Origin of the sequence: Ottowia sp. VDI28 (genome assembly GCF_049532675.1) — a bacterium.
GTDB lineage: Bacteria > Pseudomonadota > Gammaproteobacteria > Burkholderiales > Burkholderiaceae_C > Ottowia.
Map to the genome: position 1 here is coordinate 2,432,659 of NZ_CP149820.1, position 57,428 is coordinate 2,490,086.

Here is a 57,428-nt window from a genome sequence, read left to right on the forward strand (position 1 = left end):
TGCGATTCGCTTCGAAGCTGGGTCGGTGATTTTCCCCAGAACTTTCGGAATTCGGTCGCAAAATTGGCAGGATTGGCATAGCCGACTTCTATTGAGATATCTGCAATGCCCAAGGTGCTTTGCCCGAGCATCAAGGCGGCTCTGCGCATGCGCTCCTGACGTATGAATTCGAATACCGATATGCCGTCACTGGCCTCGAATACCGCATTCAAGCGCCGCAGCGAGACCTCCATGCTCGAAGCCACGTCTGAGCTTTTCAGAGAAGTGTCGTGAATGTGGTTCAGGATGAATTCCGTGGCCACCTGCTTCAACATGAGATTGGTGGGCAACGGAGTTGGCGGGTAGGTCTCGCTTTGACCATGATTGGCAGCCGCTTCGTCCAAGGCAGGGGGTGCTTTTCTCTGTGCGAGTGCCAGGTGGATGCGTGTCCGCTCGAGCACTTCATCGACAAAAAAGGTTTGCTGATGAAGTCCACAGCGCCGGCTCTTAAGCCAGCCAAGCGCTCGTGCTCGTCATTAAGAGCGGAAAGAATCAGAATCGGAATATGCTGGGTTGACGGATTCGTCTTCAACAGGCGGGCGATCGTGATGCCATTACGCCCGGGCATGCGGACATCCAGCAGGATCAGATCAGGCAGCAATACCGTCGCCCTTGCATAGCCTTGGTCGCCATTAAGTGCCACGCTCACGCGATAGGGGGTATTGCGGAGCGCTGCCACCAGAAGGCGGAGTTGATCCGGGTCGTCATCGATTATCAAGATATGCGGAGGCTGAACTTCGTTGTTGCTCATATGTTCATGGACTGCATTCGCATTCTTGACGATGGTCAATTGTCACACATCCGTGTTCTTTTTTGTTTGTTTTTGATGTTTTTTGTTTGCTTTAGTGCAACTCGCGAGGGCCGCTTTGATGTGGTGACGTGGCTTAACCATATGTCAGCAATGGTTATTTTTTGTATGATAGCTAAAAATAGATGAATCGGGCTGATGCGTATGACACCTTTGACGAAGAAGAGCACTACTAGCATGGCTGTTGTTTTTTGTGAACTTTTATGAAAATTTGCGCTCGCCTTGTAAAAATTCAAAGAATGAATGAAAAAAGCAAAAATTTTTGGCTTTTGATCTCTGTATAACCTCTATAAAAATCGTTGGTCTTTACTTGGCTTCTTCGCGGTAAGGCGATAGAGGAAGGTGTGGCCTGAGAATTTGGCAATTGCAGATCTATCTATGGATGGCTTTTTGACTTGTGTCCATGTTGATCTCGGTGAAATGCTCACCAGCAAAAAAGGGGATTGCTGTCTCGATGCAATGAATCACCCTTCCTGTTGGAGGAGCAGGAGAAATAAATCCATCTCATCAAGGCTCCGTGATGACTGAGCCAGGGCAGTATTGCCTGCGTTGATTTTTTTCTTTTATCTCGGGGGGGTATATGGGGATTGTTTCCCAATTGGCAGAACGCGGCGGTTCGCCTGGGGTCCAGAAGGCTTTAGCCCTTTCCATGACGCGGCAGCGTGATATTTCCAGTGGATTGCGGGGCGCGTTCCGAATACTTGCTGTGGTCAGCACGGCGGCCCCGTTGATGGCCGCGGCACAGGTGGCATGCGATGGGCGGCTCTTCCTGTCGCAAGATTCGCCCACCGGTCTCAATCTCATCTCCACCACGACCAATCCGATGACCTTTCAGGCTGTCGGCGCCACATCCAGCATCACATATAACGCGCTTGGCTATTCCCCGGCGGATGGTGTGCTGTATGCCATGCGGACGGACAGTGCTGGTGATCACCTGTTTTCGCTGAACCAGGCCGATGGCGTGGCGGCCGATCTGGGCGCTGTCACGAGCCTGCCGGCGAGCCCTGTCTACAACAACGGCACCGTAGGTACTGATGGCACGTACTACGTCAAGCCGTTCGGCAGCACCAATGTGATCTATGCGATCAACACTGGAACAAAAGTCGCCACGGCCATCAATTTAACGCAGGCCTTCACTGCTTCCGACATGGCCCGGGTGGGCGGTGCGGGCGGAGGCGCTTTTCTTTTGTTTAGCGATGTTGGTTGATGGTGGTGCCAAGGCGCCTTGGTAGCTCGCGGTTTTGCATTCTTATTCTTTTTCCTCGGAGGTATTTTATGGAGTCTATTTCACGATTGGCAGGGAGACGACCGGGCGGTTCGCGCGCGGGTCGAGTAGCCTCTGCGCTTTCCATTGCGTTGCTGGCCATGTCCGCGGCCGGTGGTGTGCAGGCGGCGCAACTCATGTGCGGCCCCGGCGCGACGCCGCTGCGCATTAGCACCGCCAAGGCCACATGGTCTACCGACGCACGCTACGTGAGCGCCCCCGCCGGCGCAGCGGCCGCGATCGTGGACGACTACAAGTGGCGCGGTTGGTTCAACCCGACGACCTCCACGCACCCCGCAAGCGCAGGTGCGCTGGCAGGCCAGCCTCTGCAAGGCAAATGGCTGTCTTTTGGCGATGCGCAATACCCCACCGGAGCCGCGGGCAATACAGGCACGGGACCTTACCCGGCTGTCATCACCGATGGCAATGTGGCCAACGGTGCGCTGGTTGCTCGGCGCGTATCCTTTACCTACAACGAAAAAATCACCATTGGCCCCAATGTGGATTTGAGTTCGATCAAACTGACGGGCTCGGGTGGTTTTGACGACAGCACGGACCTTTTGGTCAAACCAGACACCACCCCTTCGGGCGCCACGGATTGGATTCGCACTTCTGCATCGTTCGGAGGGTTTGGCGCTCCGTCGCTCATTTCCGTGGATGGCGCCAACACGGGGATGGGTTTCTACTATGGTGACAATACCATCGGCTTTGCCGTTGTGAACACTTTCTATGCGCCCACCACGAGCGCAGGGAACCCCACCGGTCTGTTCGCCGATTTCCAGATCACGGCAGACTGCCTGACGGAGCCCGAACCAGTGGCTTCAGCCGTTCTGAGTTGCGCGCCGGATGCTGCTGATGGCACGCCTGTTGAGATTGGTCCTTTCTTCACCAACGCCCGCGACTGGAAATGGGCCATGCGTACCGATAGCGGTGCGCTGGTGGAAAATACCGTACCTGAGCAGCCGCTGTTCGACGACTACAAGTACCGCAGCTGGTTCAACCCGGCCAAGCTGGCCGCTGGTCAGGAGACCTCGGCTCGCTGGATCAGCCCCGGCACCACGTCACCTGGCACTGCCGACCTTCCAGGCGTGCCTTATCCCGCAGCCACGGGTCAGACCAAGTTCGGCTACTACGGCAGCGTCTTCACGATGAATCAGGCCATCACCGTGGCCAACAACGTGGACCTGGACAGCATCAAGCTCACGGGCCGCTTTGCTTTTGATGACACGGGCGACAGTGTGTATGTGAAACCCGCAACTGCGGCGTCGCACTACACACCGTTCAAACATCTGCTGCCCGACGGCTACGGTGGATTTACCGGCAGCGTCGCCTCGCCATTCACCACTGCGACCATCCCTGGCTTTGAGGTGGGTGACAACACCATCGGCCTGGTGTTGGACGGTGGACAACTCCGGAATGACTGCGGCAGCGGTGTGTGTGCCCTGGGTGCCATTGCCGAGTTCAAGGTCACGGCTACTTGCAAGGCGCCGGCACCAGATCCAGCCACGGGCACGCAAACCATTAACTTCCGCGCACCCAATCCTGGCGTGTATTCGGCAACGAATGGTTCTACGGTCGCCTGGAGTCCAACGCCTCCGCTCAAGAGCAGCGCCGACATCGATGTGACCTATTCCACATCGACGCCTGGGGTGTGTTCGGTGAACGCAAGCACCGGCGCAGTGACGTTGGTGACCCCGGCTGTTGCCGGCAGTTGCACGATCACGGCTAATGCCGCAGCGGGCACTTGGACGGATCCCAATGACTCCACCAATGTGGTCGCTATTTCCGCGGCACCGTCTGTGACGCAGACCATGGAGATCACACTGCTCAAGACCCAGGAAATTACCTTCCTCGCGCAAGAATCCCGCAAAGTGCCTGATGGCGCCTTTGCTGTGGACCCTGCCGCGCAGGCTAGTTCGCTGCTTCCCGTGGTCTACACAAGCCTGACGCAGTCGATCTGCTCGGTGACGTCTGACGGCACGGTCACGCCGAAGAGAAACGGCGTTTGCACGATTGCAGCAGACCAACCGGGCAATGCCGAATATGCGGCTGCGGAACGTGTCACACAAGACATTACGCTGACCGATGCGCCTGTGGTGATCACCCAGGTTCCGACCCTGGACATTCTGGGTCTGAGCTTGCTGAGCCTGCTGGGCGCCGGCGCCGGTGGCTTGGCTCTGCGCCGCCGCAAGCGCGCTGAGTGATAGTGCAATGAATGATCTGCCCTAGGATTCACCTAGGGTAGTTTTTAAAAACCGCGTTGTCCCCTGGTGGGGCAACGCGGTTTTTCTTTTGCCCGTTCGGATTGAAATTCTGCTTTCCGGCCTTTGTGACTTTGTGAACTTGTTCACGGTTTGTTTGGAAAACGATCGAGGAGAAATGGAAGGCAAATTTGTTTGCATAAAAGCAAACAAATTGGATTTTCAGGATTTGTATATTTTGTAAATATTTATGTTTTCGGCAGTACCGGGGCAAAGGCCCCTCACGTAACCGCAATCTCAGATTTGGAAGTCTCAAATCTCCGCGCTGAAAGTGGCAGCAAAGGTTGTGTCCATTTTTTTATCAGAGGGATGACAGATGAAGGTATCCAAATGCGCCAAGGCGGCTTCGCTGCTATGCCTCGGGATTGCAGGCCATGCAATGGCTGCTGATTGCGTCAACGGCGTCAATGCGTCCGGAACATGCACGGTGCCCTCAGGTGTTACCAGTATCACGATTGAAACCTGGGGCGGTGGCGGCGGTGGCGGCTTGAGTTCCGGCTCTTACACCGGTGGAGGCGGTGGCGGTGGTGGCTATTGCAAGGCTATCGTGGCTGTGACCGCTGGAGCGTCATTGGTTGTGCAGGCGGGGGCGGCCGGCGCGGCTGCCACAGGAACCGTTTCCGCGGGCGGTGGCGGTATTTCATCGGTGACGGGGTCTGGTGTGTCGGGTATTACCGCCAGCGGCGGCGGCGGCGGCGGAAACGCGGGTTCCGGGGGATCGGGCGGGGCGGGTAGCGGTGCGGGCGCCACGCAGGGGGGACAGGCGGGGCCGGTGGGATGGGGGCTTTTGGGGCGACGCCAGCGGCTGGCGCACAAGGGATGACTGGACCAGCAGCCACCGATCAGCCAGCCAATCCGTCTCGCGGAGGTACGGGAGAGCAGGGGCAAAAAGGAGGAACAGGTGATGCTGGTGCTCTAGGCGGTGCGGGCGGCGACGGCGTTACAGGCGGCACGGGTGGTGCTGGCGGTAGCGGCGGCAGGGGCGGCAACGGCGGCAGGGGCGGCAACGGCGGTGACCTCGGAACCGAAAACCCCCCGAATTTCATTTATCGGACCGGCGGCGATGGCGGCGGGGGCGGTGGAGGCGGTGGAGGGGGTTCAGGCGGTAATGGCGGTCCAGGCGGCAACGGTGTAACGCCTGGGGCGGGTGGTGCTTGGGGGAGCGGTGGCTTGGGTGGAACTGCCGCCTCAGGTGGCTTCGCAGGTCCGATTGGCAATCCTGGTACGGCATCGGATCCTACGGACGGCGACCCTGGAAAAGACGGTTTACCCGCTCCGCGGGGTATGTCCGGCACGGCCGGTAGCACGCTCGCGGATCTGACGGCTTGCGCTGGCGGTGAAGGGGGCAGCAATGGCAGCAATGCCAGCGGTGGTGCTGCGGGTGGTCCTGCGGTTGGCGCGGGCAACGGCGGCGGCGCGGGGCAGGCGGGCTCGTCTGGCACAGTGCGCCTCAGCTTCACTGCGGTTCCACCGCTTTCTGCGCCCACAGCCATTCCTACGCTAGGGGAATGGGCGCTGATGATGCTTTCTGCCGCGCTGGCAGGACTGGCTGGAAAGGTCTTGCGCCGTCGAAAGGCCTTGTAGCGCAACCGGGACAGCCGATCCCGCGGAGGGCATGCTTCGTTTTGGCTTAGCGTGGATCACTGAAGGGCAGATTTTTGAGAAACCGCGTAGTCGCTTATGGCGACCACGTGGAGTGCTGAGCGTCTTGGCCGCAGCAAGGATTGCGTTCACTTTTTATTCAGATGGAGGAGAGAATGAAGATATCCAAATGCGCCAAGGCAGTATCCCTGCTTTGTCTCGGAATGGCAGGCCATGCCATGGCCGCGGATTGCGTCGAAGGCATAAACGCACCCGGCACATGCACCGTGCCTGCGGGTTTCAACCGCGTCACGATTGAAGTATGGGGCGGCGGCGGAGGTGGCGGGTTTACTTCGGGCGCTTTTACCGGCGGCGGAGGTGGCGGTGGCGGTTACTGCAAGGTCACGAGGACGGTGGCAGCGGGGGCCTCCCTGGTCGTGCAGACCGGAGGGGCCGGAGCAGCCGCCACCGCGGCTGTTTCTGCCGGCGGCGGCGGTATTTCGTCGGTCACGGGCGGAGGCTTGTCGGGCGTCACTGCCAATGGTGGCGGTGGCGGCGGCAATGCGGCCCCAGGCGGATCGGGTGGCGCGGGCACTGGTGCGAGCGCTGCACAGGGCGGCGTGGGCGGCGTAGGCGGCATTGGTCCCACCGGCTTATCGGGCGGGAAGGGAGACACAGGTAACACGGGCGATACCGCGACCAACGATCCGAACAACCCATCGCGTGGCGGCACAGGGAAGTCCGGAAAGCCGCCGTCCGGAGGCGGTTCCGGTGGCTTGGGAGGCTCAGGCGGTGACGGCATTGCGGGCGGCGCAGGCGGCGCCGGGGGCAAAGGCGGTGCGGGTGGCCCAGGCGGCGCGGGTGGTACCGGCGGAGACCTGGGTGAGCTGGGCAATCCGCCTGATGCCTATATCTACCGTACTGGCGGAAACGGCGGCGATGGCGGCAGCGGCGGGCCAGGAGGCAAGGGCGGTATCGGCGGCCCTGGGGGCAATGGTGTGACGGCCGGTGCGGGCGGCGCTGCCGGTGCGGGGGGTGACGGTGGCGCTGCCGGTGCGGGTGGTACTGCGGGGCCGCTGGGTAACCCTGGCACTCAGGCCAGACCGCTGGATGGCTTGCCTGGATCGCTTGGGGAAGCGGGGGATATGGGCATGTCCGGCACGGCTGGCAGCGTGCTCGCCGGTTTGACTGCTTGCATTGGTGGTGACGGCGGGGACGACGGTAGCGGCGCCAGTGGTGGTACGGCCGGTGGTCCGGCGGTAGAGAGTGTGGGCAATGGCGGCGCCGCCGGGCAGGCAGGCTCGCCTGGCTTGGTGCGCATGAGCTTCGCTTTGGCTCCACTGCCTGCGCCCGCCGCTGTGCCCACAATGGGGGAATGGGCGCTGATGCTGCTTTCCGCCGCGCTGGCAGGACTGGCTGGAAAGGTCTTGCGCCGTCGCAGGACCCTGTAATACCGCGACTTCTGAGATCATAGGCACGCTCTCAGCAGCATGTGCCTCACTCCGGCTTCCAAGCCGGATCGTCTGCTGCCTTTGTCGAATCTGGCACTGTGGTAGTTGACTTGAATGTCCTCGATGGATTTGTTATTTGTCCGCGCTTATTGAGTATTTGATTGTTATCGACATAAATCAAAGAAATTTGTAGAAAATAAAAATTGAATATTCTCAGCTTCTGTATAAATCCTCTCGCAAGTAATCTGCAGTCGGGTTGCTCTGAATTTTTCAAGAAACGAGAGGGTATATGGGGTTGTTTGAAAAGCATTTCGGTGGTTCACGTGCCGTTCTGAAGGCCGTGCCGGCCGCAGTTCTGGCTTGTACCTTGAGCATGGCGAATGCCGCCATGTACGTACCTGACAACTTTGCCAACAATGGAGGATCCAACCTTGAAACCATGGTGATGGTCAAGGATGGCGACGGCCGGCTGGTGATTGGCGGCCTGTTCAATACCGTTGAAGGGCAGGCGGGTTACCAAGGGGTTGCCCGCTTCAATGCGGATGATTCACTGGACACCAGCTTCAAGGTGGCGACTGACGAGTTCGTGAAAGCCATCGCCATTCAAAGTGACGGGAAAATCCTGATCGGCGGCCAGTTCCATTACATCACTCCCGCAGGCGGTACGACCACTACTTCCTGGGGCATCGCCCGTTTGAACCCAAACGGCACGGTAGATACCAGCTTCCAGCCCGCGCCAGCCGGCACGGTGAAATCCAATCACAACGTGCGCGGCATCGCGGTTCAATCTGACGGCAAGATTGTCATTGGCGGGTACTTCACCGCGATCGACGGCGTGGCCCGCAATCGCATCGCCCGCCTGAATGCAGATGGCACGCTGGATACCTCCTTCAATGTGGGGACGGGCTCCAACGGCAATATCGAGGACGTGAAACTGCAAAGCGACGGAAAGATCCTGATTTCCGGCTCGTTCACGAATATTCAGGGCACCGACATCCGCGGCGTGGCTCGCTTGAATACGGACGGCACGCTCGACACGACCTTCGTTCCGAATGGCGGCGCAGCCGGAGTAGTCAACGGGGCCTGGGATGGTTCCTTCCCCGTTTACCAGTTGGCGGTACAGAACGATGGCAAGATCCTGTATGCAGGGGGCACCCATACGTATACGGGCAAGTACCACTGGCGGATGGCGCGCCTGAATACCGATGGTACGCCAGACACGACGTTTAACTCTTTTGTCAACTGGTGGGCCTCTTCGATTGCGCTGCAGAGCGTGGGAGGAGAGCAGAAGATCGTGATCGGTGGTGATTTCGGCGTTGCCGGCCAGCGTGATGCTGACACCAATGCCACAGTCGGCACCGATGCCCAGCGCATACGCATCGCGCGCTTCAACGCCGACGGCACGCTCGACACCGAATTTGATACGTCCAACAGCGCCAACAGCTGGCTGTGGGCGGTGCTGCCCAATGACGACGGCACAGTCTATATCGGCGGTAAATTCACCAGTGTGGCCGGCATGGCCCGCCGCGGCATTGCCCGCCTGGCGGAACTGGATCCGACCACGCAAGTCATCAACTTCCAGGCGCCAGAACCGGCGGTGTATTCGGCGATCAATGGCGCTTCCGTTGCCTGGTCTCCCACACCGCCTACCACCAGCAGTGCGAACCTGCCGGTGACCTACACGAGCTTGACCACTACGGTATGCACGGTGAATCCCACCACGGGTGCGGTGAGCACTGTTGTTCCTGCCGTCACAGGCCTGTGCACGATTCAAGCCGATGCCGCTGAAGGGCAGCAGACGATCAACACCATTACGTACGACGTGACCGCCGCGCAGCCTGTGCAGCAAAGCATTCAGATCGACGCGCCACCAGACCAGAGCATCATCTTCCCGGCTCAGACAAGTCCGAAGAACGCAGCGGATGGTGCTTTCAGCATTGACCCGGTAGCGACGGCCAGTTCGGGCTTGGCTGTGACTTACAGCAGCTTGACGCCTACCGTGTGCACGGTTTCGGGCACTACCGTAACACCATTGACTGGCGGCGAATGCACGATTGCGGCTAATCAGCCGGGCGGCGATGTAGGCCCGGTTCATTTCAATGCGGCTGCCCAGGTGACTCAAAGCGTGGTGGTGCAAAGTGGGCAGACGATTAATTTCCCTGCCCAAACCAGCGGTACGCAGACCATCGTGACCGGCAGCTCTTTTGCGATTGCGCCAACAGCCACGGCTACTTCGAACCTGCCTGTCACCTACAGCAGCCTGACACCTGCTGTCTGTACGGTCACGGGCACTTCTGTGCAGGTGCTGAGCAGTGGTACGTGCTCGATCGCTGCAGACCAGGAAGGCAATGCCTACTTCACTCCGGCCGATCGGGCGAGCCAGTCGGTGCAGGTGACGGCGTTGCCGAGGACGGTCGCAGCCGTGCCTACGCTGGAAACCTGGGCTTTGGGTTTGCTGGCCACCCTGTTGGGCGTGCTGGGCTTCCGCCGTCGCGGCAGTGCCCAGTAGGCAGCGATGTTGTGAATGATCTACCCCCGGCATCGCCTGGGGGATTTTGCGAAAACCGTGTTGTCCCTTGGTAGGGGCAACGCGGTTTTTCTTTGTGGCCCGCAGGATTGAAATCCAGCTTTCCGATGCTTGTGAACTTAGTCACGGTGTCTTTTGAAAATGAATGCAAAGAGTATTGGTGCAAATAATTTTTTTAAAAAACAAACAGATCAAACTCTCTGCTTCTGTAAATTTTCCTGTGGATATTTATGTTTTCGCTCGGACCGGGGGGCGAAAACCTTGTGTAGCCTCACTTCCGGTTCATGGAGCAAGCATCATCAACTCACTTGATCAAGACAGGCGGCAAGCGGGGCGGATGGAGCCGCTGGCGCTCTCGGAGCATTCGCTGGAGGAGCACGTGCGCCTACGCACCGAAGAGTTGCTGCGGTCCCGCAATGCCCTGCAGGCGGCGCTGGAAGGCGAACGCCTGCTGCGGCGGGAGCAGCGCCAGTTTTTCGACATGGTGAACCATGAGTTCCGCACCTTGTTGACTGTGATTGACAGCGCTGCCACCGAGCAAGCCATGTTTCCTGACTCCGACGTGTCCGCGCAAGTGGGGCGAGCCACTCAGATTCGCCGTGCGTGCCGGAGGCTGACGGCGCTTGTAGAAAACTACCTGGTGAGCGAGCGGCTGGATGCCCCCCGTTTTTGGCTGCGTATCAGCCAGGCCATGGTGCCGGCGCTGGCAGAGGACGCCGCACAGCTCGTGCGCTGGTCGAACCGCCACCGGCTACGCTTGCTGATCCAGGATGCGCCTGCCACTTGGCCATGTGATCCGACGCTGGTACACATGGCGCTATCGAATCTGGTCGACAACGCGGTCAAGCATGCTGACGCAGGAGAAGTCACGGTGTGCGCACAGCAGAATGGAGAAGGCCAACTGGAGCTCTCGGTCGCTGATGAAGGCCCTGGGCTCTCGCCGGAAGATGCTTCGCACATATTCGGCCGTTTCGAGCGTGGGGACCGCGTGGATCAGACGCGCGGCTTCGGATTGGGACTATGGGTGGCCCGGCGCGTGGCCCGATTGCACGGCGGTGATGTACGCGTGATGCTCTTGCCGGGAGGGGGTACCTGCTTTACGCTGATGTTGCCGCGGCCATCTCAGCCGCAAAGGCATGCGGCCACACACGACAGCGTGGCCGAATATTCCTGATATGGAGCCTTGCTCCATCGCTAGTCCGTTCCTATGAGTTTCGCCATGCGGCGACCTCTTAGAACGTGTGTTTCATCCCCGCTTCGAAGCCGGAACGCCCGGTCCCGTTGTCGAACCTGGCGTTCGCATAATTGCTGTAGAGGGTCGTCCGCTTGGAGAGGGGGTAGAAGTAGCCGACCGACCATTTGCGATCGTGCTGAGTTCCCTGAGCCAGGGTATAGCGCTCAACCATGCCACGCAGTTCACCGCCAGCCAGTGGGGCGGTAAAGCCGATCAGGCGATTGTTTTCGCTGTTGCCGTTGCGCTTGCCGGTGGCGTAGGCGGCGATGAGCTTGATGAGACCAAAGTCGTACATCGCACCCATCGGGGTCGAGTAGTGGTTTTCGTTCCAGCGTTGATGGGCGATCCCCGTATAGAAAGGGCCATTGCGATAGGTCAGGTTGAAGCCGCGCGAGTCCTTGGTGCCGTCGGTCCCCGAGATGGCATATTGCAGCCGGAACTGAAAGCCCGCCATGACCGGCGAGGCATAGTTGATGCTGTTGTTGGATTTGAAGCTGTAGAAGTCGGCTGGTGCAGCGGGCAATCCTGCAGGATTGGGGGCGCCGGTCGGATTCACCCGCAGGTAGCTCCAGGCACCCGCCTGGCCCAGCGTGTCGCCTTGCCAGGGATCGAAGTCGAGCGAGGTGTACAAGGCGGGCTGGTCCATGCGGCCGAAATCCACCCGTCCGTAACTCTGGTGTGAAAAACCAAGCGTCGAGCGGCCATCGTAGAAGGTCGGCGCGGTGGAGCCGTCGGTAGGGATCAAGGTGGCGTCGAGAAAAACATGTGAGCGCCAGCCGTTGCCAAGATCGTCGTCCACGCGGATACCCCAGCGGTTTCGCGATCCCGGTACCATCTGGGTGGCATTCTTGGCCGATAGGCCGCCCGGCCCGGATTGGGTCGAGTCGCCCCAGGTTTTCCGCATGGCCAAATCAACGCGGCCAAAGATCACGACCGATGATTGCGCCGCAGCGCACGTGCAGGCGAACGAAAGCGCCACCGGAACGAATGTCCGAAGTTGCATGGGTCTCACTCCTCTATTGAAATCGCGGGGCTCTGCGGCACCGCTGGGTTCATCCCGCTGGGGGATATCTCACGAAACTCGAACGGTGTCTTCGGCCGCTGGCGCGTACCGGTTCTCGGTGGCCGTGTGATCGGCCAGTCCCAGAATGGCATTCATCTGGGCGAAAGTGAGCTGGGGTGGATAAGCGGCTTCGTCATCGGCGCGGTGCGCCTCGAGGTGCTGCCGGACCGCATGAGCCACGCTGAACAGCAGCGTGGGATCGGTGACGATGCGAAAACCGATATGGCGCAAGGTTGCGCGCGGCAGATAACTCATATGGTTTTCCTGTCCGCGCGAGTTGTTGCCCCAGGTGGGGATTGCCATCGCGTTCACGAAGCGCTCCATTTCGCCGATGTCCTGCAGCGCTTCCATGAACACCATGTCGGCACCTTCTTCCTGGAAATCGAGGCAGCGCTTGAGCGCTTCTTCGAAACCGAGCAGGCGGCGTGCATCCGTGCGGGCCACGATGACGATGTCATGGCCTGATTCACGGCGGGCTTCCACGGCGGCGCGTATCTTCAGACGGGCCTCCTGCCGGGAAATCACGGCGCGCGGCCCTATGTGTCCGCACTTCTTGGGGGTGAACTGATCCTCCAGCAGCAATGCGGCGGCCCCGGCGCGGGCGAACTCGACAACCGTGCGCCGCGCGTTCATGGCATTGCCGTAGCCGGTGTCCGCGTCGGCGATCAGCGGAAAGCCCGGCAGGGGGCCGCAGATGTCACGGACCTGGGAGGCCACTTCGGTCAGCGTGCTATAGCCTATATCGGGCAAGCCCAGACGCGTGGCCGAGACGGCGTAGCCGCTGAGAAACGCCAGCGGATAGCCAGCCTGGGCGATCATCCGGGCAGAGAGCGCGTCATAGCAAGCGAGGATGAAATGCGTTTCTGGATGCGCGAGCAATTCGCGCAGACGTGGAACTGCGGTCATGAGTACTCCAAGGCTCAAGGGGTTGTGATCGTGAAGCCGATGGCCTTGACATAAGCTCGCATCACCTCGTGCTCGGCTTTCAGGCGCCGGGTGAGGGCATCGGGACCCAGCGTAAGCGGCTCCATGCTGAACTTGCTGAGGAAGGTGCTGTCCTGCGCGAGTTCCCGCACCGTATGCGACAACCGCTCCAACTGAGCCGCAGGGGTACGGCCAGGCACCCAGACGGCATTCATGTCTGTCATCTCGAGCTTGGCGTATCCCAGCTCCTGAAGGGTTGGAACCTCAGGCAGGAAGACAGATCGCTTGCGTCCGGCCGTCGCGAGCACCCGCAGGCGGCCTATCTTGTGGTTGCGCACGATAGGTTCGCTAAGCGCGGCAATGGTGGCCGGGATCTGCTCGCCCATCAGGTCCTGGAAAGCCGCGGGGCCGCCTCGGTAAGGTACGTGTTCGATTTTGGTGCCGGTCTCCCGGCCTATGAGATAGCCCAGGATATGAGGCCCCGATCCAATGCCGCCGGTGCCGTAGCGAGCGGCAAGGGGGTCTCTGCGTGCCAGTTCCAAGTACTGTTGGAAGCTTGTCACCGGTAGTTTCGCGTTGACCGTGAAGACGAAATCCATGTCGCTGACAGCGCCGGCAGCCGCGAAGTCCGTGAACGGATCAAACGGAGGTTTCGCATAGGCATTCGGGAGAATGGTCATTACCGAGGCGGGTCCCAGCAGCATTGTCAAACCGTCGGGAGGCGCCGCCTTGACCAGATCCAACGCCAGCCGGCCGCCCGCACCCGGCTTGTTCTCCACGATCGCGGTGGTCGCATAGCCACTGGCGCGCAGCATGTCGGCTAGCCTTCGCGCAAGGACGTCGCCCTGACCACCGGGCGCGAACCCGATGACCACGCGTGCGGGGCCCGGTTGTGCGCGGCTGATCAGGGGCACGGCCGCGATGGTGGCGGCAGCCCCGCAGAAAGTTCTGCGTTTGAGCATTGATGTCTCCTCTTTTTAGTGTGTCGAGTGCGGCTGTGGACTATTGCAGGCCGTACAGACGGGCTGCATTGCCGTATGCCAGCTTGTCCCGTGTATGGGGATCAAGGTCACCGAACAACTTCTGGATATACCGCTGCGAGTCGGGCCAGATGCCGTCCGGATGCGGAAAATCGGAGGCCCAGAGAATGTTGTCGTAGCCGGCGTGGCGCAGCACCGGCAGAGCCGACTCTTCTGTCTGGAATGAGGCATGGCATTGCCGGTACCAATACTCGGACGGCCGCAGAGACAGCGCGATGGTGTGGCGGAACTCCTCGTCGTAGCTCCAGTTGAGTCGATCGAGAATGTAGGGTATCCAGCCGATGCCGGACTCTGCGAACACGATCCGCACTTGCGGGAAGCGCTCCAGCACGCGCCCCATCACCAGTCCCGTGAGAACGCGCGCGGCGCGGAAGATCTGGCCGCAGGCGAAGGCCGCGCCTCGCGCGCCTTCCTTCGTGGCGGCATCCCAGCCCGTCATGTCGGGCATCTCCGGGCCGAAAGTATGGAAGTGCACCGGCAGCCGCGTCTCGTTCGCGAAAGCCCAAAACGGATCCCAGTCAGGGTGGTAATAGGGTTTGGCGCTGGGGGCGGCCGCAGCCATGTCCAGGCCCTTGAAGCCACCGAGCGCCACGACCCGTTGCGCCTCTTTCAGCGCCATCTCGGGGGTATGGCAGGGAATGTTCGCCAGTCCGAGCAGGCGTGACGGCGCATAAGCGCAAAAGGAACGGAGCCAGTCGTTGTAGATCTGAAGCATCACGACTGAAGCTTCTTCGTCCTTCAGCCGGTCTGACATGCCGAGGATCCCGTAAAGCACCTCACCGTCCACGCCGTCGAGTTCCTGATCTTTGACCCGCAACTCGGGAGTGGAGATGCGCCGGATCCCTTTGGCGCCGTCCGAAAACAGCCCTTGCTCGGCCATCCGGTCGGCGCGCTGGATCTTGCCCGGCTCGTAGGGACGGCCGGTGGCCCCCAAGGCACATGCGAAACCAAGGTGCAGGCCCGAGCGGGTGGTCCAGCGCCAGCCCTGCGGCGTTTCTTCCTGAAAGGGCATCCGGCTGCGCATTTGCATCGGTGCGTTCTCGGTGAACAGTGCCGGCGGCAGCCACGACATGTCGATGTGGGAATCGGCGGAAATACAGCGTTGCTTCATGAATTGTCTCCTGCGTGTTTGTTCGGGCTGGCTCAGCCCAGCCCCAGCTTTTTGGGCGACCATTCCACCCAGACGTCGAAGCCGGGCTTGACGCGCACGTCGACGAGGTAGAGGCCGCGCAGCTTGTCGGGTGTGAGTTGGAAATGGTCGAGATCGGCCTTGGTGCGCAGGGTTTCGCCGGAGCCTCCCACGGCCCGGGCAAGCGCTTCATAAGACCGGTATTCCCACTGCGCAGCCGCCATGGAGAGCTTGTGCCCGGCGTGGCGCAGATGGTTCAGGTGGCGTGCTTCCGAGCCGTACTGGGCATCGTTCATGACGAACACCAGCATCTGGCGCCCATAACGGACCACTGAGTCGAGGTCCTGCGCGTTCATCAGGAAGGCGCCATCGCCGGTGAACATCACCAAGGGCCGCCCTGGGGTGGCATAACCGGCGCCGAGAGCTTCCCCCACGCTCAAGCCGATGGCCGCAAAGCCTGAAGTGAAGAGAAAGCTGCGTGCATCGCGTGCGGGCATCAGGTGATGCAGCGTCTCGATGCAGCGTCCGCCATCGCTGACCACCATCCGATCGGCCGGCAATGCCTCGTTCAAGCGCAGAAAAAGCGTGCGCGGGTCGATGCCGCTGTGGTCGCTTACATCATCACTTTCGCGGTGCGCGCGAAAGGCCTGCAGTTGCGGCAGCAACTCGGCCCTTGGAGGCCGCGCCGGCACATGGCGAGCAAGCAGTTCGTTCAGCAGGGCCTGCGCGGTCAACTGGGCATCGCCGATCACCGAGACGTCCACGCGGTGAAAATCTGGCGTGCCGAGCAACTGGTTGTCCACCTGGATCACCGGCTTGTCCGCGAACAGCTTCTGGCGCTTGGTCTGGATGTTGTTCAATGAAGCGCCGAACACCAGGACGCAGTCGGCATCGCGCAGCCAGAGGTCGGTCTGCGGATGCGAGCAGACACCAACCAGGCCGATCGCGGGCTCGCTGCGGTCGAAGAAATTCTGCGCCAGCATGCTGTGGCAGTACACGGCGCCCAGATGGCGTCCCAGTGCCTGGATCGCCTCCTTGGCGTCCGAATGGACGGCTCCTTGGCCGGCCAGGATGAGAGGCTTGCGGGCCTGAAGCAGCAGCTCGACGGCACGGGAAACATCGGCAGCCGCTGGAGAGATGCGAACCAGTTCCGGCACGCTTGCAGGCACCCATGGCATGTCATGGTCCGCGACTTCCATTTCCTGATGGTCATGGTAGATGGCCACTACTTGCGGGCGACGCTGTTGGTAGGCCGCCTGGGTTGCTCGCACGATGGCGCCGGCCATTTTTCCGGGTTGCTCGACCTGATGAAATGCCGCGCCGGTGAGTTCGACGAAAGTACGATGATCCATGCGCTGAGGAGCTGTGGGATTGGAGAGCGCGGGGATTCCGATCAAGACGACAATGGGCGTGTTGTCGCGTGCGGCGGCGGTGAGGGCGGTGAAAGCATTTCCGATGCCGGGGCCCTGGGTGGTGGTGGCCAATCCCACACGGCCGGATGCGCGGGCATACCCCGCGGCCGCATTGACGGCGCTGGCCTCGTGGCGCACCGATACATACTCGAACAAGCCGTTGTCGACGCCATGGCACAGCCAAGGCAGGTTGCCCGATCCCATGAGGCCGAAGACCTGGCGAAAGCCCAGGTCGGCCACCGTGCGGGCGATGAGCTCGAAGCCATACATGAAGAGCTCCTCAGCGAATCGTGATTTGCTGGCCGAAGAAGACCTCGACGGTCACCTTCTCGGTGATCTTCCAGACGCCGTTCTCGCGGCGGAATTTCATGTGGTATTCGCCGAAAGCAGGCGCTCCCACCGAAGGAACGGCCTGTTTGAGCGGGTGGCCGCCGTCATTGAGGGCACCGACCAGGTAGCACTGGGTCGAGGCATGGTTCTCATCCTGCATATCGAAGATCACGTTCGTGATGAGGTGCCGAACCAGGCGATTCTTGGGGCGTTGCGAGATCCCTTCGAGGATGGCGGCCTTGCCGCTCAGTTCGCCGCGGGATGCACTTTTGTAGAAGCAGTCTTCCGAGAACAGGGCGAGCATGTTGCCGTAGTCCTGGTTGTCGTAGTAGCGGGTCATCCGATACATCAACTGTTCGATTTCGGACTGTGCTTCGAAAGGGGTTTGGGCTTGGGTCATGGGCATACTGCTGGTGGTGAAAGGTGAAGGAAAGAGGGCGGGCGATCAATGGCTTGGGCCATCGTTCGCCAATAACCTGGGAGCAAAGATTTCCACGGTCTGTTTTTCGGCCACCAGCCACTGGCCATCCACGCGCTGGAATCTGAAGTGGTATTCGGCGATAGCCGGCGGGCCGTCCTGGGGAACAGCCCTCGCGGCCGGGTGCCCGTGAGGATTGAGAAAGGCGGTCACGTAGCAAAGGCCGCGAGCGCGGGTCGCGCTCTCGACCTCGATCACGATGTTGCTCAACACGTGACGGACCAGCCGATCCGGCGCACGATCCCGCATCAGCCGCAAGATGGAAGCGCGGCCAACGACGTCGCCGCGCCAGTTGGCATAGTGCGCGTCTTCGGTATAGAGCGCCGCCATGGCGGCGTATTGATGCAGCTCATAGTGGCGGTTGACATTGCACACGAGGTCCGACAGCTCGGATCGGGCAAGAAGGAGATCGGTGGGCGAGAGGCTCATAAGGGCGGCTGCGACAAGGTCTTGGATCAACAGGCCCTAGTGTCGGAACTCAGGCTGCTTGCCACAACAGCACCGGGCGACTATCCAATATGAGCCGCATTCATGGGCTAGCCGCAAGGTCAGGGCGTGGTGCGCCAATCGGCCCCGAGGAGGGGGTCAGTCCGTCGGGGACCCCAACAGCATGCGGACGCGCGGCTTGCCAGGTCCCGTATGCAAGGCGTGCCTCCGATCCCGCAGGGCGGCATCCTGGGCCACCGAGCGCAGCATCCTGCGCCGCATTTCCAGCCAGGAGCTATCAGAGAAAACTTCCACGAAACGCTGCCTGTCGGACGCGTCGCGCAGAAGCCGCCAGCCGAACGCCCCCGCGGACAAGCGGGAGCGCCGGGTTTCCTTCATGACGCGCATGAATTCCGTCAGACACTCCGGCGTGACGCTGTATTCGATGGTGGTCAGCACCCGGCCGGCAGCGGTGCCCTCGATTCGCGGCGGCGGTGCGAACTCGGCCGGGTCGACGTCTTCGGGCCGTTGTTTTCCACCACGAGTGATGTGCACCAGAACTGCGGCCAACACAGTGGCCGCCGCGGCGCAAGCCAGGCTGGTTTGCACACCGGCCGCATCTGCCCATCTGCCCCAGAGCAATGCCCCAAGCGCATTGGCGCCCATCAACACCGTGTGGTAGATCGAAATCCCGCGTGCCCGTACCCACGCCGGCAGCGCGAATTGGAGCGAAGTCATGAGCTGGTTGCCGGCCACCAGCCAGGCCGCTCCAGCGACGACCAGCGCTGGCGCCGCCTGCCACGGCCCCGCTACGGCGGCCACGGTGGCCGTAGCTGCTGCATGGCCCATGACGGCTGTCACGAGCAGCGCATCTTCTCCCCAGCGCGCCTGCAGCCGCGGCAGTAGAAAACTTGCTGCGGTTGCACCAGCTCCCATGAGGGCGAACATGATCGTGTAAGTCGCGGCAGTCCCTTGCCAGTGGCCCTTTACGAGGACAGGCAGCAGCGCCAGCATTCCCACGGCATTCACATAGAAAACCAGCACCCGCAGCAGCGTCATGCGCATGCGCGGCGCATGAACCGCATACTGCAGGCCGACGCGAAGCGCACGCAGAAACGGCTCGCGTGGCAGATCCGAGGCTTGCACATTCACAGGCGTCTGGCCGCGCCAGCGCAGCAGCGCAGCTCCGGTGACAACGGCAATCACCGCATTGAGGACAAACACCGCGGGAACGCCGGCGCCAGCGATCAGCACGCCAGCCAGGAGCGGACCGATGACCCGCGCGCCATGCGAGGCCACTGCGGTGACGGCGAAAGCCTTGTGCCATAGCGGCCGTTCCACGATGTCTGGAACCATGGCAAGAAAAGCAGGACCTCTCATGGCCAAGGCAGCTCCGTTGGCAAATACCAGGGCCAACAGCAGCGGCGGGTCGATCCGGTGCAGCCAGGCCGACGCGGCGAGGAGCGCCGCCACGATCACTGTCCAGCCTTGCGTGACGAGCATCATGCGCCGCCGGTCAACCAGGTCGGCCAGCGCGCCGCCGGGCATGCTGAGGAGGAACACCGGCAAGGTGGCCGCCGTCTGCACGAGGGCGATCGTACTGGCTGAGGACGTCAGCGAGGTCATCAGCCAGGCGGCCGCCATGTCATTCATCCACATACAGATGTTGGCGGCAGCCCAGGTCATCCACAACATCCTGAAGACCGGATTGCGCAGCGGAGAGAGCGCGTCGGGAAGGGTAAACGGGATCATGCCGGACGGTAGATCAATGCGACATATCGAGTGTCCCACCCCCTCGGCACTGGTGCGCAGGACAGGCGTCTCGTCATATCCGATATCAATCTGATTCATACAGACCGAACGTGGGGCTGCTTGGAGAGCGGAAATGGAAAGGCTCAGTCAAAACCTTCACGTTATGCCGATGGCTCCAGTACGATCCGCACTTATGCACATCCGGGATATCGATCTCAATCTGATGAAGGTGTTCGACGCGGTCTATCGGCTGCGAAGCGTCACCCGCGCCGCCGACGCCTTGGGCCTGACCCAGTCGGCGATAAGCCACAGTCTCTCCCGTCTGCGCGCCATCCTGAAGAGCCCGCTGTTCCTGCGCGTGCCCGGCGGCGTCGAGCCCACTCCCAAGGCAGATCGCTTCGCCGCAGCCGTTCAACTGGCGCTGTCCACCTTGGAGCGCGCGATGGAAGAGGCCGAGCAATTCGATCCGGCCCGTTCCAGCCGTGTATTTCGGTTGCACCTGAACGATCTCGGCGAATGCAGCTTCCTGCCGCGTCTGGCGCGGGAGCTCGAGCAGCAGGGGCCCCACATGGGGCTGGAGAGCTTCCAGTTTCCGCCGGGAGAGGTCGAGGCCGCGCTGAATGAGGGCAAGATCCACTACGCCATTGGATACCTGCCCCAACTGACCGGCTGCCCGTCGACGCGGCTGATGGAAGACCAGTACGGCTTCATCGTGCGCACCGGTCATCCCCTATTGCAGCATTTGGACGGTCGTACTGCGGCGCCTGAAGGGGTGTTGAGGCGGTTGGAGTATGTCATGAGCAAATCGCACCCCGACAGCATCCGCTTGCTCGAGCAGTTGGGCTCAGCCGATCGGGTCCGCATGAGCACGCTGCAATCCACAGGGGTGCCGGATATTGTCCGACATACTGATTGGGCGGGAATCGTTCCGCTGCGCACGGCTCTAGTGCTGGAGTCACTGGATGGCTGCGCGGTCCTGAGTTCCACACTGGCACCGGTCGAATGCGATATCGCGCTCTACTGGAGCCGTCGTTTCGAGGCAGATGCCGCAAGGCGCTGGCTGCACGAGCGGTTGTTGCCTCTGTTCGCAAATCCTAATGTTGAATGACAGCAAGCTCGATGACGACATCTTCTGCAATGCGAGCCAAAAGCCGTGCCCAATGGGAGGTGGTAGTGGAGGGTGTCGTCTGCCAGAAGGCCATCTTTTGATGCCGGGCGGATCAACGCCTACTCCAGTCTCGGATCGAGAAGATCCCTCAAGCCATCGCCCAGGAGATTGAGACCCAGCACCGCCAGGGCAATCGCCAGCCCCGGCCATACGGCGAGCAGAGGGGCCTGGAACATCAGGGTTTGGGCTTCGGCCAGCATGCGGCCCCAGCTCGGCTGGGGTGGCTGAGTGCCTAGGCCCAGATAGGAGAGGGCGGCCTCGGCCAGAATGGCGATGGCGAAGCGGATCGTGGTTTGCACGATCAAGACCGGCAGGATGTTGGGCAGTACATGCTGCCACGTGATGGCCCAGGCACCCTTGCCGCTGGCTCGCGCGGCCAGCACGTAGTCGCGGCTCCAGGTGGCGTTGGCGGCCGCACGCGTGATGCGAGCGAACGTGGGGATGTTGTAGATGCCGATCGCAATGATGGCGTTGACGATGCCCGGGCCATAGACGGCGGTCAGCATGATCGCGGTGAGGATGGCTGGAAAGGCCAGGCCGAAGTCGGACACCCGCATGATCAGCTCCTCTACCCAACTGCGCCTGGCCGAGGCCAGCAATCCCAGGGCCGTACCGGCCAGCAAGCCGATGCCGACGGCGATCACGCCCACCAGGATCGATGCCCTTGCACCGACGAGGAGCAGCGAGGCCACGTCGCGGCCGAAGGCGTCAGTGCCGAGCCAGTGCTGGCCGCTGGGAGGCAGCAATTTGGCATCCATGTCGACGTCGAACACGGAGTAAGGGGTCCAGAGATAGGACACCAGGGTCGCCAGCACCAGAAGCAGTGAAAGCACGCCGCCGATGACGAAGCCGGGATGGCGGCGGGCGCGGTGCCAGAATCCTGGCGCGGCGGAGGACAGGGCGGCAGCGGTCATCGGGCAAGGAATTTCATATTTCGCTGGCCTTCACGCGCGGATCGATGGTGGCGTAGAGCACGTCGACGACGAAGTTCACGATCACCACCATGGCAGCCAGCAGCATTACGCAGTTACGCACCACGATCAGATCGCGGTTGGCGATGCTCTGGAAAATCAGGCGACCGAGCCCCGGCAGGTAGAACACGCTTTCCACCACGATGGTGCCCGCGAGCAACTCGGCGAACTGCATGCCCATGACGGTCACGACCGGGATCATGGCGTTGCGCAGGACGTGTCCCCAGAGCGTGGCGCTGTGCGACAGGCCCTTCGCGCGCGCGGTGCGCACGAAGTCTTCACGCAGTACCTCCAGTACCGCCGAGCGGCAGAAGCGGGCCAGAATGGCTGCCTGCACGACGGCCAGTGCCACGGCAGGCAGGATGAGCGCCTTGAAGCCTTCCCACAGGCCGGCCAGGATGCCGTCCTCGAAATACCAGCCATCGAATCCGCCCGCGGAAAACCATTGCAGCTTCACGGAAAAGAGCAGGATCAGCAGAATGGCGAACCAGAAATTCGGAATGGCAATGCCGACCTGTGCGAGCGTCATCAGGCCGATGTCTCCTGCCCGGTTGTGGCGTGCGGCGGCATAGACCCCTACCGCCAGCGCCAGCACGGTGGTGAGCAGCATGGCCATCACCGCCAGCGGTATCGTGAGCGACAGGCGCTCGGCGATCAACTCCGAGACGGGCGAACCGTAGGTGTACGACTGTCCCATGTCGCCGTGGGTCAGCCCTCCAAGCCAATGAAAGTAACGCTGCAGGGCAGGTTGATCGAGTCCGAGCTCGATCGTTTTGGCCTGTACCGCCGCCGGATCGGCGTCTGGTCCCATCAATACCTGGGCGGCATTGCCGGGCAGGATTTCGAGCGCGGAAAACACGATGACGGAGGTCGCCACCAGGGTGGCGATCAGGGTCAGTACGCGTTTGAAGAGAAAGTAGCTCATGTGTCGGCGGCATTATCAACACAAAGGGTGGCGGCTTTGCGGCGGCCCTTTGGCTGCGGGCTGGCGTACAGCGGATAATTAATGCATGAAATCTGCTTGGCTTACCGGAGTTGCACCATGGCGCTGATGATCACCGACGAGTGCATCAACTGCGACGTCTGCGAGCCGGAGTGCCCGAACGAAGCCATTTTCATGGGACAGGAGATCTATCAGATCGATCCCGGCAAGTGCACCGAGTGCGTTGGTCATTTTGATGAGCCCCAGTGTGTGCAGGTGTGTCCCGTGGAGTGCATACCCTTGAACCCTCAGCACGTGGAGGACAAGGAGACGCTATGGCAGAAGTTTCGGCGCTTGCAAGGCGAGACCAGCGCGTGAACTGATTGAGTTGGCGGTATCCTGAGGCAGCACTTCATTCATCGGTGCCGCTGGAAGCCGCCTTGCGCGATGACGCGTTTGCGGGCATCTCAGCCAAACTCTGCGGCTCCCGGCGGGGCGGCTTTTCGCGCGGGGGCTTGGACGTATGGATCTGCACCGTGGCCTGAGGAATTTCTCCCTCCGCCAGGAGCGAAAAAGCCTTCACCGAGCGCGCAATCGCCTCTTCGATGGCGGTCATCTCATCGGCTGGCGGTTTTTTCAGCACCCAGCCCACGACTTGCGATTTGTCCCCCGGATGGCCGATGCCCAGGCGCAGGCGCCAGTAGTCGGAGGAGCCCAGTTGTGCATGAATATCCCGCAGGCCGTTGTGGCCGGCGTGACCGCCCCCTTTTTGAGCTTGGCCTGACCCGGCGCCAGATCGAGCTCATCGTGCACCACCAGGATTTCCTCCGGCGCGATCTTGTAAAAACGTGCCAGCGCCGCCACCGACCTGCCTGAAAGATTCATGAATGTCTGCGGCTCGAGTAGCCAGGTGCTCTGTCCCTTGACATTGACGCGCGCTACCTTGCCTTGATACCCGCGCTCGGTCACCAACGTGGCTCCGAGTGAGCGTGCCACGGCATCTATCCACCAGAAACCGGCGTTATGCCGGGTGTCTTCATACTCTGGGCCCGGATTGCCGAGGCCGACGAACAGCTTGATCATGGGGAGATTATCGGTTGGCAGCGGTTTCCCGGGCGGTTTCAGACAAACTCTGCACTCACCGTCCCGAAGGGGGTGAATGAGGATCTCACCTGCATGCCAGCCACTGCACGGTATTGGCGTGTGAAAGAGCCGGACATCACTTGCATGCCGGCCTCCAGCGAGAGGCCAAATTCGGACAGTTTGTTGGCCAGCCAGACCACTGAGAGCATGCCTCCGCCCTGCATGACGGCGGAGCCAGATGCGGTTTCACTGGTCTCGCCATTGATGTCGACTGTCACTTCCGCGTCGGCCAGTGCGCGGTTGCTGGCCGTCAGCGCGACGGCTGGCCCTGTGACATAGGCCTTCTGCTGGGCGTTGTCCGCCATGGCGAGAGGCAGGTTGCCGCCGAAAGGGCCGCGAACTTCGACGATTTCCAAGGCCGGGGAGGCGTGTGTGACCGCATCCATCACTTCTTCAAGCGTGATGCCCGGCCCCCGCAAGGTCTTGCCGATGGTGAGGCAAAGCTCATTTTCGAAGCCGGGCTCGATCAGGTCCGCGAACCGGTAAGTCTGTCCGCTTGGATGCCGGCCACTTTCAAGCAGGTAGCCAAAGCAGGGCTCGTGCACCTGCTGCTGAACACGCATGGCCTCGGCCGTGAGACCGACCTTCCACCCGGATTGCCTGTCGCCCGTGGCGATTCGCCGCGACAGAAGGGCCAACTGCACCTCATAACCCTGCTGCAGGGAGAATTTGCCAGCCCATTCCGGCGGCATGTGGCGCCCCTCCTGCATGGATTGCCAAAGAGCATCGGCGATGGCTTCTGTGTTCATGTGGCCAATTTAAACAAAAAAGCCCGCTGATGAAATCAGCGGGCTTTTGGAGCGAGAGAAGCCGGAAGGACTTACTTCTTGTCGGCGGCCGGAGCGGCTTCGGCTGCGGGAGCAGCTTCGGCTTCTTCGGCGGCAGGAACCACCACCGTGACCAGCACAGGGTTGTCCTTGCCGTGCAGAACGGGCGTCACGCCCTTGGGCAGTTGGACGTCGTTCAGGTGCAGCGTGGTGCCTTTTTCCAGTTTGGACAGGTCGATGTTGATCGACTCAGGCAGATCGGCCGGCAGGCAGGAAACTTCCAGTTCGGTCAGCACGTGGTTGACCAGGCACTTGTCCAGTTTGACGGCATTCGACTCTTCTTCGCCGCTGAAGTGCAGGGGCACTTTCATGTGGATCTTGGTCTTGGCGGAGACGCGCTGGAAATCGATGTGCAGCACTTGCTGCTTGTAGGGGTGGATCTGCAGATCACGCAGCAGGACCTGGCTGGATTTGCCGCCCAGTTCCATGTCGAGCACGGAAGAGTGGAAGGCTTCTTTCTTGATGGCTTGCCACAGGGCGTTGTGGTCGAGCTCGATCAACTGGGGCTCGCCTTCGCCACCATAGACGATGCCGGGCACTTTGCCGGCGTTACGCAGACGGCGGCTCGCACCCGTACCCTGCTTGCTGCGCTCAAAAGCGACAAATTTCATGACTAACTCCTTGGATGAAGCCGACCGCGACCAGTGCGGCTCCGGTTTAAAAAGGCCATGCGCCCCTCAATGAATGAGGTACGCCGGCCGTACTAGGTTCTTAGAACAGGTTGTCCTGCTCCGAGAACAAACTCATGACCGACTCTCCGCGGGCGATGCGCTGGATCGTCTGGGCGATCAGCGGGGCCACGGAAAGCTGGCGGATCTTGCCGCAAGCCACGGCGCTTTCGCTGAGCGGAATGGTGTTGGTCACCACGACCTCGTCGAGCGCGCTGCCCTGGGCGATGCGCTCAATGGCGGGGCCGGAAAAAATGGGGTGCGTGCAGTAGGCGTACACCTTCTTGGCACCGCGCTCCTTGAGAACCTCGGCGGCCTTCACCAGCGTGCCGGCGGTGTCGATCATGTCGTCCATGATGACGCAGTTGCGGCCTTCGATGTCGCCGATGACGTGCATCACTTCGCTCACGTTGGCCTTGGGCCGGCGTTTGTCGATGATGGCCAGGTCGCAGTTGAGCTGCTTGGCCAGCGCGCGGGCACGCACCACGCCGCCGACGTCGGGGCTGACCACCAGCAGGTCTTCGTAGTTCTTCTGCCGCAGATCGCCCAGCAGCACTGGGGAGGCGTAGATGTTGTCGACCGGGATATCGAAGAAGCCCTGGATCTGGTCAGCGTGCAGGTCCATCATCAGGACGCTGTTCACGCCCACCGCCTGCAGCATGTTGGCCACTACCTTGGCGGAGATGGGCACGCGTGTGGAACGCGGGCGGCGGTCCTGGCGGGCGTAGCCGAAGTAGGGGATCACCGCGTTGATGCGCTCAGCCGATGCGCGCTTGAGGGCGTCTACCATGATGAGCAGTTCCATCAGGTTTTCGTTCGTGGGCTGGCAGGTGGACTGCACCACGAAGACATCGCGCGCGCGCACGTTCTGCTTGATCTCGACGGTGACTTCGCCGTCGGAGAAGCGGCCCACGTCAGCGGCACCGAGCGAAAGGCCCAGGTTGGCGGCGATTTCGGAGGCTAATGCGGGATTGGCGTTGCCGGTGAACACCAGAAAGTCGGGGGTGGATGACGGCTGCGGCTGCATGGGCTTTCCGGTGAGTTGCGTGCTTCGATTATCGGCCTCAATCAGCCCTAACCGGCCACGATGGGCCTTAAGCGGCTTTTTGTGCTCTGCTGCGCGGCGCCTTTGGGCACACACACGGCTTCTACAACGATAATGGTTTGGCAGGGGAGGAAGGACTCGAACCCTCGCATGCCGGAATCAAAATCCGGTGCCTTGACCAACTTGGCGACTCCCCTACACTGGCTACCGTCTCCGAAGCAGGAAACGGCTGCCCTTAACTTTCACTGGCAGCCCAGCCGACAAGCGGATGAACTGCCATATTGCTGCAACCCTTGACTTGCCAGCCTGTCTGCTCCAGTTTTTGTGCCAACTTTCGTACGGCCAAAACAGTATGCGGATTGGCTATATGCAAACCAGCATCTGAATGAGCAAACAAGGCGCTGCCTGAACCGGTCATTCTACCTTGAAGGCCGTGTGCACTAAGGTGCTCAAGGCCCTCGGCAACAAGCGGGCAAAGCCGCTTTGCAACCGGCTGAAGGTCATTGTGGCCAAAGCCCCAAGGGTTATCAGCGAAGCCTTCGAGTATAGCAGGGTTTGTATCGCGCTTTAAAGAGGGGTCAGAAAAAATTGCTTTTGTTTCGAGTCCGGCAGGTGGCTTCAATACAACAAAAGATGCAGAAGGCAGCTCCAGCGGGGTAATGCGCTCGCCCACGCCTTCCACCCAGGCGTTGCGCCCGCGCAGGAAGAAGGGCACGTCGGCACCCAGGGAGAGCCCAATGGCTTCAAGCTGTTCGCGCTTCAGGCCAAGATTCCAGAGCCGGTTGAGGGCTAGCAGGGTGCTGGCAGCATCCGAGGAGCCTCCTCCCATGCCCGCCTGCGCGGGAATGCGCTTGTGCAGCGCGATATGTGCGCCTTCGCTGCAGCCGGTGGCAGCTTGTAGTGCACGGGCGGCGCGCGTGCAGAGATCGTCAGGAGGAAGGGCCGGGCCGCTCAGGTCTTCTCGGGTGACGGCGCCGTTGGCGCGGCGTTCGAAATGCAAGGTGTCGCACCAGTCGATCAGCATGAATACCGATTGCAGCAGGTGATAGCCGTCGGGACGCCGCCCGGTGATGTGCAGGAAAAGATTCAGCTTGGCCGGGGCAGGCACGTCCAGGAGGCTGTTCATAGCGATAGGGACGGAGCTTATTCAAAGACCAGCCGCAACTCGGCCGTGGGCAGGGGTTGCAGCCGCTGCGCGGTCAGGCGGCCGTTGCCGAGAGCGCTCAGATCGGTTTGCCATCCTTCCACAGCCTGAGGTTCTCCCCGTAGCCAGGCAAACAGCGCGCGCACGGGGATAGGAGTGCCGATGGCCTGTGCGACGAGTTCGTCCAGGGAGCTGTATTGCTTTTCCTTGCCGTCCTGGTTTAGCGTGGCGGCACCGGGTTGCCATTTCATCACGGCCAGCGTGCTGCCTAGGGGGAGGTCAGGCTGAGTTCACCGGCTTGCGCGTTGCCGTTCAAGGAAAAGCCGGCCGAGAAGGACTGAGGCGGCTCGGAGGCCACACGCAAGCCCAGTCGGCCGCTCCACGAGGTTCGTTCGGTGTCGATGGCGCGCGTTTCCCTGCTGATGCTGGCACAGCCGGCCGCCAAGGCGGCCGTAGCCAGCAGCAGAGCTTGTGCTGCCTGGCGGCGGGAGAGCGGAAGGTCTTTCGGGCTCCTCACGGATTGATCTTCAGGCGCTGGAGCGTTTCCTGCAGGGTTTCATTTTCAGCGTTCAGGCGCACGCCATTGCGCAGGACAACGATGGCCTCGTCCTTGCGGCCCATGGTCCATAGCACTTCTCCCAGGTGGGCGGCAATCTCGGCGTCGGGCCGTTTGGCGAAGGCGGCCTGCAGGATGCGGAGTGCCTGCGCACGGTTTCCGAGGCGGAATTCAACCCAGCCCAGGCTGTCTTGAATGAAAGGATCGTCCGGCGAGAGTTCCACTGCCTTTTCGATCAGCTGTTTGGCTTCGGGGAGCCGCAGGTTGCGGTCGGCAAATGTGTAGCCGAGCGCGTTGTAGGCGTTGAAGGCGTCGGGCTTGATCTCGATCAGCTTGCGTATCAACTGCTCCATTTCATCCAACCGGTCGAGCTTTTCGGCGGCCATGGCTGTGTCGTAGAGCAGGTCTTCGTCTTCCGGGTCTTTGCTCAGCTCGGATTGCAGAAGGTCATAGGCTTGTTGCGGACGCTTGTTCTCGCGCAACAACTGGGCTTCTGCCGTGATTTTCATGCGCGCGTCCTCGGGCGTGCGCACGGGAACGCTGCGAATCAACTGGACGGCTTCGTCAAGCTGCCCCTGGCGCGCCAGGATGGTGGCGCGGCGCAGCTGGACATTGATGGCTTCGTCAGGCGAATCGATTTTGGCCAGCATGCTTTCGGCCGCAGCATAGTCGCCGCGCCGCTCGGCAATCTGGGCCAAGGTCATGCGGGCCTGATTGCGGCCATTGCTGCGATCGAAGCGTTCGTCCGCGGAAGGCTGGGTGGCCAGTTCCAGATAGCGCTTGAGAGCGGTTTCAGCTTCGGTATCGTGACGCTCCTGGGCATACAGCGCACCCTGCGCCAACCAGCCTTCGGGGTAGTCCGGTTGGTTGCGCGTGAGTTCGGCCAGTTGCTCGTGAGCCTCCTTGCCGCGGCCGGCATCCACGAGGGCGCGCGCGTAACCGATCCGTACTTCGGGCTTGGGCGTGGCGTTGCGCAGGTATCGCTTGATCAAGGGTTCGGCGTTGGGTTCGTCCGCGCCGGTCATGAGTTGCAGGGCGAGCAGGGCGGGCCACTCGGATTTCGGGTTGGCCGTTTGCCCCAGGTTGGCGGCAGACAGGGCGCCGGTCCTGTCGTTGGTGGACAGCCGCATGCGGCCGATGCTTGTCCAGGCGGCGGGGGCCAGGGCAGGGTTCTGCAGGACGTCCGCCAGCCCGCGTTCGACCACCTGCGCGGCTTCCGCTTTGTCGATGGCGCGGGTATAGAGTGAGGGCACGGCCAGGATGAATGGTTCCTGGTCGGTGGCCGGCAGTGCGGCCAGCGTGGCGCGCAGGGGGGCGTCGGATTCGGCGATGCGGCCCAAGGCCACCATGACCTGCAGCTCCAGGCGGTTGGCATCCGGCGACCGCGGCTCGGCCTGGCGCCAGGCACGCACGGCATCCATCGCCATGGAGCCCGAGCGTGATTGGATCGCCATTTCGACGGCCCGCTTGTACAGCACGGAATCGTGGGTGCGCCTTGCCGCATCAAGCATCAGCGCGATGCCCTGGTTGGCTTCACCGTCCTGAAAGCTCAGCTCGCCTACCAGCAATTCATAGAGCAGCCGCGCGGTCAAGGCCGATGGCCTGGGTGTTTCCGCCGCGCTGGCAGCCGACGCCGGGGCGGCCGGTGGCACGGCGTCCGAGGCCGGCTGCGCAGGTTTTGGCGCCTGCGCGAATGCCATGCCCGAGACCAACGTCAACAAGGGGAAAACACGGAAGAAATGGTGCATCAAGCCATAATAATCCATGCCCGTTTCTGAAGTGTATATGTCAAGGTCCATGTGCCCGTCATCCGGGAATGACGACATGGTCATCTTTTATGCCTGAACTGCCCGAAGTAGAAGTCACCCGCCGCAGCTTCGCGGAGAGAATCCGCGGCGCGCGCGTCCTCTCCGCGGCTATGGGGAAACCTTTGCGCTGGCCGCTTGGCATCGAGCCCGGCATGCTGGCCGGCCGCACGGTGCGCGAAGTCGGCCGGCGCGGCAAGTATCTGCTGTTGTGGATGGATGACGGCGTGCTGTTGATACACCTGGGCATGTCGGGCAGCCTGAATTTCTCCAGCCAACTGCCACCGCCAGGGGCCCATGATCATTTTGATCTGGTAACCAGCGCCGGCACGCTGCGCCTGCATGATCCGAGACGCTTCGGCGCCGTGGTGTGGGCCGAAAGCGAGCATGCCGATCCGGCGCGCAAGCTGCTGGCGGGGCTGGGCATGGAGCCTCTGGGCGAGGACTTCGACGCCGCCCGCTTTCATGCGGGGCTGAAGTTGCGGCGGGCACCGATCAAGCAAGTATTGCTGGCGGGTGATGTGGTCGTGGGGGTGGGGAATATCTACGCATCGGAAGTCCTGTTTCTGGCCGGCATTCGGCCTACCGTGCGGGCAAGCAGGCTTTCCCGCATCCGGACCGACCGCTTGCATGCAGCCATCCGGGAGGTGCTCGCGCGCGCTGTCGAGCGCGGAGGCAGTACGCTGCGTGATTTTTCCAACGCGTTCGGTGAGACGGGGCACTTTCAGCTGGAAGCGGCCGTCTATGGCCGTGCCGCGCAACCTTGCGGGCGTTGCGGCACACCGATCCGCCTGATCAGGCAGGGACAGCGGTCGACTTTCTTTTGCCCGGAGTGCCAGGCGTGAGGGATGCAGGGGTGACAGGGTTTTACGAGCGGTTTGACCAACACGATGCCTGGCGCAGGGAAATGAGCCTGCGCTTGAAAGTACTGGCCGACTGGTTGCAGGAGAACGAGCTGCTGAACGCTGGCGCGGAGGAGCGTGCGCAGCGGCTGATCGAGCAGGTGCGTGCCGACAAGGTCATGGTGGCCTTCGTGGCGGAATTCTCGCGGGGCAAGTCGGAGCTGATCAATGCTGTGTTCTTTCCGGGCTACGGCCGCCGCATCATGCCGGCCAGCGCCGGGCGCACCACCATGTGCCCGACCGAGCTGGGCTACGACCCTGATCTGCCCGCCTGTCTGCGCTTGCTGCCCATAGAAACTCGTCTGCACTCGCCCTCGCTGCTCGAATGGCGCCAAAGACCGGAGAAGTGGGTGCATCTCGATCTGGCGATGAACAATCCCGAGCAGTTGGCGAGCGCCATGAAGAAGGTCTCCGAGACGCTGGCCGTGACCAAGGAAGAAGCAGGCGCCCTGGGCTTCTGGCATGACGATCATCCTGAAGACAACCCGCCATTGAACGCCGATGGCCGTGTCGTGGTGCCGCGCTGGCGCCATGCACTCGTCAATATGGTGCATCCGCTCCTCAAGCAGGGGTTGGTGGTGCTTGATACGCCGGGACTGAACGCCATTGGCACCGAGCCTGAACTGACCGTGAACCTGATTCCGCAGGCGCAAGCCGTGGTGTTCATGCTGGGGACCGATACGGGCGTGACCAAGTCCGATCTGACCATATGGCGCGAGCATCTGGCACCGGTGGAAGAGGGACCTGGTGTGCGCCTTGCCGTGCTCAACAAGATCGATACCCTCTGGGACGATCTCAGTCCGCCGGAGGAGATCGACGAGCAGATCGAGCGGCAACGCCTTCAGGCCGCGCAGATACTCTCCCTTCCACCGCAAAGGGTGCTGGCACTGTCCGCACAGAAAGGCCTGCTGGCCAAGGTGCGAGGCGATACAGCGCTACTCGCCCAGAGCCGTCTGCCGTCTTTTGAGCAGGTGCTGGGCGGAGATCTGCTGGCCGCGCGGCAACACCTGCTCGAAGGCGCGATTCTGTCAGGCGTGAATGAGCTTCAATCGCAGGCGCAGCGCCTGTTGGGCGTGCGGCGGCGGGAGCTTTTCGAGCAGATGCAGGAGTTGCGCAGCCTGCATGGCAAGAATCAAAGTGTGATCCGCCAGATGCGCGCGCGCGTCGAGCATGAAATAGCGGAGTTCGATCGTGGTGCCAGCAATGTGCTGGCAGCGCGGTCAGTCCACACGAAATTGCTGCGTGATGTGTTCAGACTGCTGGGCAATGCATCGATCAAGAAGGAACTGGCGCCCTTGACGGCGATGTTGCGGCAGCCGGGGGTCAAGTTTGGCGTGAGAAAGGCCTATGCCGAAGGCTTTGGCAATTTGCGCGGCGTGATCGGACATGTGCGCTTGATTGAAACAGAAATCGAATCGATGCTGACGAGGATTTTCGGTGAACTCAACGCCGAGCATGGCTTTGAGCTGGAGCTGCCCCCGGTCCCGGACCTGGTTCGTTTCGAGGACGATCTGAGCGTGGTGGAACGCAGCCATTTGCAATACCTGGGGCTTGGCAACATGTTCCGCCTGTCGCGCCCGGATTTTGCTGAACGGTTGGCGCGTGCGTTGCTGGCACGCGTGCGCTCGACTTTCGATGCGGCGCTGGCTGAAGTCGAACTGTGGAACAGGTCCTCTTCGGCTCAGCTCGCGACGCAATTGCGAGAGCGCCGGCAGGCGTTCGACCGGCGAACGGAGGCCATCGAGCGCATTCAGGATGCCGCCGGCGGACTGGGCGACCGCCTGCGTGAAATCGAGGAACGGGAAATCTTGCTCAATACCCTGGATAGTCACCTTGACAGGCTGACGCGCGAATTGCGCCAGACCCATCCCCTGCGGGCGCGGGGCTCTTCCTCCGAGGAGGTGACGGTATGACATTGTTTTCCGAGCGCATGATCGCCTGGCAACGCAGTCACGGGCGGCATGGCTTGCCCTGGCAGGGGACGCGCGATCCCTACCGGGTCTGGCTGTCGGAGATCATGCTGCAGCAGACGCAGGTGACGACCGTGCTGGAGTATTACCCCCGGTTCCTGGCGCGCTTTGCGGATGTGGCGGCGCTTGCCGCGGCATCGGAAGGCGACGTGATGGCTTTGTGGAGCGGTCTGGGTTATTACTCGAGGGCCCGCAATCTCCACCGCTGTGCGCAGGAGGTGGTATCCCGGTTCGGCGGTCACTTTCCGCCCAGTGCCGAATTGCTGCAAACCCTCCCCGGTATCGGGCGCTCCACCGCGGCCGCCATCGCGGCGTTCTGCTTCGGTGAGCGCGCCGCCATTCTCGACGGTAACGTCAAGCGCGTACTGACTCGCTACTTCGGTATCTCGGATGACATGGCCGTGCTGGCGAACGAGCGGGCGCTTTGGCAACGTGCTGAAGGACTGCTGCCGGTGGCGAATCCGCGCGAGGCCATGCCTGTCTATACCCAGAGCCTGATGGACCTGGGGGCCACTGTGTGTACGCTGCGCCGGCCGGTCTGCCTGCTGTGCCCTCTGTCGGCCGATTGTGTGGCTACGCATGAGGGCGAGCCTGAGCGGTACCCCGTGAAAACGAAGCGCCTCAAGCGCACCCAGCTCGATCTGTGGTTGCTGCAAGCCGTTGATGAAAAGGGGCGCGTATGGCTGGCGCCTCGCCCGGCGCCGGGCATCTGGGCGGGGCTGCATTGCATGCCGGCATTTGCATCGCGCGAGGAACTGTTGGCGCTGCTGCCGCCGCTTGAGCATGAGCGCGTTGTCGAACACACGCCTTTCATGCATGTGCTCACGCACCGCGATTTGTATCTTCGCGTAGTGACCGCGCAAGTGTCTGACTCGGCGTTCGCGGGAGGCGGGGGCGCGGAGGGTGGCTGGTTTGATGAGGCGCAATGGCCGGCACTGGGATTACCGGCGCCGGTGCGGCGTTTTCTGGAAGTGACGGGGTCTTAGAACGAAAACACGTTCTTATGGATGGCTGCCGCTGAACAGAACCGTCCTGAGCTCGGCTGGGATAGGCGCTACCTTGCGATGCTCTCCCTTGGTCACAAACACCACGCCTACCTTGCCGCGGGCCACTTCCCGCCCGCTGCTTGTTTCGGTCATGCGAAAGACCAGATCGAAGCCGTATTTGTTGGGATCATCCGGGGTCATTTCCACGCGCATGGTTTCACCGTAGAAGCCTTCAGACTTGTACTGGGCCACGATGTCACCCACGACGATGCCATGGCCCAGCACATTGGATTCGCGATAGCCCAGATGCCTGAAAAAGCGCACGCGCGTTTCGGACACCAGGGTCAGCAGTTGAGCGTTGTCCAGATGGCCGCCTTGGTTGACGTGGCTGATGTAGATCTGCAGTTCAGTGGAAAACAGAAACTGCGCGGGAAGCTCGATTTGAATGCGCGCCATGAAAACTTCGGTGAGAAATGGGGGGCTTTTCGCCAGGGACATCAGCTTTCGGCCAGTATCAGCCTTCAACCGGTATCAGCTTTCGACCAATTCCCGGTGCCGCCGCAGTGTCAGCCATTGCTTGCTGAACTCTGCCGCCAGTTGCTCCACCAGGTACACCGAGCGGTGCTGCCCGCCGGTGCAACCAATGGCTACCGTGACATAGCTGCGGTGGTCTCGCGCCAGCGCAGGCAGCCACGTGCGGAGAAATTCGGCGATCTGCTCCTGCATCAGCGCGACTTCCGGCTGGCGCTGCAAAAAATCCATCACGGGCTGGTCGCGCCCCGTGAGCGGGCGCAGTGCCGCTTCATAGTGCGGATTGGGCAGCATGCGCACATCGAACATGTAGTCCGCATCCAGCGTGATACCGCGCTTGAATGCGAAAGATTCGAACACCAGCGTCAGATGCGACGCGGGGGCTGAAATCAGCTCCTTCACGAACGCCAGCAGTTGCGCGGGCCTCAGGAAGCTGGTGTCGATCACGTGAGAGCGTTCGCGCAGGTCGGCGAGCAGCTCGCGTTCGCGCACGATCGCCTGCAACAGGGCTTGATGGGCATCGGCCTCGCCTGGCTGTGACAAGGGGTGGCGCCGGCGGGTTTCCGAGAAGCGCCTGATCAGCGTCTGGTCATTGGCATCGAGAAAAATCTGCCGCAGTTGCAAACCCCGGTCGCGCAGGCTATGCAGCAGCAGCGGCAACTGGGGAAGCGAGTGGCCGCTGCGCACGTCAACAGCGATGGCGATCTTGCGCGCGCGGCGTTGGTCCTCCAGGGCAATGAATGGCTCCAGCAGCTCCGGCGGCAGGTTGTCCACGCAGTAATAGCCGGCATCTTCCAGCGCATGAAGCGCGATCGACTTGCCCGAGCCGGACATGCCGGTGATCACGACCAGTTCGATGTGAGGCGCGCTTTCACCCTTTTCGCCCTTCCCACCATGTAGCGAGCTTGCTGTGCTCATGCCCGCACCTTCTTGCCTCGGGCAGGTGGCGCCGGGGCGGCAGAAACTGTGGGCACGGCGAGCATTTCCCTGGCGTGGGCGCGTGTGGTCTCTGAGATGTGTTCGCCGCCAAGCATGCGGGCAATCTCATTGGTGCGCGGCTCGTCACGCACAGGCCGTACGGTACTGGTGATGCCGCCGCCATCGCCTTGCTTGCTGACCAGCAGGTGGTGGTCGGCGCAGGCGGCCACCTGGGGCAGGTGCGTCACGCACAGCACTTGCCGGTCTTTGCCCAGCCGCCGCAGCAGGCGGCCCACGGTAGCCGCCACTGCACCGCCCACGCCGCTGTCTACTTCGTCGAACACCAGGGTAGGTGAACTGCCGAGCTGGCTGGTCGTGACGGCAATGGCCAGCGCCAGCCGGGAGAGTTCGCCGCCCGAGGCGACGCGATCAACCGGGCGTGCCGTGCCGCCGGCATGTCCGGCCACCAGGAACAGCGTGTTTTCGAGGCCGTGCGCCGCGGGCTCGGGGAGAGGCTCCAGCGAGACCTCAAAGCGGCCGCCCTGCATGCCCAGCTCCTGCATCGCCGCGCTGACTTCGCGTGCCAGCTTCTGTGCGGCTTTCCGCCGCAGCGCCGATACCTCGCCGCCGTGCACCATATAGGCGGCGCGCGCCTTGGCTGAAGCGGCTTCGAGAGCGCCCAGGTCGGCTGCGGCATCCAGGCGCTGCAGATCGGCGCGCCAGCCAGCCAGCAACGCAGGTAGCTCCTCGGGGGGCGGCGGTAACGGCGCGCCAGCGAAAGCCATTGGCTCATGCGCTCATCCAGCGCGGCCAACTGAGCGGGATCCGGATCGGCCCTGCGCAGGTAGGCGTGCAGGCTGTGAACCGCGTCGCGCGCTTGTGCGAGGCAGGCCTCCAGCACTTCGGAGACGGATTGAAATTCCGGTTCGATGCTCCTCAGCTCATCGAGCGCTTGCTGGGCCTGGGCAAGCAGGGCCAGTCCGCCGCCCTCGCCGCCTTCGTCGGCCTCCAGCGCCTCGCTGGCAGCCTGCGCGGCATCGATCAAGGCCTGGGCATGCGAAAGGCGGCTGTGCTGCCGGTTGAGTTCGTCCCATTCCTGTTCGGCGGGAGCCAGTTTGTCCAGATCACCCAACTGCCAGAGCAGGCGCTCGCGTTCCTGCGCCAAGGTCTGTTGCGCGGCGCGAGCATCGGCCAGCGTGGTCTCCGCGCTGCGCCAGGCCTGCCAAGCTGCAGTGAGGGCTGTGGCGTCCACGCCGGCATAGGCGTCGAGCAGTGCGCGTACGGCGGCAGGGCGTGTCAGGCTCTGCCAGGCGTGCTGGCCGTGGATGTCCACCAATTGCTCGCCCAGCTCGCGCAGTTGCGCCACGGTGGCGGGTGAGCCGTTGACCCAGGCGCGGCTCTTGCCGCCGGTATCGATCACGCGGCGCAGCAAAAGGGTTTCCGCGCCGTTGTCAAAGCCGTTTTCCTCAAGCCAGGGGCCGGCGCCGGGAGGGCAGTCGAACTCCGCGCCAATCTCGCAGCGTGGCTGGCCTTCGCGGATCCACAGGGTATCGGCACGGGCGCCCAGCACCAGTTGCAGCGCGTCGATCAGGATGGATTTGCCCGCGCCCGTTTCGCCCGTGAGCGCGGTGAAGCCGCTTTCCAGGTCCAGTTCAAGCTTGGGCACGATCACGAAATCGCGCAGGCTGAGGCTTCTTAGCGCCATGACGGCTCCATGCAGCGGGCGGTGAAGGAGGGCAGGGTGGCAGCGTGCATCATGCGCCGCCTCCCTCGTTCCAATGCAGTTTTTCGCGCAAGGTATCGAAGTAGCTCCAGCCCTTGGGGTGCAGAAAGCGCACGCGGAACTCGGAGCGGCGCACCAGGATGCGGTCGCCATGGTGCAGCGAGGTAATGGATTGCATGTCGAAACTGGCACTGGCGTCCCGGCCGGCGACCACCTCAATGGCTATTTCTACAGGATCAGCCAACACGATAGGCCTGTTGGACAAGGTATGGGGGGCGATCGGCACCAATGCCCATCCTGGCACCAGGGGGTGCAGCAGCGGGCCGCCCGCGGAAAGTGCATAGGCGGTGGAGCCGGTCGGCGTGGCCACGATGATGCCGTCGGCACGATGGTTGGCGATGAAATTGCCATCCACCTCCACCCGCAGCTCGACCATGCCCGAGGCGGAGCCCCGGTTGACCACCACGTCGTTCATGGCGTGGGCCTCGAACACGCAGCGGCCTTCGCGTATGACCTTGCCCAGCATAAGGCTGCGGTGGTCTTCCTCATACTCGCCGGCCAGCATGCGGGGGAGCACTTCACGGTACTGATCGAGGGAAATATCGGTGATGAAGCCCAGGCGCCCTTGGTTGATGCCAATCAGCGGCGTGCCGTAGCGGGCCAACTGGCGCCCCACGCCCAGCATGGTGCCGTCGCCGCCGACCACCACGCACAGATCGCATTCATCGCCGATCTCGGGAACCTCCAGCGAGCGGAATTCCGCCAGGCCGGTATTCTGGGCGGTCTGCTTTTCCAGCACTACCTCGCAGTTCAAACCGCTCAGGAAACCGCCAAGGTCGGCAATGAGTTCGCGCGCCGATTCGTCGATGGCGCCCGAGACTGATTCCTGGTATTTGCCAACGAGGGCGACGCGGTGAAAAGAAGGCTGCATCGGCAAATTACATCATAATGATTTGAACCTGAAAGCGGAGGGTCGTGGCTTTCGCGTTTTTCAGTGTGATTTGAGAAAATATTGATGCTTGATGATCGTTCGCGCCTGCTGCTCAAGATGCTGATCGAGCGCTACATCGCCGACGGCCAGCCGATTGGCTCGCGCACGCTTTCGCGCGCGCCCGGGCTGGAGCTGTCTCCCGCCACCATACGCAACGTGATGGCGGATCTGGAGGATCTGGGCCTTATCGCCAGCCCGCACACGTCTGCAGGGCGGGTGCCCACTGCACGAGGCTACCGCCTGTTCGTGGACACCATGCTGACGGCGCAGCGGGAAGAGCTGGCCGCGCCGTCCCTGCCGGCTGACCAGCCGCAGAAAGTCATCGCCAGCGCGGCGCACCTGCTCTCCAACCTGTCGCAGTTCGTCGGGGTGGTCATGGCGCCGCGGCGAACCTCGGTGTTCCGGCATATCGAATTCCTGAGGCTATCGGAGCGAAGGCTTCTGCTGATCATCGTGGCGCCGGATGGCGATGTGCAAAACCGGGTGCTGTTCACCGAGACGGACTTCACTTCTTCGGAGCTCATAGAGGCATCCAATTACCTCAACGCGCATTTCTCCGGCATGGCCATCGAGCAGGTGCGCGCGCGCCTGCGCCAGGAAGTGGACAAGCTCAGGGGTGAAATCGCCGGGTTGATGCAAGCGGCCGTGCAGGCGGGCTCGGAGGCCCTGACAGAAGCGCAGGACGAGGTCATTATCTCTGGTGAGCGCAATCTGCTGGCCGTGAGCGATTTTTCCAGCGACATGAACCAGCTGCGCCGGGCATTCGATCTGTTCGAGCAGAAGACGCAGTTGATGCGCTTGCTCGATATTTCCAGCCAGGCCGAGGGTGTGCGCATCTTCATCGGCGGCGAAAGCCAGACCGTGCCGGTAGAGGATCTCTCGGTGGTGAGTGCCCCCTACGAGGTCGACGGCCAGGTCGTCGGCACGCTGGGCGTCATCGGCCCCACGCGCATGCCCTACGACCGCATGATCCAGATCGTGGACATCACGTCCCGCCTGGTCAGCAATGCGCTGAGCCAGAGCGGGCGGTAGGACGCAGGGCGAATGGCGCTTACTTGCTAATCGCCGGATCCACCGACAGCATTCTCTCCACGTAGCGCGCGATCATGTCGATCTCCAGGTTGACCTGAGTCCCCTGCGCCAGCGCGTGCAGCGCCGTGTTCTGCACCGTGTGAGGAATGAGGTTGATGCTGATTGCGCAACCTTGCTCTGCATCTTCCACCTCATTGACCGTCAGGCTGACACCATTGACGGTAATGGAGCCCTTGTAGGCAAGATACCGAGCCAGCGCGGCAGGAACCAGAATGCGCAGCAGCCAGCTCTCGCCTACCGGCTCGAACCTGAGCACCGTGCCAACGCCATCCACATGGCCCGACACGATATGCCCGCCCAGCCTGTCGTTCGCGCGCAAAGCCTTTTCCAGATTGACAGGCCCCGAGCGATCGAGCCCGCTGGTGCGCGCCAGAGATTCAGCGGAAATGTCGATGGCAAAACGCCCGGCCGGCGCATCGATGGTGACAGCGGTCATACAAGCGCCATTGATGGCAATGCTGTCGCCCAGCCCCACGTCATCCAGATAACCTGCCGGCGCCTCGATGAGCAATTGCTTCCCGTGCTCGCTGCTCGCCCCCAGATCGCTTATTTCAGCGATGCGGCCGACAGCGGTGATGATGCCTGTGAACATAAAAGCGTCCCATTGGAAAAGCCTCAAAAACACATACTGCGAGGCTTGATAGATCTGCATTGTGACGCATCAACCCCACCGGGGGATTCACCTGTTCAGCAAGCTTTTTGCTGACGAAAGGCAAAGCATGTCTTGCCACCCGATAGAATGCTTGGTTCGGCGGGGCGTTAGCTCAGTTGGTTAGAGCAGGGGACTCATAATCCCTTGGTCGCAGGTTCGAGCCCTGCACGCCCTACCATCCGCCTTGAAGTAGCAAGCTGCCGCACGACAGCTGTGATTGGCCTCACCCGCTCATGTAAGTGACGAGTGCAGTTTGATCGCAGCACCATCGGTAGGCCAGGATAGGCCAAGTGAATTTTTCAAGAAATTTTCTTGGCTGCGTAATCCGGTAAAAAATGCGTGCTATACTTCATGGCTTCGCGGCTGTAGCTCAGTTGGATAGAGTACTTGGCTACGAACCAAGGGGTCGTGGGTTCGAATCCTGCCAGCCGCACCATATGGGAAGCCTTGCAAACCAAAAGTTTGCAAGGCTTTTTCATTTGTGGAATCAGATCGCTCGGTGAGCTGGCCAAGGGACTTAGGCTTGACTCGCTGCACGTGCTCAATCCAGGCCACCGCGGCTCCTTCAATTAGCAGACACCCACGCTGCAGTACAGTTTGGCTCAGGCACCTACCAAGCCAGTGCCCTACACGGAGCCCCTCATGAATCGTCTCACGCAAAGCCACGACGTCGGCACCACCCATACCCCCCTGATCGAAGCGCCCATCGGCCGACACTTCGAAGCCATGGCGGCACGCTTTCCAGCCCGTGAGGCGCTGGTGTCGCGTCACCAGGGCGTCCGCTTCACCTACGCCGAACTCGACCGCGAAGCCAATCGCCTGGCCAGCGCACTGATCCGCGCCGGTCTTGCCAAGGGCGAGCGGGTCGGGATCTGGGCGCACAACAGCAGCGAGTGGCTGCTGATGCAGATCGCCACCGCCAAAGTAGGCATCGTGCTGGTGAACATCAATCCAGCCTACCGCGTGACCGAGTTGGAATATGCGCTCAACAAGGTCGGCTGCAAGATGCTGGTCACCATGACGGCCTTCAAGACCAGTGATTACCTCGCGATCGTGAACGACCTCGCGCCTGAACTGGCGAGCGCCACGCCCGGCGAGCTCAATGCCGTACGGGCACCTGCGCTCAAGACAGTGGTACAACTCGGCACAGCGCCGCAGCCCGGCATGCTGAGCTTCGCTGACCTGATGGCAACTGGCGATCCCGCAGACCCGGAAGTGGCCAGGATCGGTGCCACGCTCGATGCCAATGAACCAATCAATATCCAGTTCACCAGCGGTACCACCGGCTTCCCCAAGGGCGCCACGCTGACTCACCGCAACATCCTGAACAACGGTTTCTTCATCGGCGAATGTATGAAGCTGACCGAGCACGACCGCCTGTGCATTCCCGTGCCGCTCTACCATTGCTTCGGTATGGTGCTGGGCAACCTGGCCTGCCTCACGCACGGTTCGGCCATTGTCTATCCCAACGACGGTTTCGATCCCCTCACGGTGCTCGAGACGGTGCAGGCAGAAAAATGCACCGGCCTGCATGGTGTGCCGACCATGTTCATCGCCGAGCTGGCCCACCCGCGCTTCAAGGAATTCGATCTATCGAGCTTGCGCACCGGCATCATGGCGGGATCGCCCTGCCCAATCGAAGTCATGAAGCAGGTGGTCGAGCTGATGCACATGGATGAAGTCACGATCGCCTACGGCATGACCGAGACCAGCCCCGTCAGTTGCCAGAGCACCACGGAGACACCGCTGGAAAAGCGCGTTTCCACCGTAGGGCTCGTGCAGCCGCATATCGAAATCAAGGTGATCGACCCCGGCACTGGCAGTGTGGTTCCAACCGGAGAAACCGGCGAGTTGTGCACCAAGGGCTATTCGGTGATGCAGGGCTACTGGGGCGATGAAGAAAAGACCCGCGAAGCCATCGATGACGAAGGCTGGATGCACACCGGTGATCTCGCCACGATGGACGCCGAGGGCTATGTCAACATCGTCGGACGCATCAAGGACATGGTCATTCGCGGAGGCGAAAATATTTATCCGCGTGAGATCGAGGAATTCCTCTACCGCCATCCGGCGGTGTCGGACGTGCAGGTCATCGGCGTACCCGACAGCAAATACGGCGAGGAGTTATGCGCCTGGATCATCCTCAAGAACGGGCAGCAGGCCACAGCCGAGGAAATCCGCGCGTTCTGCCAGGGCAAGATCGCCCACTATAAGGTGCCGCGCTACGTCCGCTTCGTTGAATCATTCCCGATGACCATCACCGGGAAGATCCAGAAATTTGTGATGCGCGACCTCACCAAGCAGGCACTCAACCTGCAGGAAGACAAAACCGCCTGAGAATGCGTTCACGATCTCAAGATGAGATCCGCAGCTTGACGAGCCCCGTGGCAAGCACGGTGCCGCAGATTACGATGGCGCCGCACAGGAGCATCTGGAGCGTCACAGCCTCACCCAGCAGCACGGCGCCGTAGATGATGGCAAATACGGGAATGGTGAAGGTAACCGTCAGCGCGCGCGCCGGACCCAGTTGCTCGATCAGGCGAAAGTACAGAACGTAGGCCACGCCGGTGCAGATCGCGCCGAGCGCCAGCATGGAACTCCAGGCAGTGAGGCTGGGCATTTCCGCTGGCATGAGCCAGAGCGCGGGTAGCGCCAGACCCAAGGCTGCTCCGATCTGGCTGCCGGCGGCCGATGTCAGCGGCGGCACGCCGGTGAGGTATTTGCGCGTGAAACTGGCGGCCACCGCGTAGCTGAGGGTGGCAAGAAGGCAGGCCAGCACAGCCCACCCGGTAGCGATGCCCGATGCGTTGGGTTTGAAGCTGGCCTTGTCCCAGGCCAGCATGGCCACGCCGATGAAACCGATGGCCAGGCCGATCAGGCGTGAACGCCCGGGCGGCTCGTTCAGCCAGGCCCACGCGACCAGGGCTCCGAACAGGGGTACCGTGGCATTCAGAATCGATGAGAGGCCGGTGCTGATATGCAGCAGCGCGAAACTGAAGCAGGCGAACGGTATGGCTGAATTGAGCAGTCCACACACGAACACGGGCCGCCAATGCTTTTTAAGCGCCGGCCATTGGCCGCGCGCCACCATCAGGGGCAGCAGGCACAGCGCAGCCAGGGTAACGCGCACGGCAGCTGTCGGCATCGGGCCGAATTCCAGCGCCGCCTGGCGCATGAACATGAAAGAGGCGCCCCAGATAGCCGCCAGCAGCACATATTCCAGCGCGACCGTGGGTGTGAGGGCTGTTGGCGTGGCGGCGGCGGGTGTCATGGCGAGCGAGTATGCGCCAGTCCGCGAGAGAAGACTGAAGCCGCATTGATGATAAGTAGGGGCGGATTTCATGCGCGGCAGCCATCAATGGGTGATTTCGGGGCGCCGAGAAGTCTTTCGGGGCTGCCTACAATCCCGCATTACGCTAATTGAGCCTCAATGGCCGTATCCCATGCTCCTGCAAGCTTCCATTTTCAAGGCCTACGACATCCGTGGCACCACGCCGACCACATTGAACGATTCAGTGGCGGAGGCGCTGGGCCGCGCCTTTGGTACGAAGGCCCTGGCCTTGGGCGAGCGCACGGTGGCTGTCGGCCGAGACGGCCGGCTCTCTGGGCCGAATCTGAGTGCGGCCCTGGTGCGCGGGCTGGTCGCAGCCGGCGTACAGGTGATCGACATCGGCATGGTCACGACGCCGATGCTCTATTTTGCGGCCAGCACCCTTTGCAATAGCGGCATCCAGGTCACGGGCAGCCACAACCCCCGCGACGACAATGGTTTCAAGATGGTGCTGGGCGGGCGTGCCATCTATGGCGATGATATCCAGGCGCTGCGGCAAATGATGGAGGCCGAAGATTGGCGCCTTCAAGATGGCGGGAGCGTGCGGCAGCACGACGTCCTGCCCGATTACCAGGCACGCATCATCGGTGATATTCGTTTGGCGCGGCCCATGAAGATCGTGGTCGACGCGGGCAACGGGGTGGCTGGCGCCAGCGCTCCGGCCATCCTGCGGGCCGTTGGCTGCGAAGTGACTGAGCTTTTTTGCGAGGTGGACGGCAGTTTCCCCAATCACCACCCCGATCCCAGCAAGCCCGACAACCTGCGCGATGTCATCGCCGCGCTGCAGGCAAGCGATGCGGAATTGGGCCTGGCATTCGACGGCGATGGCGACCGGCTGGGCATTGTGACCAAGGACGGCCACAACATTTTTCCCGATCGGCAGATGATGCTGTTCGCGCAGGATGTACTGTCTCGCGTGCCGGGCGGTACGATTTTGTTCGACGTCAAATGCACCCAGCGCCTGGGGCCTGCCATTGCGGCCGCCGGCGGAGTGCCCATGATGTATCGCACCGGCCATTCGCTCATCAAGGCGAAGATGAAGGAAGTCAGTGCGCCCCTGGGGGGCGAGATGAGCGGCCATATCTTCTTCAAGGAGCGCTGGTTCGGTTTCGATGACGGCACTTATGCCGGATGCCGTCTGCTCGAGATCCTGAGCCGCCATGCTGATCCCAGTGCCGTGCTGAACGCGCTGCCGGCCAGCTTTTCCACGCCTGAGCTCAATGTGGCTTGCGCGGAGGGCGAGCCGCACCGCCTGGCTTCCGAGTTGCAGGGATTGGCCGATGGCGCTTTCACGGCGCCGGCCGAGGTGAGCACCATTGACGGCCTGCGCGTCGATTGGCCGGATGGCTTTGGGCTGATCCGCGCCAGTAACACCACGCCCATGCTGGTGCTGCGCTTCGAAGGACACACGCCGGACGCCCTGAAGCGGATTGAAGGCGAGATGCTGGCCTTGCTGCGGCGGGTCAAGCCGGATGCGCAGATCGGTGCGTCGGCACATTGAATTCGATTTAGCGCCTGGCTACCCCGTGCTTCACGCCGCCTATAACCTGGCAACTTGGCTGGCGCAGCCCTGCTGCGCCGCAAGCTGGCACGCCGAGCGGCGGCGGAGCCTGGCTATGGCGCGCATGTGGAAGAGCGCTTTGGCCGGTATGAGGCGGCACGGCCGGAAGGCGGTGGGCCGCTGGTGTGGATTCATGCCGTGTCGCTGGGCGAGACGCGCGCCGCTTCCATCCTGGTGACCGCATTGAGGGAGCGCCTGCCGGACATGCGCTTGCTGCTTACGCACGGGACCGCCACCGGGCGCGCCGAAGGCGCGAAACTGCTGCGGCCTGGCGATGTCCAGGTTTGGCAGCCCTGGGATACACGCCGTGCGGTAGGGCGTTTTCTGGATCACTTCCGCCCCGATGCGGGCGTGCTGATGGAAACCGAGATTTGGCCCAATCTCATTTTGGAGAGCGCCGCTCGCGGCCTTCCGCTGGCGCTGGCCAACGCAAGGCTCTCGGAGAAGTCGCTTCGCGCCGCCAAGCGCGGTGGCGGCCTGATGAAGCCGGCTTACGGGGCTCTGGCTGCCGCGTGGGCGCAAACCGGTGATGATGCCGCGCGCTTGCTGGCTATAGGCGCCAAAAGCGTGGAGGTGCTCGGAAACCTGAAATTTGATGCCCAGCCTGATCAGGCCCCGCTGGCACGGGGCATGGCCTGGCGTGCGGCAAGCTCGCGGCCGGTGGTTATGCTGGCCAGCTCACGGGAAGGCGAGGAGGCTGAGTTTCTCAGGCAGATTCAGAAGCCGGACGTTGCGGAAGGGGGACGGCAGGCCGCCGCGATTCAATGGCTTATCGTTCCCCGCCATCCACAGCGCTTCGGCGAAGTGGCTGCACTGATTCGTGCCAGCGGCCTGAGTTTGAGCTGCCGTTCCACGTGGGGGAGGGGGCTCCGCCGTTGGCTGACGTATGGCTGGGGGACAGCCTGGGCGAAATGGCCGCCTATTACGCGCTTGCCGATGCCGCTCTGCTTGGAGGCAGCTTCGAGCCGCTGGGCGGGCAGAACCTCATTGAAGCAGCCGCTTGCGGTTGTCCCGTACTGATGGGGCCGCATACCTTCAATTTTTCAGAGGCCGCCCGCCTGGCCGAAAGCGCGGGCGCTGCACGGCGTGTGGCTGATTTGCCGGAGGGCATTTCTGCCGCGCGTGCTTTAGTGCACGATGCTGATGCGGTAGCGGAGATGAGACGGCATGCGTTGGTGTTTGCAGGCGCACACCGGGGGGCAGCCGGGCGCATGGCAGATGCCCTGGCCGGACTGATTGGTCACACGGCTCGGTATTTGTAAAAGTGAATTTATCTTTTATTTATATTGGTTTAGGGCCTTGGGTTATCCCTAGGATATCTTTGGGACGGCTTCAAATTGCAACAAAGATTTGATATCGTGTAGTCTTTCTTAGACAGAGCGCGTCGTAACGGGTAGGCTCTGGCCAACTAACTGGAGTAGACGCCACCGTGCTTCGTTTTTTTCTGATATTTCTCGCTGTTCAAGCCACGCTGTTTGGCGTAGAGATGCTGCAACCAGTGCAGCAGGCGGTGGTGGATCCCTGGACCGGACTGGTGGCGAAGGGAAGCGCCATCGTGGTCCATATGTTCGACCCTTCGGTGATCTCCTACGGCCGTGTCCTGCAAAGCGCGAAAACCGGATTCGGCGTTTCCATTGAACCAGGCTGCAACGGCGTGGAAGCCACCATCGTGCTGGTGGCGGCCATGCTGGCGTTTCCTTCCAGCTGGAAGATGAAGGCCTGGGGTATCGGCCTGGGTTTTATCGCCGTTCAGTTCGTGAACCTGCTGCGCGTGGTGAGCCTGTTCTTCCTTGGCCAATGGAACTTCGAGGTATTCGAGTTCGCTCACCTGTACATGTGGCAGGCATTGATCATGCTCGACGTGCTGGTGGTGTGGCTGCTCTGGATGAGAGTAGTCGCCAAGCGTGATCGCACAACCGGCACGGCGGCGGCGTAATGCGGGCCACACTGATAGGCCGCTTCCTGCTGTTCGCGGTGTTGGGCCTGATAGTTCTGCTGCCGCTATGGTACTGGGCAGCCCCTTGGTTGGCGGCACTGCCAATCTGGGTGGCCGGCACGGTGATGAAGGCGATTTTCCCGTGGGTCGACAGCTTTGAGCACCAAGGCGTGAAAGCGATCCTGGTCACGCTGGTGCAGGTGCGCATGAAGGGGCCGCAGGGCGATGTATTCGGCGAACTGGTGCCTGAGGTGAGCTATCCTACCTATGGGTATGGCCTGGTGCTGTTGTGGGCCATGTTGATCGCCTCGCATCCGCGCCGCTGGTGGCTGAAGGGGTTGATCGGCACCTTGCTGCTGGTGCCTGCGCAGGCCTGGTGCATCTGCTTCCAATGGCTGCGCGACGTGGTGGTGCTTTCAGGTCCTTCCGGTGCGGCTTACCTGAAATACCCTTCCTGGGCCAACGAGGTGGTCGTTTATGGCTACCAGTTCGGCTTCCTGATGCTCACGCCGGTGGCTCCTATTTTGCTTTGGCTGATGTTCGACAAGCGCTTCGTGGCCGCGCTCTGGCTGGAGGCCGCTTTGGCAGATAAACCTGAGCCTGCCCGCGAGAAGGCGCGAATGCATTGAGGCGCAAGACGGGGTTCCAGGACACCGGGCAGATATGAGGAGTGTGGGCGTTTAGACCACCAAGGCTCCTCCATCGGCGATAAGCGTCTGACCGGTCACGAAGGATGCCGCATCGGACATGAGGAAGGCCGCGACTCCGGCAATGTCCTCGGGTTGCCCGAGTCGGCGCAGAGGCAAGGATTCGCGTGTGAACCGCATGAGCGCCTCATCTGCCAGCAAAGCCGCGGCCATGCGGGTTTCGACCAGTCCGGGTGCGATGCAGTTCACGCGGATGTTGGCGGGCCCCCATTCGACGGCCAGATTCCGAGCGAGCTGGACATCCGCTGCCTTGGAGATCCCATAAGCGCCAATGGTCGAGGACCCTTTGAAGCCGGCGATCGATGAGATGATGACGATGCTTCCTCCACCCAGTTGCTGCATATCGTCCTTGACGAGCTTTGCCAGTTGGACATTGCTCAGCACATTGTTGCGGTAGATCTTCAGGTGCGTCTCGTCGTCGAGAGTGTCGATGGAGCCATAGTGGGGGTTTGTCGCCGCGTTGCAAACAATACCGTGCACAGGGCCGTACGCTTCACGTGTCTTCGCGACCAGCATCGCGAGATCTTCCGGTCTGGAGATGCTCGCACGAACAGCGATCGCCCGTCCACCTTGCGCCTGGATAGACGACGCGACTTCCTGGCATGGCTCCAGGTTCCGGCTCGAAACGCAGACCTTGGCTCCGCGGTAGGCCAACTGCTCTGCCGTGGCCTTCCCGATGCCACGGCTCGATCCCGTGACGATAATGGTCTTGCCGCTCAAGTCGAAGAGGTCTTTCATCTCAGTGCTCCTCAGTATGAAGCCGTTGAACAGGGGGCAGCTCGTACAGGCCATTCAAGATGTCTGCTCGGGGCAAATAGGCGCGCAGACATAAGTAGAAATCGTTTTGGGGGGCAGGCAGCCAGTTGCTTTCTTCTCTCGTAGCCGGACGGCGGTGGCTGATGAGGATGCGCAGCCCCCCGTGTTCGTCCAGCGACAGTCCCGGGGTTCTATCTCCGATGGCATAGCGGTCGATAGGGTTGTCGATCAGGCGGCCGGTAGCGCTTTCGTAGATCGTGAGAGACCAGAATGCGTCGACGGGCGGAAGCGCACCCGGAGCGAATTGCAAGGCATAGCGCTGGCGCCCGTGCAAGCGCTGCCCCTTGCCGTCGTGCCAGGTCATGCGGTATACGGCTTCTTTGCTTTCGACCATCCCGATGTACTGCTGTGAGATGTGAGCGCGCAGATGGATGTCGTCACCAAAAGACTGTCCAAGTCTCGGAAGGTACTCCCAATGGGTGGTGCCGCGCCGCGCGCAGGGTGTTTTCAGGAATTGACGGACGGCTTGAAGCACGGGCTCCAACTGCTCAATCTGTTCGTGCGAGGGAGTGAGCCCAGCGCCGATTCCAAGCGTTGCGAACGAAGGCAGCCGCTCGGCGTTCAGGTTTTGATCGCCCGCCATCTCTTGTAGCGCTGCGTTGACTTGGGTGCTGAAGTGGCGCGCATCGAGCGGTGCGCCGAGGTCACAGTCGGGGCTGAATTGGGCTGGTGCGTTCTGCTGATCTCCGAATGGGCGTATCTGAAGACCGTCTTGCAGCTTGTGCACGGCGGGCAGGTCCGAGGGGCTGGTCACGAGGATGCGGCCAATGATCCAGACCCAGCGGCTTGGAGCGCGGACATGCTCGCCTGCCCAATGAGGGGGCGTTCCGGCTGTTTCGCCCGGTCCTGATACGAGGACCGATTTTGCACCGCCCGGCAAGAGCCGCGAACCGAGGTGGGCGATGGGGTTGGTCAGAGAGTCCATCAAACCCAGAACGTGGTATCTGTCGCCCATGTCCGGGATATCGATCACCAGCGGTCCCGACGCAAGATCCAGCCAGGCGACGGAGTAGAGCGTGTCATTGTTCGGCATGACGATCTTGCTGACTCCCGGGCGGATGAGTTCGCGGCGGTGGGCGAACACGTTGCACCAGTTCTTTCCCTCTGCGGCGCTGCCTATCCCCGGCAAGGTGGGGTAGCTCGTCGAGGCTCGCGCACGCCGGAGTTCATACACCGGCCAAAGGCGGATGATGGCTTCGCGTGCCAGGTCGTGCATCGGGGAAAGAGGGGCGCTTGGGGTGTGTGGCATGCCGATCCTTTTCGATCCTTTTGTTTTGTCGCGGAAATCCGGACAGGAAGTTCAGGCCACTGTAGGCGGTATCCGTAGGCCGGGTGTTCATGTTTGGAACTACCCCTGGCTCGCCCTCTGCTCAGGTGATTTCTGGCGCATGCTGGCCTTCATGGCGCGGCCAGATCCCGCAAACCTGAACACGAGCCCGCTCTGTGGCGGCGAGTGGCGGCCTTCCCCACGAGGGCCGCGCTATCCAAAGCTGAACATCCCGGCTGCGTATTCCCGATAAAGTTTCCTCATCCGGCCTGCCACGGGCCTCGTGCCTCTCCGGCCTTCCATTCCTCCAGCGCCTCAGCTCCTTTTCATGTCGACTTTCACCCATCCGCACAACCAGGTACCGGATCTCGCCGGATACAACCTGTTCGCCAGTGACCCAGTTCTGCGCACGGCTGTTCTCAGGGGTGGTGCCGCTTGGCGCGAGCCGGAGCTTTTGCGGCAAGGCGCGGAGTACGGTAGCGATGCGATGCTGCGAACCGCCGAAGACGCCGAGCACTACCAGCCCGAGCTGCAGACCCATTCCGCGAGTGGAGAGCGTATTGACTTCGTCAAATTCCATCCCGCCTGGCACGAGGCCATGCGGGTCGCGCGCCACAACGGCATGACGAACCTGCCTTACGCCGACAGCCGGCCGTCGGCGTGGGTCGGGTACGGGGCGACCCTGTATATGCACAGCCAGATCGAGCCCGGTTCGACATGCCCGAGCACGATGACCAAGGCCAGCATTCCCGTCTTGCAGCGCAATCCAGCGCTGCTGGATGCGCTGTGGGTCAAGCTGGTGGATACACGGCACGACCCGCGGGACATGCCGGTGGCCCAGAAGCATTCGATGACTCTGGGCATGGGCATGACGGAGAAGCAGGGCGGCAGCGACGTCCGCACCAACATCACGCATGCCGCGCGCATCGGCTCCGGCCCATGGGGTGAGGAGTACGAGATCTCCGGGCACAAGTGGTTTTTCTCCGCGCCCATGTGTGACGCGCACCTGGTACTGGCCAAAAGCGATGACCGAGGTGCCTCTTGCTTTTATGTTCCCCGCTGGCGGCCTGATGGCACCAAGAATCCCATCCATATCCAGCGCCTGAAGGATAAGGTCGGCAACCGGTCGAACTCCAGCAGCGAAGTCGAGTTCCATGGCGCATGGGGCGTTCTCCTGGGTGAGGAGGGGCGTGGTATTCCCACGATCATTGAGATGGCGACGTTCACGCGGCTCGACAACGTCCTGTCCAGCGCTGGTTTCATCCGCCGTGCATTTGCGCAGGCGTTGCACTATGCGGGAAATCGCCAGGCTTTCGGCCGGGTGTTGGCCGACCAGCCGGCAATGGCCGAACTGCTGGGGGATATGGCCCTGGAGACGCAGGCTGCGACGCTCATGGCTTTTGAACTCGCGAACCGGTTCGGTAGCCCGGCGCCGCTCGACCAGGCCTGGAGGCGGTTCGTGACGCCCATGGCCAAGTTCTGGGTGTGCAAGCGCGCGGTGGCGATCTCCGCCGAAGCCATGGAGGTTTTCGGCGGAAACGGCTATGTGGAAACGGGGCCCATGGGGCGGCTCTTTCGCGAGGCGCCGGTCAATTCGATCTGGGAAGGCTCAGGCAACGTCATGTGCCTGGACGTGCTGCGTGCCGTCTCGCGAAACCCCGGCGATGCGCAATTGGTGCTCGATTATCTTGCCGACGTGGCAGCCGGCGAACCGGCCGTACTCTCGAAAATTCGCGCGTTGCGCGAAACATTGCTCCGCCCTGGCGCTGATCTGGAACGCCAGGCACGGCGCATCACGCAGCAGTTGGCCCTGTGCGTGCAGGCGGCGTTGATGCTGCAACACGCCAGTCCGGCCGCGGCGGCGGCCTTCATCAGCAGCCGATTTGATCCGGATTGGGGCGTGGTCGTGGGGGTTTCAGCCGGTACGCAAGACATACCGGCTTTGCTTGCCGAGACTTGGGTTGAAACGCGAGCGCAATACCATGACTGACCTCGTCACACTCCTTGACCAGCATGCGCGCACGCAGCCTGATCGCGAGGCTCTGCGCGCCCAGGGACATGCCTGGACTTACCGCCAATTGGCGGAGGCGACGGCCCGTGCCGCTGGGGCGCTGAAGGCGCGGGGCATCGGTCCCGGCGATCGTGTCGCCTTGCTGTGCTTCAACACGCCAGGTTTTGTTTTTGCATTGTTTGGCGCCTGGCGGCTTGGTGCCACTGTGGTTCCAGTCAATCACAAGTTGCAGGCACCAGAGATCGAGTACATGCTCAGCCACAGCAAGGCCCGACTGTGCATTTTTGACTCGGCTCTGCGGGCAACGGTGGCAAACGTGCGCAAAGAGGTGCGGGCAGAAGTGCAATGGCTGGCAACCGAGCAGGCGGCTGACGCAGGAGAAGGGCCGGACACCGCCACGCCGTCTTTCGACGGCTTGCTTGCGGAATCTCAAGCTCTCCAAGGAGGGCAGCCAAGTCAGGATGGTTTGGCTGAAATCCTCTATACCTCGGGGACGACAGGCAGGCCCAAGGGATGCATGCACAGCCACCGGAACGTGTTCATGAGTGCCATCGCGGTTTCCGTCGCGATGTCGCTGACCCGCGCGGATCGGACCCTGATCGCCATGCCGATCTGGCATTCCTCGCCGTTGAACAATTGGTTGCTGGGAACCTTGCTGGTGGGCGGTACCGTCGTGCTGCAGCGGGAGTACGCCCCCGTGAGCTTCGTGGAAACACTTGCCGCAGAGCGGATTACCTTCACTTTCGGTGCGCCCATTGCGTTCCTGGCACCGCTTTCCGCCGTCGAGAACATCTCCCGTTATGACTTGAGCCGCATGCGGGTTTGGGCGTATGGAGGCGGCCCGCTGGGAGCGGATATGGCACGCAAACTCATTGAAGCCTACCGGAGCGAGAATTTTGTGCAGGTCTACGGGATGACCGAGGCCGGGCCGCTGGGTTCCAGCCTTCACGCGGAAGATGCCATCACCAAGGCCGGCTCGATCGGATGCAGCGGTACCCCGGGCGTCGTTCTGGAGGTCCGTCATCCTGATGGGCGCCTTTGCGGGGCGGGGGAGGTCGGGGAAATCCATTTGCGCTCGCCTGCCATGATGCAAGGCTATCTCGACGATCCTGTGGCCACCGGCCAGGCGTTTGATGCGGAGGGCTGGTATCGCAGCGGCGATCTGGCTCGGTTGGACGAGGATGGCTACATGTATGTGGTTGACCGCCTGAAGGACATGATCGTGACCGGCGGCGAGAACGTCTATTCCAAGGAGGTCGAAGATGCCATCTCGGCGCACCCTGATGTTCAGGATGTTGCTGTCGTAGGCCAGCCGCATCCGGAATGGGGCGAGACAGTCACGGCGCTGCTGGTGGCGCGGCCGGGCAGAAAGCTGGACGAATCCGCCATGCAAGCGTTTTTGTCCGCGCGTCTGGCGCGCTACAAGATTCCTCGCATCTTCCAGGTTCGCGACGCCTTGCCGCGCACACCGACAGGCAAGCTTCTCAAGCATGTGCTGCGCGCCGAAGCCCATCCTGAAACCACGCCTGTACAGACTGGGCAGCCGGACGTCACCACATGACCAAATCCATCAAGCCCCGGCGCAAGCCATCTCAGTCGCGAGCCTGGATGACTGCCAGCGCGATCCAGGATGCGTTTCTTATCAGCCTGGTAGAGAACGGGTATGAGCGAGTCTCGATGCGGGACATCGCCAACGTCGCCGGCGTAGGCCTGGGGACGCTGTATCTGTACTTCCCGAACAAGGAATCCATCGCGGCAGTCACTCTGCGCGGATGGCTGCGGAGCCTCGCCAGCGACATCGAGGCGGCCGTGGGTGCTGTCGCGGGCCAGACGTTGCGCGGCATGGCTGATGCCATGGTGGCGGCGGATCTGGAGCGGATGTATCAGGCCCCCGAGCAGTGGCGGGTGTTGCTGCTCCTTGAGCGGCGCATCACGGAGCCTGCCGTGTATCAGGAGATGTTCCAGTATTTCGTCGGCAAGCTGGCTGACGGTTTCTCCGCCGCCGAGGATTTACCACCCGATGTGGACCCGCGGCCTTTGGCGTTTGTGGCCTTCTCGACCATGAACGGCATTATCCGGGACACCATGCAGGTCCTGGATGTGATGCCGGACCGCGACATGCTGCTGAGGGTCGTCCAGGGGGCGGTGTGGGGAAGCATCGCCTCGATGCTGGGGCACGAAAACACGGTCAGCGCGCAAGTCCGTCCGCTGCGCCGCCGCTGACGCTGGCTTTCCATACGACCGCGATTGATCGCAGATTTGATCACCGCTTCTTTCTGATCCACCAATGTTCCCCATTTCATACGTGACGCCTGTTCACGACATCCAGTTCGTCTTGCATGATCTTCTTGGGGCCGGGGGCGCCCTGCAGGCACTTGCCCCGGCGAGCGGGATCACACGCCCGGATATCGATGGCTTGATGCAGGAACTGGCGGAGTTCGCCGAAACCACTCTCGCGCCGCTCAACACCGTCGGGGATCAGGTGGGATGCAGCCTGAACGGCGCGGAAGTGGCTACACCTCCAGGGTTCAAAGAGGCCTACAGTGCGTTTTGCGAGAGAGGATGGGCAGGGCTGACCGCCTCGGAAGACCACGGTGGACGTGCTCTTCCGACTGTTGTCGCCAATCTGGTGACTGAGATCTTCGGCTCGGCCAATCATTCCTGGCTGATGTACAGCAGCATGTCGCGAGGCGCCTACGAGTGCATCCGTGCCAATGGCACGCCTGAACAGCAGGCGCGCTATCTTCCTTGGCTGGCTTCCGGGCGATGGACAGGCAGCATGTGCATCACGGAAGAAGACGCGGGCACGGATGTCGGGCTCATCAAGACCCGCGCGGTTGCAGCGGCTGACGGCAGCTACCGCCTTTCAGGCCTGAAGCGCATGGCCACCAATGCCGAACACGATCTTTCCAGCAACATCCTGCACTTGGTTCTGGCAAGAATCGAAGGCGCACCGGCCGGCTCAAAGGGCTTGTCATTGTTCGTGGTGCCCAAGTTCCTTCCTGGCGCTGATGGCAAGGAGCTGCGCAACGCCGTCGTGTGCGAGTCCCTGGAAGACAAGATGGGTATCCGGGGAACACCGACATGCCGGATGCGCTTCGATGGCGCGGCCGGTGAACTGATCGGACGGCCTCATCTCGGCCTGGCCGCCATGTTCGTCATGATGAACGTGGCCCGGCTGGGAACGGGAATGCAGGGCGTGAATCAAGGCGAGCGCGCTTTGCAGCTGTCCAGAGCCTATGCACGTACCCGAAAACAGGGCCGCGCGGCCAACCCGGGCCTGAACACTGGCGCACAGCCCGATCCATTGATGGCCCATGCTGATGTCCGGCGCATGCTGCTCACGCAAAAGGCCTGGGTCGAAGGGGGGCGTGCCTTTGCTTACTGGATTGCGCTCCTGGTTGACTGTGCGCAGGCACACGCGACCCCTGAAGGGCGGCGTGAAGCCACCGACCTGGTGGCGTTGCTGACACCGGTCCTCAAAGCCTTCGTGACGGACAACGGCTACGTTTGCGCAACCCTCGGGCAGCAGGTTCTCGGCGGCGTGGGATATCTGCGCGAGAGCGGCGCTTCCCAGTTCATTGCCGATGTGCGTGTGGGGCAGATCTATGAGGGGGCCAACGGTATTCAGGGCATGGACCTGCTGGGCCGCAAGGTGCTTGGTGATCGCGGCGAGCGCCTGGAGCGCATGCTGGCTTTGGTGGAGAGCAGTTGCAAGGCCGCCGAACCGGTGGGGGTACTGGCACCAATGGCCAGGGCGACCAGCGAACTCGCGGTCATGCTGCGTGACCTTACCAAGGTGCTGCTCCCGCGCTGCGACCAGGATGCCAACACGGTGGGCGCGGCAGCAGCGAGCTATCTGCGGCTGGTTGGCCATCTTGTGCATGCCTGGCTCTGGCTCAGGATGGCAGAACGCTCTTGGCAGGAGGCTGCTTCAAGTTCGTTCCATCGGGCCAAGCTCGCTACCGCGCAGTTCTATTTCGATCATCTCTACCCAGAGGTCCATCACTTGCTCGCGGTGGCGAAGGCGCCCGCAGGTTCGGTGATGGGTCTCCCGGCTGAAGACTTTTAATCCTCGAGGCTACAAAGACATGAAGGAATTCAAGGGGCGTACTGCGCTCATTACCGGTGCGGGTTCAGGCTTGGGTGCCGCCATCGCAGACGTCGGCGCTTCCCTTGGCATGCGGCTGGTACTTGCGGACATCGACAACGAGGCGTTGCAGGCTGTTGGCAGCCGGTTGGCCGCTCATACGGAGGTGACCACGTTTCGATGCGATGTGGCCGATAGCGCGTCTGTAAAGGCTCTGTCGGCGCATGCCGTGCAGAAATTTGGCGCTGTTCATCTGCTGTTCAACAACGCCGGGGTTGGCGGTGGCGGCGGCTTTGCCTGGGAAAGCCGCCTCGAGGACTGGCAATGGGGTTTGGGCGTCAACTTGTGGGGCGTGATCCACGGCATTCACCATGTCGTGCCCACGATGGTGGAGGCCGCGCTCGCCGATCCCAGCTACGAGGGACATGTGATCAACACATCATCGATGGCGGGTTTTTCAATCCGCCCATCATGGCGGTCTACAACGCGAGCAAGCAAGCGGTGACCGCCATCTCCGAGACGCTGCACCACGACCTGGATATCGCGGGCCTTCCGATCCACTGCTCGGTTCTTTCCCCTTTCTTCGTGTCCACCAACATCGATCAAAGCGAGCGGCACCGGCCCATGGATTTGCAGGTTCATTCGGAGCCAACGTCCTCCCAGCAGAAGTTCAAGCAGCAGTCAAAGGCTGGCATGGGCAGCGGCCGTGTGAGTGCCGAGGACGTCGCCAAGCTCACGTTCGAGGCGATTCGCGAAGAGCGCTTCTACATCTTTCCGCACCCCCGGATGCTGCAGTCTGTGGAGCAGCGCATGAACGCCATCGTGCACCAACTGCCGCCCGTGGAGCCGTTCGCCTACCGTCCGGAGATTTACCAGGCGCTCAAGGAAGAGTTGTCTTACGCCAAGCGGGCAGCCGAGATGGGTTGAGGGGCCGGGCGGATTTCCATACCAGACAGGAGACATGCATGACACAGAAAAAGATTCAACACACACTCACGGAAGATGATGCCTTCGAAATCGGCGTCGAGGCTTGGACGTACCTGTTTCCCCTTGTTTTGATGGAGCTCACACGGCGCGTCATGACGAACGTGACGGCGCCGGAAAGCCTGACGCTGCGTTCACCCATGGGTACCTTCGCCCATGGCACCCAGTTTCCCGACGCGAGCTTCAAGGATGTCGTGCGTCCGAATGTCGATACGCTGTATTCCATGCTCTGGTTCGATGTGGGGGCCGAACCATTGATCGTCTCCACGCCCGAATGCGAACAGCGCTACCACGTGCTGCCGCTCATGGACATGTGGACCGACGTGTTTGCCAGCGTCGGCACGCACTCCACAGGGGGCGCGGGAGGCGATTTTGCGATCATCGGGCCCCGCTGGAAAGGGCCGTTGCCGAAAGGTGTCCAGGCGCTGCGCAGCCCAACCGACGTGGGCTGGATTCTCGGCCGCGTGCAGGCCAATGGTGAAGCGAACTTCGAAGCCGTGCGGGACGTGCAGCGCCGCATCCAGTCAACGCCGCTTTCCGGCTTCGGCAAGCCTGCCACCGGCTCCCGCGGGCGTGTAGACCCGGCGGTGGATATGGTGACGCCTCCGATTGTGCAGGCAGAGTCCTTGCCGGCCGCCGATTTCTTCGCGCTCGCCGCCCAATTGATGAAACGCAATCCCCCGCACGCTTCCGATGGCTCGATGCTGTTCAGGCTGGCTCGGCTCGGTCTTGTCGCGGGAGAGGATTTTGACTTGGCGGGCGCGCCTTCCGTTGTTCAGGCCACCCTGACGCCTGCCATGGCCGAGGCCAGGACACGCATGCTGGAGCGCGGGATGACTCGGCGTTTGCACCGGGACGGTTGGGTACTGCCTGCCGTTCTTGGCGTGTACGGCAACGAGTACCTCTCGCGCGCGCTCACGGCCTATCGCGGCTTGGGCGCGCTGCCGCCGACAGAGGCGCTTTACCCGACCGCGTTGGCGGATGCGCAGGGA

At 62.0% G+C, this 57,428-nt stretch carries 48 protein-coding genes, 3 tRNA genes and 4 pseudogenes (2 of these 55 only partly in view); 26 read left to right on the top strand and 29 right to left on the bottom strand.

The window, feature by feature from the left end; all coding sequences use genetic code 11:
• On the bottom strand, positions 1-314 hold the 5' portion of the coding sequence (locus WJU18_RS11645) for a helix-turn-helix domain-containing protein (protein ID WP_423460211.1). It extends 49 nt beyond the left edge of the window; the window shows 314 of its 363 coding nt (coding positions 1-314); the start codon lies at positions 312-314; its stop codon lies off the left edge, out of view.
• A complete protein-coding gene (locus tag WJU18_RS11650; RefSeq protein WP_423460212.1) occupies positions 308-829 on the bottom strand; it encodes a response regulator in 522 nt (173 codons plus the stop codon). The genes WJU18_RS11645 and WJU18_RS11650 overlap by 7 nt, the downstream gene beginning before the upstream one ends.
• A 598-nt stretch (positions 830-1,427) precedes the next feature.
• Here WJU18_RS11650 and WJU18_RS11655 point away from each other — a divergent pair.
• From WJU18_RS11655 to WJU18_RS11685, 7 genes are all read left to right on the top strand, one after another.
• On the top strand, positions 1,428-2,054 hold the full coding sequence (locus WJU18_RS11655) for a DUF6923 family protein (protein WP_423460213.1): 627 nt from the start codon (positions 1,428-1,430) through the stop codon (positions 2,052-2,054).
• A 68-nt stretch (positions 2,055-2,122) separates the two neighbouring features.
• The gene (locus tag WJU18_RS11660) at positions 2,123-4,315 is read left to right on the top strand and encodes a hypothetical protein (protein ID WP_423460214.1); all 2,193 of its coding nucleotides are present in this window, start codon (positions 2,123-2,125) and stop codon (positions 4,313-4,315) included.
• 373 nt (positions 4,316-4,688) lie between these two features.
• On the top strand, positions 4,689-5,195 hold the full coding sequence (locus WJU18_RS11665; protein ID WP_423460215.1) for a hypothetical protein: 507 nt from the start codon (positions 4,689-4,691) through the stop codon (positions 5,193-5,195).
• The gene (locus WJU18_RS11670; RefSeq protein WP_423460216.1) at positions 5,192-5,956 is read left to right on the top strand and encodes an IPTL-CTERM sorting domain-containing protein; all 765 of its coding nucleotides are present in this window, start codon (positions 5,192-5,194) and stop codon (positions 5,954-5,956) included. The genes WJU18_RS11665 and WJU18_RS11670 overlap by 4 nt, the downstream gene beginning before the upstream one ends.
• 173 nt (positions 5,957-6,129) lie before the next feature.
• Positions 6,130-7,404, top strand: coding sequence for an IPTL-CTERM sorting domain-containing protein (locus WJU18_RS11675; protein WP_423460217.1), 1,275 nt, complete (start codon positions 6,130-6,132; stop codon positions 7,402-7,404).
• Positions 7,405-7,693: 289 nt separating this feature from the next.
• On the top strand, positions 7,694-9,913 hold the full coding sequence (locus tag WJU18_RS11680) for an IPTL-CTERM sorting domain-containing protein (protein ID WP_423460218.1): 2,220 nt from the start codon (positions 7,694-7,696) through the stop codon (positions 9,911-9,913).
• 397 nt (positions 9,914-10,310) lie between these two features.
• Positions 10,311-11,105, top strand: coding sequence for a sensor histidine kinase (locus tag WJU18_RS11685; RefSeq protein ID WP_423460219.1), 795 nt, complete (start codon positions 10,311-10,313; stop codon positions 11,103-11,105).
• A 58-nt stretch (positions 11,106-11,163) separates the two neighbouring features.
• Here WJU18_RS11685 and WJU18_RS11690 read toward each other — a convergent pair whose 3' ends face one another.
• From WJU18_RS11690 to WJU18_RS11725, 8 genes are all read right to left on the bottom strand, one after another.
• Positions 11,164-12,168: a porin gene (locus WJU18_RS11690; protein ID WP_423460220.1), complete on the bottom strand. Its 1,005-nt coding sequence runs from the start codon at positions 12,166-12,168 to the stop codon at positions 11,164-11,166.
• Positions 12,169-12,237: 69 nt separating this feature from the next.
• Positions 12,238-13,134 (bottom strand): isocitrate lyase/PEP mutase family protein, encoded by an 897-nt coding sequence (locus WJU18_RS11695; RefSeq protein ID WP_423460221.1) that lies wholly within the window; start codon positions 13,132-13,134, stop codon positions 12,238-12,240.
• A gap of 14 nt (positions 13,135-13,148) precedes the next feature.
• Positions 13,149-14,114, bottom strand: coding sequence for a tripartite tricarboxylate transporter substrate-binding protein (locus tag WJU18_RS11700; RefSeq protein ID WP_423460222.1), 966 nt, complete (start codon positions 14,112-14,114; stop codon positions 13,149-13,151).
• A 40-nt stretch (positions 14,115-14,154) separates the two neighbouring features.
• On the bottom strand, positions 14,155-15,303 hold the full coding sequence (locus WJU18_RS11705) for an amidohydrolase family protein (protein WP_423460223.1): 1,149 nt from the start codon (positions 15,301-15,303) through the stop codon (positions 14,155-14,157).
• A gap of 32 nt (positions 15,304-15,335) precedes the next feature.
• Entirely contained in the window at positions 15,336-17,003 is a 1,668-nt protein-coding gene (locus tag WJU18_RS11710; RefSeq protein WP_423460224.1) for a thiamine pyrophosphate-binding protein, read from the bottom strand.
• 10 nt (positions 17,004-17,013) lie between these two features.
• Positions 17,014-17,463 carry a nuclear transport factor 2 family protein gene (locus WJU18_RS11715; protein ID WP_423460225.1) on the bottom strand — a complete coding sequence of 150 codons (450 nt, stop codon included), beginning with the start codon at positions 17,461-17,463 and terminating at the stop codon, positions 17,014-17,016.
• A 45-nt stretch (positions 17,464-17,508) separates the two neighbouring features.
• Complete coding sequence (locus WJU18_RS11720) at positions 17,509-17,970, bottom strand: nuclear transport factor 2 family protein (RefSeq protein WP_423460226.1); 462 nt, start codon at positions 17,968-17,970, stop codon at positions 17,509-17,511.
• A 156-nt stretch (positions 17,971-18,126) separates the two neighbouring features.
• A complete protein-coding gene (locus tag WJU18_RS11725; RefSeq protein ID WP_423460227.1) occupies positions 18,127-19,818 on the bottom strand; it encodes an MFS transporter in 1,692 nt (563 codons plus the stop codon).
• A gap of 94 nt (positions 19,819-19,912) precedes the next feature.
• Between WJU18_RS11725 and WJU18_RS11730 the strand changes: the two genes are divergently transcribed.
• Positions 19,913-20,827 (top strand): LysR family transcriptional regulator, encoded by a 915-nt coding sequence (locus WJU18_RS11730; RefSeq protein WP_423460228.1) that lies wholly within the window; start codon positions 19,913-19,915, stop codon positions 20,825-20,827.
• A gap of 119 nt (positions 20,828-20,946) precedes the next feature.
• On the opposite strand, the gene WJU18_RS11735 is transcribed toward WJU18_RS11730, so the two are convergent.
• Both WJU18_RS11735 and WJU18_RS11740 read right to left on the bottom strand, forming a co-directional pair.
• The gene (locus WJU18_RS11735) at positions 20,947-21,801 is read right to left on the bottom strand and encodes an ABC transporter permease (protein WP_423460229.1); all 855 of its coding nucleotides are present in this window, start codon (positions 21,799-21,801) and stop codon (positions 20,947-20,949) included.
• Positions 21,802-21,814: 13 nt separating this feature from the next.
• On the bottom strand, positions 21,815-22,783 hold the full coding sequence (locus tag WJU18_RS11740) for an ABC transporter permease (protein ID WP_423460230.1): 969 nt from the start codon (positions 22,781-22,783) through the stop codon (positions 21,815-21,817).
• A gap of 117 nt (positions 22,784-22,900) precedes the next feature.
• Between WJU18_RS11740 and WJU18_RS11745 the strand changes: the two genes are divergently transcribed.
• Entirely contained in the window at positions 22,901-23,158 is a 258-nt protein-coding gene (locus WJU18_RS11745; RefSeq protein ID WP_423460231.1) for a YfhL family 4Fe-4S dicluster ferredoxin, read from the top strand.
• A 34-nt stretch (positions 23,159-23,192) separates the two neighbouring features.
• On the opposite strand, the pseudogene pth reads toward WJU18_RS11745, so the two are convergent.
• The 9 genes and pseudogenes from pth to WJU18_RS11790 form a co-directional block, all read right to left on the bottom strand.
• Positions 23,193-23,863: pseudogene (gene pth / locus WJU18_RS11750) on the bottom strand (aminoacyl-tRNA hydrolase).
• Positions 23,864-23,901: 38 nt separating this feature from the next.
• Positions 23,902-24,672 (bottom strand): 2-keto-4-pentenoate hydratase, encoded by a 771-nt coding sequence (locus WJU18_RS11755; protein WP_423460232.1) that lies wholly within the window; start codon positions 24,670-24,672, stop codon positions 23,902-23,904.
• 71 nt (positions 24,673-24,743) lie between these two features.
• Positions 24,744-25,361: a 50S ribosomal protein L25/general stress protein Ctc gene (locus tag WJU18_RS11760; protein WP_423460233.1), complete on the bottom strand. Its 618-nt coding sequence runs from the start codon at positions 25,359-25,361 to the stop codon at positions 24,744-24,746.
• A gap of 100 nt (positions 25,362-25,461) precedes the next feature.
• Positions 25,462-26,445: a ribose-phosphate pyrophosphokinase gene (locus WJU18_RS11765; RefSeq protein ID WP_423460234.1), complete on the bottom strand. Its 984-nt coding sequence runs from the start codon at positions 26,443-26,445 to the stop codon at positions 25,462-25,464.
• A 138-nt stretch (positions 26,446-26,583) separates the two neighbouring features.
• Positions 26,584-26,660, bottom strand: a tRNA-Gln gene (locus WJU18_RS11770).
• A 38-nt stretch (positions 26,661-26,698) separates the two neighbouring features.
• Entirely contained in the window at positions 26,699-27,589 is an 891-nt protein-coding gene (ispE, locus tag WJU18_RS11775) for a 4-(cytidine 5'-diphospho)-2-C-methyl-D-erythritol kinase (RefSeq protein ID WP_423460235.1), read from the bottom strand.
• 17 nt (positions 27,590-27,606) lie between these two features.
• Positions 27,607-27,858 (bottom strand): lipoprotein insertase outer membrane protein LolB, encoded by a 252-nt coding sequence (locus WJU18_RS11780; protein WP_423460236.1) that lies wholly within the window; start codon positions 27,856-27,858, stop codon positions 27,607-27,609.
• A 17-nt stretch (positions 27,859-27,875) separates the two neighbouring features.
• A complete protein-coding gene (locus tag WJU18_RS11785) occupies positions 27,876-28,124 on the bottom strand; it encodes a hypothetical protein (protein ID WP_423460237.1) in 249 nt (82 codons plus the stop codon).
• Positions 28,121-29,929, bottom strand: coding sequence for a tetratricopeptide repeat protein (locus WJU18_RS11790; protein ID WP_423460238.1), 1,809 nt, complete (start codon positions 29,927-29,929; stop codon positions 28,121-28,123). Before WJU18_RS11790 ends, WJU18_RS11785 begins: the two co-directional genes overlap by 4 nt.
• 71 nt (positions 29,930-30,000) lie before the next feature.
• Between WJU18_RS11790 and mutM the strand changes: the two genes are divergently transcribed.
• From mutM to mutY, 3 genes are all read left to right on the top strand, one after another.
• Positions 30,001-30,813, top strand: a complete 813-nt coding sequence (gene mutM, locus WJU18_RS11795) for a bifunctional DNA-formamidopyrimidine glycosylase/DNA-(apurinic or apyrimidinic site) lyase (RefSeq protein WP_423460239.1) — start codon at positions 30,001-30,003, stop codon at positions 30,811-30,813.
• A gap of 62 nt (positions 30,814-30,875) precedes the next feature.
• Complete coding sequence (locus WJU18_RS11800; protein WP_423460240.1) at positions 30,876-32,783, top strand: dynamin family protein; 1,908 nt, start codon at positions 30,876-30,878, stop codon at positions 32,781-32,783.
• The gene (mutY, locus tag WJU18_RS11805) at positions 32,780-33,826 is read left to right on the top strand and encodes an A/G-specific adenine glycosylase (RefSeq protein ID WP_423460241.1); all 1,047 of its coding nucleotides are present in this window, start codon (positions 32,780-32,782) and stop codon (positions 33,824-33,826) included. The genes WJU18_RS11800 and mutY overlap by 4 nt, the downstream gene beginning before the upstream one ends.
• 15 nt (positions 33,827-33,841) lie before the next feature.
• Here mutY and WJU18_RS11810 read toward each other — a convergent pair whose 3' ends face one another.
• From WJU18_RS11810 to WJU18_RS11825, 4 genes and pseudogenes are all read right to left on the bottom strand, one after another.
• Positions 33,842-34,282, bottom strand: a complete 441-nt coding sequence (locus tag WJU18_RS11810) for an acyl-CoA thioesterase (RefSeq protein ID WP_423460242.1) — start codon at positions 34,280-34,282, stop codon at positions 33,842-33,844.
• 75 nt (positions 34,283-34,357) lie between these two features.
• Complete coding sequence (rapZ, locus tag WJU18_RS11815) at positions 34,358-35,275, bottom strand: RNase adapter RapZ (protein WP_423460243.1); 918 nt, start codon at positions 35,273-35,275, stop codon at positions 34,358-34,360.
• Positions 35,272-36,980: pseudogene (gene recN, locus WJU18_RS11820) on the bottom strand (DNA repair protein RecN). Before recN ends, rapZ begins: the two are co-directional and overlap by 4 nt.
• A gap of 49 nt (positions 36,981-37,029) precedes the next feature.
• The gene (locus tag WJU18_RS11825; RefSeq protein WP_423460244.1) at positions 37,030-37,929 is read right to left on the bottom strand and encodes an NAD kinase; all 900 of its coding nucleotides are present in this window, start codon (positions 37,927-37,929) and stop codon (positions 37,030-37,032) included.
• Positions 37,930-38,013: 84 nt separating this feature from the next.
• On the opposite strand from WJU18_RS11825, the gene hrcA reads away from it, so the two are divergent.
• Positions 38,014-39,021 (top strand): heat-inducible transcriptional repressor HrcA, encoded by a 1,008-nt coding sequence (gene hrcA, locus WJU18_RS11830; protein ID WP_423460245.1) that lies wholly within the window; start codon positions 38,014-38,016, stop codon positions 39,019-39,021.
• A 19-nt stretch (positions 39,022-39,040) separates the two neighbouring features.
• On the opposite strand, the gene WJU18_RS11835 is transcribed toward hrcA, so the two are convergent.
• Positions 39,041-39,673, bottom strand: a complete 633-nt coding sequence (locus WJU18_RS11835; protein ID WP_423460246.1) for a riboflavin synthase — start codon at positions 39,671-39,673, stop codon at positions 39,041-39,043.
• 161 nt (positions 39,674-39,834) lie between these two features.
• Between WJU18_RS11835 and WJU18_RS11840 the strand changes: the two genes are divergently transcribed.
• The 3 genes from WJU18_RS11840 (at position 39,835) to WJU18_RS11850 (ending at position 42,070) form a co-directional block, all read left to right on the top strand.
• Positions 39,835-39,911 (top strand) — tRNA-Ile (locus WJU18_RS11840).
• A 181-nt stretch (positions 39,912-40,092) separates the two neighbouring features.
• Positions 40,093-40,169 (top strand) — tRNA-Arg (locus WJU18_RS11845).
• A 206-nt stretch (positions 40,170-40,375) separates the two neighbouring features.
• Positions 40,376-42,070, top strand: coding sequence for an AMP-binding protein (locus WJU18_RS11850; RefSeq protein ID WP_423460247.1), 1,695 nt, complete (start codon positions 40,376-40,378; stop codon positions 42,068-42,070).
• 16 nt (positions 42,071-42,086) lie between these two features.
• Here the strand turns inward: WJU18_RS11850 and WJU18_RS11855 are convergent, their stop codons facing one another.
• Positions 42,087-43,004: a DMT family transporter gene (locus WJU18_RS11855; protein ID WP_423460248.1), complete on the bottom strand. Its 918-nt coding sequence runs from the start codon at positions 43,002-43,004 to the stop codon at positions 42,087-42,089.
• 172 nt (positions 43,005-43,176) lie between these two features.
• Between WJU18_RS11855 and WJU18_RS11860 the strand changes: the two genes are divergently transcribed.
• The 4 genes and pseudogenes from WJU18_RS11860 (at position 43,177) to WJU18_RS11875 (ending at position 47,190) form a co-directional block, all read left to right on the top strand.
• Positions 43,177-44,565, top strand: a complete 1,389-nt coding sequence (locus WJU18_RS11860; protein ID WP_423460249.1) for a phosphomannomutase/phosphoglucomutase — start codon at positions 43,177-43,179, stop codon at positions 44,563-44,565.
• Between the two features lie 25 nt (positions 44,566-44,590).
• Positions 44,591-45,887, top strand: a pseudogene (locus tag WJU18_RS11865) (3-deoxy-D-manno-octulosonic acid transferase).
• Positions 45,888-46,054: 167 nt separating this feature from the next.
• Positions 46,055-46,561: an exosortase H gene (gene xrtH / locus WJU18_RS11870; RefSeq protein ID WP_423460250.1), complete on the top strand. Its 507-nt coding sequence runs from the start codon at positions 46,055-46,057 to the stop codon at positions 46,559-46,561.
• Positions 46,561-47,190 (top strand): exosortase H-associated membrane protein, encoded by a 630-nt coding sequence (locus WJU18_RS11875; RefSeq protein WP_423460251.1) that lies wholly within the window; start codon positions 46,561-46,563, stop codon positions 47,188-47,190. Before xrtH ends, WJU18_RS11875 begins: the two co-directional genes overlap by 1 nt.
• A gap of 51 nt (positions 47,191-47,241) precedes the next feature.
• On the opposite strand, the gene WJU18_RS11880 is transcribed toward WJU18_RS11875, so the two are convergent.
• Both WJU18_RS11880 and WJU18_RS11885 read right to left on the bottom strand, forming a co-directional pair.
• A complete protein-coding gene (locus WJU18_RS11880; RefSeq protein ID WP_423460252.1) occupies positions 47,242-48,006 on the bottom strand; it encodes an SDR family NAD(P)-dependent oxidoreductase in 765 nt (254 codons plus the stop codon).
• 1 nt (position 48,007) lies between these two features.
• Positions 48,008-49,333 carry a DUF1254 domain-containing protein gene (locus tag WJU18_RS11885; RefSeq protein WP_423460253.1) on the bottom strand — a complete coding sequence of 442 codons (1,326 nt, stop codon included), beginning with the start codon at positions 49,331-49,333 and terminating at the stop codon, positions 48,008-48,010.
• Between the two features lie 346 nt (positions 49,334-49,679).
• On the opposite strand from WJU18_RS11885, the gene WJU18_RS11890 reads away from it, so the two are divergent.
• The 6 genes and pseudogenes from WJU18_RS11890 to WJU18_RS11915 all read left to right on the top strand — a co-directional run.
• The gene (locus tag WJU18_RS11890; protein WP_423460254.1) at positions 49,680-51,341 is read left to right on the top strand and encodes an acyl-CoA dehydrogenase family protein; all 1,662 of its coding nucleotides are present in this window, start codon (positions 49,680-49,682) and stop codon (positions 51,339-51,341) included.
• Positions 51,334-52,923, top strand: coding sequence for a class I adenylate-forming enzyme family protein (locus tag WJU18_RS11895; protein ID WP_423460255.1), 1,590 nt, complete (start codon positions 51,334-51,336; stop codon positions 52,921-52,923). The genes WJU18_RS11890 and WJU18_RS11895 overlap by 8 nt, the downstream gene beginning before the upstream one ends.
• Positions 52,920-53,585, top strand: a complete 666-nt coding sequence (locus WJU18_RS11900) for a TetR/AcrR family transcriptional regulator (protein ID WP_423460256.1) — start codon at positions 52,920-52,922, stop codon at positions 53,583-53,585. Before WJU18_RS11895 ends, WJU18_RS11900 begins: the two co-directional genes overlap by 4 nt.
• 64 nt (positions 53,586-53,649) lie before the next feature.
• The gene (locus tag WJU18_RS11905; RefSeq protein ID WP_423460257.1) at positions 53,650-55,434 is read left to right on the top strand and encodes an acyl-CoA dehydrogenase; all 1,785 of its coding nucleotides are present in this window, start codon (positions 53,650-53,652) and stop codon (positions 55,432-55,434) included.
• A gap of 19 nt (positions 55,435-55,453) precedes the next feature.
• Positions 55,454-56,379 (top strand): annotated as a pseudogene (locus WJU18_RS11910) (SDR family NAD(P)-dependent oxidoreductase).
• A 38-nt stretch (positions 56,380-56,417) separates the two neighbouring features.
• Positions 56,418-57,428, top strand: the 5' portion of a protein-coding gene (locus WJU18_RS11915) for a DUF1254 domain-containing protein (RefSeq protein ID WP_423460258.1). Its footprint extends 339 nt past the window's final position; 1,011 of the gene's 1,350 nt are visible here — the first part of the coding sequence; it begins with the start codon at positions 56,418-56,420; its stop codon lies off the right edge, out of view.

Coding starts and splice junctions, on each gene's coding strand:
- WJU18_RS11655 (WP_423460213.1), top strand. CDS start 1,428: ATGGGGATTGTTTCCCAATTGGCAGAACGCGGCGGTTCGCCTGGGGTC.
- WJU18_RS11660 (WP_423460214.1), top strand. CDS start 2,123: ATGGAGTCTATTTCACGATTGGCAGGGAGACGACCGGGCGGTTCGCGC.
- WJU18_RS11665 (WP_423460215.1), top strand. CDS start 4,689: ATGAAGGTATCCAAATGCGCCAAGGCGGCTTCGCTGCTATGCCTCGGG.
- WJU18_RS11670 (WP_423460216.1), top strand. CDS start 5,192: ATGACTGGACCAGCAGCCACCGATCAGCCAGCCAATCCGTCTCGCGGA.
- WJU18_RS11675 (WP_423460217.1), top strand. CDS start 6,130: ATGAAGATATCCAAATGCGCCAAGGCAGTATCCCTGCTTTGTCTCGGA.
- WJU18_RS11680 (WP_423460218.1), top strand. CDS start 7,694: ATGGGGTTGTTTGAAAAGCATTTCGGTGGTTCACGTGCCGTTCTGAAG.
- WJU18_RS11690 (WP_423460220.1), bottom strand. CDS start 12,168: ATGCAACTTCGGACATTCGTTCCGGTGGCGCTTTCGTTCGCCTGCACG.
- WJU18_RS11695 (WP_423460221.1), bottom strand. CDS start 13,134: ATGACCGCAGTTCCACGTCTGCGCGAATTGCTCGCGCATCCAGAAACG.
- WJU18_RS11700 (WP_423460222.1), bottom strand. CDS start 14,114: ATGCTCAAACGCAGAACTTTCTGCGGGGCTGCCGCCACCATCGCGGCC.
- WJU18_RS11705 (WP_423460223.1), bottom strand. CDS start 15,303: ATGAAGCAACGCTGTATTTCCGCCGATTCCCACATCGACATGTCGTGG.
- WJU18_RS11710 (WP_423460224.1), bottom strand. CDS start 17,003: ATGTATGGCTTCGAGCTCATCGCCCGCACGGTGGCCGACCTGGGCTTT.
- WJU18_RS11715 (WP_423460225.1), bottom strand. CDS start 17,463: ATGACCCAAGCCCAAACCCCTTTCGAAGCACAGTCCGAAATCGAACAG.
- WJU18_RS11720 (WP_423460226.1), bottom strand. CDS start 17,970: ATGAGCCTCTCGCCCACCGATCTCCTTCTTGCCCGATCCGAGCTGTCG.
- WJU18_RS11725 (WP_423460227.1), bottom strand. CDS start 19,818: ATGAATCAGATTGATATCGGATATGACGAGACGCCTGTCCTGCGCACC.
- WJU18_RS11730 (WP_423460228.1), top strand. CDS start 19,913: ATGCACATCCGGGATATCGATCTCAATCTGATGAAGGTGTTCGACGCG.
- WJU18_RS11735 (WP_423460229.1), bottom strand. CDS start 21,801: ATGACCGCTGCCGCCCTGTCCTCCGCCGCGCCAGGATTCTGGCACCGC.
- WJU18_RS11740 (WP_423460230.1), bottom strand. CDS start 22,783: ATGAGCTACTTTCTCTTCAAACGCGTACTGACCCTGATCGCCACCCTG.
- WJU18_RS11745 (WP_423460231.1), top strand. CDS start 22,901: ATGGCGCTGATGATCACCGACGAGTGCATCAACTGCGACGTCTGCGAG.
- WJU18_RS11755 (WP_423460232.1), bottom strand. CDS start 24,672: ATGAACACAGAAGCCATCGCCGATGCTCTTTGGCAATCCATGCAGGAG.
- WJU18_RS11760 (WP_423460233.1), bottom strand. CDS start 25,361: ATGAAATTTGTCGCTTTTGAGCGCAGCAAGCAGGGTACGGGTGCGAGC.
- WJU18_RS11765 (WP_423460234.1), bottom strand. CDS start 26,445: ATGCAGCCGCAGCCGTCATCCACCCCCGACTTTCTGGTGTTCACCGGC.
- ispE (WP_423460235.1), bottom strand. CDS start 27,589: ATGAACAGCCTCCTGGACGTGCCTGCCCCGGCCAAGCTGAATCTTTTC.
- WJU18_RS11780 (WP_423460236.1), bottom strand. CDS start 27,858: ATGAAATGGCAACCCGGTGCCGCCACGCTAAACCAGGACGGCAAGGAA.
- WJU18_RS11790 (WP_423460238.1), bottom strand. CDS start 29,929: ATGGATTATTATGGCTTGATGCACCATTTCTTCCGTGTTTTCCCCTTG.
- mutM (WP_423460239.1), top strand. CDS start 30,001: ATGCCTGAACTGCCCGAAGTAGAAGTCACCCGCCGCAGCTTCGCGGAG.
- WJU18_RS11800 (WP_423460240.1), top strand. CDS start 30,876: ATGAGCCTGCGCTTGAAAGTACTGGCCGACTGGTTGCAGGAGAACGAG.
- mutY (WP_423460241.1), top strand. CDS start 32,780: ATGACATTGTTTTCCGAGCGCATGATCGCCTGGCAACGCAGTCACGGG.
- WJU18_RS11810 (WP_423460242.1), bottom strand. CDS start 34,282: ATGGCGCGCATTCAAATCGAGCTTCCCGCGCAGTTTCTGTTTTCCACT.
- rapZ (WP_423460243.1), bottom strand. CDS start 35,275: ATGAGCACAGCAAGCTCGCTACATGGTGGGAAGGGCGAAAAGGGTGAA.
- WJU18_RS11825 (WP_423460244.1), bottom strand. CDS start 37,929: ATGCAGCCTTCTTTTCACCGCGTCGCCCTCGTTGGCAAATACCAGGAA.
- hrcA (WP_423460245.1), top strand. CDS start 38,014: ATGCTTGATGATCGTTCGCGCCTGCTGCTCAAGATGCTGATCGAGCGC.
- WJU18_RS11835 (WP_423460246.1), bottom strand. CDS start 39,673: ATGTTCACAGGCATCATCACCGCTGTCGGCCGCATCGCTGAAATAAGC.
- WJU18_RS11850 (WP_423460247.1), top strand. CDS start 40,376: ATGAATCGTCTCACGCAAAGCCACGACGTCGGCACCACCCATACCCCC.
- WJU18_RS11855 (WP_423460248.1), bottom strand. CDS start 43,004: ATGACACCCGCCGCCGCCACGCCAACAGCCCTCACACCCACGGTCGCG.
- WJU18_RS11860 (WP_423460249.1), top strand. CDS start 43,177: ATGCTCCTGCAAGCTTCCATTTTCAAGGCCTACGACATCCGTGGCACC.
- WJU18_RS11875 (WP_423460251.1), top strand. CDS start 46,561: ATGCGGGCCACACTGATAGGCCGCTTCCTGCTGTTCGCGGTGTTGGGC.
- WJU18_RS11880 (WP_423460252.1), bottom strand. CDS start 48,006: ATGAAAGACCTCTTCGACTTGAGCGGCAAGACCATTATCGTCACGGGA.
- WJU18_RS11885 (WP_423460253.1), bottom strand. CDS start 49,333: ATGCCACACACCCCAAGCGCCCCTCTTTCCCCGATGCACGACCTGGCA.
- WJU18_RS11890 (WP_423460254.1), top strand. CDS start 49,680: ATGTCGACTTTCACCCATCCGCACAACCAGGTACCGGATCTCGCCGGA.
- WJU18_RS11895 (WP_423460255.1), top strand. CDS start 51,334: ATGACTGACCTCGTCACACTCCTTGACCAGCATGCGCGCACGCAGCCT.
- WJU18_RS11900 (WP_423460256.1), top strand. CDS start 52,920: ATGACCAAATCCATCAAGCCCCGGCGCAAGCCATCTCAGTCGCGAGCC.
- WJU18_RS11905 (WP_423460257.1), top strand. CDS start 53,650: ATGTTCCCCATTTCATACGTGACGCCTGTTCACGACATCCAGTTCGTC.